The sequence below is a fragment of the Streptomyces sp. NPDC003327 genome (assembly GCF_053589515.1).
On record NZ_JBSFSA010000048.1, the window covers coordinates 1 to 44,581 of the forward strand.

Sequence of the window (44,581 nt, forward strand, 5' to 3'; positions counted from 1 at the left end):
CACGGGAACAGCGCGTTCTCGCCGTGGCCGGGTGCCGACCGGGTCGCCTTCCACCGGGGGCCGGGCGAGCCGCCGGGCGGGGGCGACGGGCCGCCGACCCCGTCAAGGTGCTGATGCACCGGCACCGGGAGCTGTGCGAACGGGCCGTCGACCCGCTGGAGATCGCGGCCGGCCTCGAAGCGCAGGGCTACACCGACCGCACCGCCGCCCGCTACCGCCACCGGGACGTCTTCGCGCTCGCCGAGGAGCTCTACGCCCGCGTGCCCCGCGGCGGCCGGAGCGAGACGCCCGCGCCCCCGCGCGAGCCGGTCCGGCTCTCCTGGGTGCTCGCCACCCTCGCGCCCGGCGCCGTCGCCGGACTCACCTGGCTCGGCCTCCGGCTCACCGACGGCACCGCCGGGACCGCCGTCGCCGCGGCCGGCGCGCTCGGCCTCGGCGGCGCGCTGCTGCTCGCCGTCCGCTCCGGCCCCCTGCGCGCCCCGGAGGGCCGTACCGTCCCCGCCGCCGCCCTGTGGACCTGCTGGCTCCTCGCGTACGCGGTCGGCGGCGACGGCCTCCTCGCCGAGGTGCTCACCGGCGGGCCCGACGGCCCCTGGCCCCTCGCCCCCGCCCCGCTGCTCCTCGCCCTGGCACCCGCCGTCGCGCCCGCCGCCTGGTGCGCCCGCCTCTTCGCGAGTCGGGCCCGCCGCCGGATCGCCGACAGCCGGGGCCTCGCCGACTTCGCCGCCGCCACCCGGCCGCTGCTGCTCGGCACCGTCGCCCTCCACCTCACCGTCCTGACCGCCCTGCTCGCGCTCACCGGGTTCAGCGCCGGTGCGCTCGCGCTCGGGGCCCTCCTGCTGCTCGCCCGGCTCCTCACCGTCCACGGCTTCCCGGAGACCGCCGCCTCCGCGCTCGCCGCCGCCTGTGCCGCCGAGGCCCTCGCCCTCGCGAGCGTCCTCAGCGCCCGAGTCCCCGTCCCCGGCTTCGACGCGCTCGACGCCCCCGTGCGGTCCGTCACCGACGCCTGGGGCCCCGGAGCCGTACCCGCCCTCGTCTGCGGCGCCGCCGCGCTCGGCCTGCTGGCCCACGCGACCGGCGTCCTCTCCCGGGCCTCGGCCCACGTCACCCCCTGACCCCCGGACGCACCCGCGGAGCCGACGCCGCGGGCGCGGCCCGGCCCCCTCTCATCACCTCGCAAGGAGACCGAAGACCATGACCCGTCAACCCCCAGCACCGGCCGGTCGGCACGAAGGGGCCGCACGATGAGGGTGCTACTGCTCGGAGCCAACGGCTTCATCGGCCGCTTCGTCGCCGACCGCCTGCTCGCCGACCCCGCCGTCCACCTCACCGCCCTCGGCCGGGGCGACGACGCCGACGTCCGCTTCGACCTCGCCAGCGGCAGCCCCGGCGCCCTCACCCGGTTCCTGGACGCCGTCCACCCCGGCGTCGTCGTCAACTGCGCGGGCGCCACCCGCGGCGGCGCCCGCGACCTGACCCGGCACAACACCGTCGCCGTCGCCACCGTCTGCGAGGCCCTGCGTCGCAGCGGCTGCGGCGCCCGCCTGGTCCAGGTCGGCTGCGCCTCGGAGTACGGGCCGAGCCAGCCCGGCTCGTCCACGGCCGAGGACGCGGTGCCCCGCCCCGGTGGCCCGTACGGCGTGTCGAAGCTGGCGGCGACCGAACTCGTCCTCGGCTCCGGCCTCGACGCCGTCGTCCTGCGGGTCTTCTCCCCGGTCGGACCGGGCACGCCCGCCGGCTCCCCGCTCGGCCGGCTCGCCGAGGCGATGCGCCGCGCCATGCAGGCGGGCGACGGCGAGCTGAAACTCAGCGGCCTCGGCGTACAGCGCGACTTCGTGGACGTCCGGGACGTCGCGAGGGCCGTCCACGCCGCCTCGCTCTCCGCCGCCCAGGGCGTCGTCAACATCGGCACGGGCCGGGCCGTACGGCTCAGGGACGCGGCCGCCGTCCTCGCCCGGGTGGCCGGCTACACCGGCAACCTGCACGAGCTGGACGCCCCGCACGGCATGCCGCAGCGCCCGCTCATCGGCGCCCCGCGCACCGAGGCGACCATCGCCGAACAACTGGCGGCCGCCCCCTATCCGTACCCCGACGGCTGCGGGCCCTGGCAGCAGGCGGACGTCCGCACCGCCCGCGACCGGCTCGGCTGGCGCCCCCGCATCAACCTGGAGGAGTCGCTCGCCGACATCTGGATGGAGGCGGCGTGTCGCATCTGACGGCGGCCACCGCCACCGGAGCGGTCCAGGCGGTCGGCGTGGGCGTCCCCGGCTACGCGCACCCGCTGCTCGCGCCCGTCGAGTGGGCGGAGCTGACCCGGCCGGGCACGCCGCTGCACTGGGCGGTGCTCAACGTCGCGGACGGCCCCGGCACCCGCCCCGATCCGCACTGCCTGGAGGCGGCGGGCAAGCTCCGCAACGCGGGGGTGCGGGTGCTCGGCCACCTGGACCTGGCCTTCGGCTCCCGGCCCTTCGGGGAGCTGGTCTCCGACGCCCACCGCTTCCTCGACTGGTACAAGGTCGACGGCTTCTACCTCGACCGCGCGCCCTCGGACCGGGCCGACCTCGGGGGCACGCGGCGGCTCACCGCGACGCTGGAGGCGGTCCTCGGCGGCGAGGCCCACCTCGTCCTCGGCCACGGCACCCACCCCCACCCCGGGTACGCGGAGACCGCCCACCAGCTGGTGACCTTCTCCGGCGCCTGGACGGACTACCGCTGGTCGCAGGTGGCGGAGTGGACCGCCGACTACCCGGAGGCGAAGTTCGTCCACCTCGTACACGGGGTGCCGCGCACGCACCTCGACGAGGCGCTGCGGATCGCCCGCTGGCAGGGGGCGGGAACGATCTTCTTCACTGACCGCACGGCGGGCCGGGGACAAAGTGCCCCATTTCACTCCCTGCCCGGCTACTGGGACGAAATCGTCTCGCGTATCGGACTGGGTGTCTCGGAATGAGAAGGGGCGTGGCAGTGTTACGGGGAGAACAACCGTACTGACATACCGACAACCGGAGTCCCCGTGTCGCTGCCACCCCTGGTCGAGCCGGCCGCCGAGCTCACCGTAGACGAGGTCCGCAGGTACTCCCGCCACCTGATCATCCCGGACGTCGGGATGGACGGGCAGAAGCGGCTGAAGAACGCCAAGGTGCTGTGCGTCGGCGCCGGCGGCCTCGGCTCGCCCGCGCTCATGTACCTCGCCGCCGCCGGCGTGGGCACGCTCGGCATCGTGGAGTTCGACGAGGTCGACGAGTCCAACCTCCAGCGCCAGATCATCCACAGCCAGGCCGACATCGGCCGCTCCAAGGCCGAGTCGGCGCGCGACAGCGTGCTCGGCATCAACCCGTACGTGAACGTGGTCCTTCACGAGGAGCGGCTCGAGGCCGACAACGTGATGGAGATCTTCGGCCAGTACGACCTGATCGTCGACGGCACGGACAACTTCGCCACCCGCTACCTGGTGAACGACGCCTGCGTGCTGCTGAACAAGCCGTACGTCTGGGGCTCGATCTACCGCTTCGACGGCCAGGCCTCGGTCTTCTGGTCCGAGTACGGCCCCTGCTACCGCTGCCTCTACCCCGAGCCCCCGCCGCCGGGCATGGTCCCGTCCTGCGCCGAGGGCGGCGTCCTGGGCGTGCTCTGCGCGTCCATCGGCTCCATCCAGGTCACCGAGGCCATCAAGGTCCTCGCGGGCGTCGGCGAGCCGCTCGTCGGCCGCCTGATGATCTACGACGCCCTGGAGATGCAGTACCGCCAGGTCAAGGTCCGCAAGGACCCGAACTGCGCGGTCTGCGGCGAGAACCCGACCGTCACCGAGCTCATCGACTACGAGGCCTTCTGCGGCGTCGTGTCCGAGGAGGCCCAGGAGGCGGCGCTCGGCTCCACGATCACTCCGAAGCAGCTCAAGGAGTGGATCGACGACGGCGAGAACATCGACATCATCGACGTCCGCGAGGTCAACGAGTACGAGATCGTCTCGATCCCGGGCGCCCGGCTGATCCCGAAGAACGAGTTCCTGATGGGCAACGCCCTCCAGGACCTGCCGCAGGACAAGAAGATCGTCCTGCATTGCAAGACGGGTGTCCGCAGTGCGGAAGTCCTCGCGGTCCTGAAGTCCGCGGGCTTCGCGGACGCGGTGCACGTCGGCGGCGGCGTCATCGGCTGGGTCCACCAGATCGAGCCGGACAAGCCGGTCTACTGATCCGCGCGACGGAGGCCCCGGACCGCACACCGGTCCGGGGCCTCCGTGCGTCCGCCCGCCGCCTCAGGAGCTGGCCGGCAGTCTCAGGAACATGCCGGCAGCCTCAGGAACAGGTCGGCAGTCTCAGGAACAGGCCGGCAGTCTCAGGAACAGGTCGTGCCGTACGCCGGGACCTTCCCGTCCAGCAGGTAGGCGTCGACCGTCCGCGTCACGCACGCCGACGTGCCGTACGCCCCGTGCCCCTCGCCCTCGTTGGTGACCAGGATCCCGACGCCCTCACCCAGCTCCTTCGCCATCCGCTCCGCGCCCTCGTACGGGGTCGCCGGGTCGCCCGTCGTCCCCACCACCAGGACCGGCGCGGCGCCCGGGGCGCTCGCCTCCGGCGTCCGGCGCTCGCCCTTCACTGGCCACTCGGCGCACCAGCCGGCCGTGTCCCAGGCCAGGAAGGCGCCGAAGACGGGGGAGAGCCGCCGGAACTCCGGCAGCAGCGCCTTCGCCCGCTCGACCGTCGGCCGCTCACTGGAGTCCGCGCAGGAGATGGCCCGCTGGGAGTGGGTCTGCGTCGCGTAATGCCCGTTCTCGTCCCGGTCGTTGTACCAGTCGGCGAGACTGAGCAGCGTCGCGCCCTGCCCGTCCTCGGCCTCCTCCAGCGCCCGCGTCAGCAGGGGCCAGTTGGCCTCCCCGTACAACGTCACCGCGATCCCGGTGAGCGCCAGACCGTCCGTCAGCCGGCGCTCGCCCACCCGCAGCGGCTCGCGGTCGAGCTCCGCCAGGAGCCGGGTGATCCGCTCGGTGCCCGCCTTCGGTTCCTCGCCGGTGCTCCGCAGGTAGTTGTCCAGGGCCCGCTGGAAGCCGATCGTCTGGTGGCGGGCGTGGCCCACGGTGTCGGCGGTCGGGTCGACGACCGCGTCGAGGACGAGCCGGCCGACGTTCCCCGGGAAGAGGTGGGCGTACGTGCCGCCGAGCTGCGTCCCGTACGAGACGCCCATGTAGTGCAGCTTGTCGTCGCCGAGCACCCGCCGGATCAGGTCCAGGTCGCGGGCGGTCGCGGTGGTCGTCGTGTGCGCGATGACGGCGCCGGAGCGGCGGGCGCAGCCGGCGGCGAAGTCGGCGTTGTCCTTCAGGTACGCGGCCTCCTCGGCGGCCGTGTCCGGGGTGAGGTCGACCGCGGCCTCTGCGGCGGCCTGTTCGGCGTCGTCGCGGCAGACGACGGCGCCGCTGCCGCCGACGCCCCGGGGGTCGAAGCCGACCAGGTCGTAGCGCCCGCCCAGCTTCTCGTACTCCTCGGCGGCCTGCGGCAGGATCTCCACCCCGGAGGCGCCGGGCCCGCCGAAGTTGAAGAGCAGCGAGCCGATCCGCCTCCCGGAGTCGCGCGCCTCCTTGCGTATCAGGGCGACGGGGAGGGTGGCGCCCGTCGGGGCCGCGTGGTCGAGCGGCACCCGCACGGTGGCGCACCGCCAGTCCCGGCCCGGCGCCTCGCCGCCCGCGGGGGCCGCGCACGGCTGCCACCGCGGGCGCTGGCCGGTGAGGGAGGCGGGGAGCGGCGGCACGCCCGGCGCGGACGGCTTCGCGTCCCCGGCGGTGGGCGCGGACGACGCGCCCTTCGGCGCAGCGGTCGGCGCGGCCCCGCCACCCGTCCCCGTACAGGACGTCAGGAGCGCCCCGCCGACGGCCAGGACGCCGAGCCGAAGGCGGAGCGAAGGACGGGACGGGCGTACGGACATGTGTTCCCCCAGGAGCCGGACAGGTCCGACATCCTAGGGGGCAGCCCCTGGGGGCTACGTGCAGGTGGTGCCCGCGGGCGGGGTCCTGCCGTCGAGGAGGTAGGCGTCGACCGCCTTCTTCACGCAGGCGTTGCCGCTGTTGTACGCGCCGTGGCCCTCGCCCTCGTACGTCAGCTCCACCCCCACCCCGGCGCCGAGCGCCTGCACCATCGCCCGCGCGCCCTCGTACGGCGTGGCGGGGTCGCCGGTCGTACCGACCACCAGGATCGGCGCCGCGCCCGGCGCGGAGACGTCCGGGTGCTCCCAGAGGCCCTCCACCGGCCACTGCGAGCAGCTCGCCAGCGACCAGCCCATGAAGTCGCCGAAGACGGGGGAGGCCTCGCGGAACTTGCCGAGCCGCTCCTTGGCCTGGCCCAGGGTGTAGCGCTCCTTGAAGTCCACGCAGTTGATGGCGGCGTTGGCGGCCTGGATGTTGCTGTAACCGCCGTCCTGGCCACGCCCGTTCATCGAGTCCGACAGGGCGAGCAGCAGGGCCCCGTCACCGCCGTCGGCCGCTTCGAGGCCCTGCTCCAGATAGGGCCAGAACTCCTTGGAGTACAGGGCCTGCGCGATGCCGTTGGTGGCCTGCGTCTGGGTCAGCCTGCGGGTGCCGATGCCCGGGATCGGCTTCTTGTCGAGGGCGGCGAGGAGGTCCGTGACCCCGGCCTCGATCTCGGCGACGGTGCTGCCGGGCAGGGCGCACTCGTCGCCCCGGTCCACGCAGTCCTGCGCGAAGTTGTCGAGCGCGAGCTGGAAGCCCTTCGCCTGGCCGAGCGCCCCGTCCTCGACGCCGGCGTCCGGGTCGACGACGGCGTCGAAGACGGCCCGGCCGACGTTCTTCGGGAAGAGGTGGGCGTAGACGCCGCCGAGTTCCGTGCCGTACGAGATGCCGAAGTAGTGCAGCTTCTCGTCGCCGAGGACCTGGCGCATCAGGTCCAGGTCGCGGGCGGCGTTCTCGGTGCCTACGTGCGGCAGGGCGGCGCCCGCGTCCTTCTCGCAGCCCGCCGCGTACTTCTTCTGCGCGTCCGAGAGGGTCCGCTCCTCCGCGGCGTCGTCCGGCGTGAAGTCCAGCGCGTAGTAGGCGTCCAGCTCCTTGTCCGTCGCGCACTCGACGGGGTCGCTGCGGCCCACTCCGCGCGGGTCGAAGGAGACGAGGTCGTAGCGGGTGCGCAGGGACTCGTAGTCGCCCGCGAAGCCGGGCAGTCCGGTGACGCCGGAGCCGCCGGGGCCGCCGAAGTTGAAGACGAGGGAGCCGATCCGCCGGGAGGCGTCGCGGGCCCTGGCCCGGATCAGGGCCAGCTCGATCGTCTCGCCGCCGGGCTCGGCCCAGTCGAGCGGCGCCTGGAGGAAGGAGCACTCCCAGGCGGTGCCGCCGGGCAGCGGCGTGGGCGCGTCGCCGCCGCCCTCGGCGGGCGAGGGCGGCGGGCAGGCGGCCCAGGCCAGCTTCTGTTCCGTCAGCACCGCGAGGCCCTCGGTCGCGGCGCCGTTCGACGTGGTCGGCCCCGCCGCGTCGCCGCCCCCGTCCGAACACCCGGCGGCGAGCAGCACGGCGATGGCGGTCAGCAGGGCGGCACGGTGGGCGGCGGAGTTCGGCATGCCCCCATGGTGGTCCCGGCCCCGGCCCCTCGCGCGGGACGAGGGGCCAAGTGGGTGCCGCCGGGGGCGGGGGCCGGGCCTGGACCACCCTGGGCTCCCGGCCCGGGCGGGCAGGTGCGCGGGGCCGATGGCGGCGGGGCGCGGCGGATCCGGCGGTGGGACCGCGCGGGCGCTACAGCGCCTCGCGCTTCGTCAGCCAGTTGAAGCAGATCCAGCCCGGCAGGACCGGCAGCCAGAGGGTCAGCAGACGGTAGAGCAGGACCGCGGGGGTGGCGACCTCGATGGGCAGGCCGACCAGCACCAGGCCCGCGGTGAGCGCGCCCTCGACCGCGCCGACGCCGCCGGGCGTCGGCGCCGCCGAGCCCAGGGCGTTGCCCGCGAGGAAGACGACGGCCACGCTCGCGTAGCTGACGGTCGCGGTGCCGTGCCCGAAGGCCCGGATGGAGGCGTCCAGGCAGAGCACGAACGCGCCGGTCAGCAGCAGCATCCCGCCGATGCCGGTGATCAGCTTCTTCGGGCGCTGGAGCACGTCCAGCATGCGCGGGACGACCCCGGCGAACAGCGAGCGCAGCCGGGTCGAGACGAACTTCCGTATGAACGGGATGGCCGTCACGACGAGGAAGAGCACCGCGACCGTCAGGAGCCCCGCGATGACCGTCCTCGACGGCGTGAAGGACTGCGACTTCTCCGTCCCCGTCAGATAGCCGAAGGCGAGCAGGAGCAGGATGTGCGCCCCGAGCCCGAAGAGCTGCGAGGCGCCGACGGACGCCACGGCGAGCCCGGGCCGTACGCCCGCGCGCTGCAGGAAGCGGGTGTTCAGGGCGACGCCGCCGACCGCCGCCGGGGCGACGATCTTCACGAAGGAGCCGGCGACCTGGGCGACGACCGTCCGCCAGAACCCGACCCGCTCCGGTACGAAGCCGAGCAGGCTCATCGCCGCCGCCACGTAGCTCAGCGCGGAGAAGAGGACGGCCGCCGCCACCCACCGCCAGTCCGCCTCGCTGACCGTCGACAGCGGGGTGCGGGCGATCTGGGAGAGCAGGAAGTACGCGGCCACGGCGCCCGCGATCAGGCTCACCAGCGTCCGCGGCTTGATCCGTTCGAGGCGGACCGGTTCCACCGGCGCCTGCGGACGGATCAGCAGCACCTGGCGGCGGATCTGGGCGAGCAGGTCCTCCTCGCGGGCCTCGTCCAGCGCCTCGTCGAGGGCCCGCTTCTCGGCCTTCTTGTCCGCCCGCTTCTCGGCCTTGACCTCTGCCTTGGTCTCGGTGCGCACGACCTTCCGGTCGGACACGTCGGCCGGGTGGGCACGGCCCGGCTCGGCCGCCTCCGCCTGGGCATGGGCCTCGTGCTCGGCGTGCGCGGCGGCCTTCGCCAGCTCCCGTTCCCGCTTGGCCGCCTCCGAGGCGGCGAGCACGGCCTCCCGCTCCCGCTTGGACCGCTCCCGGGCGAGCCGCCTGAGCGTCGCGCGCGTGGAGCGGCTCAGCGCGATCGGCTGGAGCAGCGGCAGGCAGTCGGCGACGCTGTCGGGGCCGAGGACCTCGACGGCGGCCGCGACGGCCCGCTCGGCGCCGACGCGCAGGCCGAGGGTGGTGAGGAGCTGCGCGATGTCCATGCGCAGGATCAGGTCGCCGGCCGCGATCTCGCCGCCGCGCAGATCGGTCAGGAACACCCTGCCGGAACGATCCACCAGGATCGCGTCGCCCGCGAGCCTGCGGTGCGCGATCCGGCGCGACTGGAGCGCCCGCACCTGGAGCCAGGCGCTGCGGACCAGCTCGTCGGTGATCTCCCGGTCGTCCAGCGAGTCCAGGCTGCGGCCGCCGATGTGCTCGTACACGAGCATCACCGCGTCCGGGCCGAGCTCCGAGGTGGCGATGAGCTTCGGCGCGTTGGCCCCGGCGGCGATGGCCGCGTAGGCGAGGAGCGCCTCCTGTTCGAGGGCCTGGCGCAGCGAGACGATCGACCGGCGCGTGGTCATGGTCCGCAGGGTCAGCCGTCGCCACGCCCGGTAGAAGAAGCCGTGCGCCTGCTGCTCGCGGTCGACGACGGTGACGTCGAGGGGTGGCCCCTCCTCCAGGGTGACGATGTACCGGCGGCCCCGGTCGCCGCTGTCGGCGGCATCCGGCACGCCCTCGGCGCGCAGCGCGGTCACCGGGCGGAAGCCGACCCGGCGCAGGCCGGCGAGGAGGGTCTGGCCGGTCGGCCGGACGTTCGGCGAGCCGACCGCGTACAGCGTGCCGTACGCCACCGTCCAGCCGATCAGGATGGTGAGGACGATCGAGAGGGCGGTGGTGTAGCCGGCCACCAGCATCGTGAACGCGTCGAGGAGCAGCACCACCCACAGCGACACCCGCCAGCGCGGACGGCGGGCCATGCCGACGGCCGTCATGTACGCGATGACCGGCGCGAGGTAGTTGTGCACGGGGTCGGTGAGTCCGCCGCCCGACTGCGGCTGCGTCAGGGCGTCCCGGATCGCGTCGGGGGCGGCCCTGGCGACCCAGAGGTCGACGGCGAGGGTGACGCCGTGGGCGAGGACGGCGGCGAGGACGCCGTCGGCGATGCGCAGGCCGTCCCGTTTGATGAGCCGCTCGATGGCGAAGGCCACCGGGACCAGCAGGACCGCGATCGAGGAGACGAGACCGGCGATCTTGACGAAGACGTCCGGGGCGCCGCCGGCGCCCTTGTTGATGTCCTGTTCGAGACCGGAGGTCGTGGCGTGCGCGAAGTAGGCGACGCCGATGACGAGACCGATGGCGAGGAGCCCGGCGAGCAGCCGCATGAGGTCGGAGGGACGGTGGACACGGGCGGCGAGCAGCGGCTCGTCACCGGAGACCCGCTCGGGCAGGTCGGGCTCCGCCTCCCCGGGAGGCTGCGTGTCCGGGCCCATCAGCATGTCCGTCTCTGCATGTGCGTCGCGTCGGTCTCGTTCTCGTGCGTCTGCTTCGTGTCGCTCGTGCGCGTCTCGTCCGTCGTCCAGATCGTGTCTCTCGTGTCTCTCGTGTCTCTCGTGTCGCTCTCGCGGCTCTTGCCGCTCTTGATCTCGTATCACCAGTCACCGCCCGGACGATGGTGGCACGAAGAGCCGCCGGGCGGAGGCATCAGGGCCATGTCGGTGGAGTGAGGCAGGATGGGCCGGATGAGCATGGAGGAACCCGTGGGGGAGCCCGCGGAACTGCCCGCGTACGCGGAACGGGTGCTCGACGTCGCCGACGCCGTCCCGCCCGGCCGGGTGATGACCTACGGCGACGTGGCCGAGTGGCTGGGCGAGGGAGGGCCGCGCCAGGTCGGCCGCGTCATGGCCCTGTACGGCGGGACGGCGCCGTGGTGGCGCGTGGTCCGCGCCGACGGCCGACTGCTGCCCGGCCACGAGCTGCGCGCCCTCGACCACTACCGCGCGGAGGGCACGCCGCTGCGCGAGTCCGGCCCGGCCACCGAGGGGCACCTGCCGCGCATCGACATGCGCCGGGCGCGCTGGGACGGCGGCGAGGCGGGGAGCGCGGCCGGGGACGGGGCGGGGCTCGGGGGCGCGTGAACCCGGGGTGCGCGAGTCGGGGGCGCCTGAAGCGGGGGTGTGTGAACCCGGGGTGCGCGAGTCGGGGGCGCCTGAACCGGGGGCGCGCGAGCCCGGGGTGCCGGAACTCACACCGGAGGGCGTCGCCCGAGGGCGGACGGCCCGGGCGGCCCGCGCGGGCGGCACGCGGGAGGCGCGGTCGCGCCGAGCACGGCTCGGCGGCGCCCCGTTTCGCGTAACGTCGAGGTCCGCGCCTCTCGCGGCGAGGGTCGCCGCACACGACTGCCTCACCCGCACCACCACTCCCACCAGGACCGGCGATCCACGTGAGTTCCTCCTCCACCACCCGGCGTACGCCGCCGGACCAGGGACAGCCGTACCCGGCTCCGGGCAGGCAGCGGACCCCGGGCGCGTACCGACTGGTGCGTACCACGCCGGCCCCGGTGGATCCCCCTCAGCTGGACGCAGCCCAGCGGGAAGTGGTTGACCACACCGGCGGACCGCTTCTCGTCCTCGCCGGGCCCGGCACCGGAAAGACGACGACGCTGGTCGAGGCCGTCGCCGCCCGCATGGAGAAGGGTGCGGACCCCGAGCGGATCCTCGTCCTCACCTTCAGCCGCAAGGCCGCCGTCGAACTCCGCGACCGCATGGCCACCCGGCTCGGCGGCCGCCGCCCCCCGCAGGCCACCACCTTCCACTCGTACTGTTACGCCCTCATCCGCACCCACCAGGACGCCGACCTCTTCGCCGAACCGCTCCGGCTCCTCTCCGGACCCGAGCAGGACCTCGCCGTGCGCGAGCTCCTCGCCGGCCAGATCGACCTGGAGAAGAGCGGCCGCGCGAGCGTCCGCTGGCCCGACGAGCTCCGCGCCTGCCTCACCACCCGCGGCTTCGCCGACGAGGTCCGCGCCGTCCTCGCGCGCTCCCGCGAGCTGGGCCTCGGCCCCGACGCCCTCGGCCGCTTCGCCGACCGCGTCGGCCGCCCCGACTGGAAGGCCGCCGCCGGCTTCCTCGCCGAGTACCTCGACGTCCTCGACCTCCAGGGCGTCCTCGACTACACGGAACTCGTCCACCGGGCCGTGCTGCTCGCCGGGAGCGTCACCCTGCCCTCGTACGACGCGGTGTACGTCGACGAGTACCAGGACACCGACCCGGCGCAGGTCCGGCTCCTGCGCGCCCTCGCGGGCGGGGGCCGCGGCACCCTCGTCGCCTTCGGCGACCCCGACCAGTCGATCTACGCCTTCCGCGGCGCCGACGTGAACGGCATCCTCGACTTCCCGGCCCACTTCCCGGCCCCCTCCCCGACCGGGACCGGCGACGCCCCCGTGCGCGTCCTCGGCACCTCCCGCCGCTCCGGCGCCCGGCTCCTCGCCGCGACCCGGCTCCTGGCCCAGCGGATGCCCATGCCCCGCCTCCCCGCCGCCAAGGTCCGCGCCCACCGCGACCTCGCGCCCGTACGGGACGGCGGCCGCGCCGAGGCCTACACGTACCCCACCGCGTCCGTCGAGGCCGAGAACATCGCCGACCTGCTGCGCCGCGCCCACCTGGAGGACGGCGTCCCCTGGCAGGACATGGCCGTCCTCACCCGCGCCGCCGCGTCCCTCCCGTCCCTGCGCCGCGCCCTCACCTCGGCGGGCGTCCCCGTCGAGACGGACGCGGCCGACACCCCGCTCCGCCACGAACCGGCGGTCGCCCCCCTGCTCCTCGCCCTCCGCGCGGTGGCCACGCCGGACCCGGCGGCGGACGCGGGGTCGGGGTCGGTTCCGGGTCCGGGCGCCGCGCCGGAGTCGGAGGGCGCGTCGGGTTCGGGCCCGGCGGCGAAGTCGGAGGGCGCGTCGGAGTCGGATTCGGCGGAGTCGGACGTGGACCCGGGCCCGGACCCGGGCCCGGACCCGGGCCCGGAGACCGCGTCGGCCGGGGCCGCCGGGTGGCTCCCCGTCGAGACCGCCCTCGAACTGCTCGCCTCGCCCCTCGCGGGCGTCGACCCCGCCGACCTGCGTCGTCTCGGGCGGGCCCTCCGCGACGAGGAGCGCGCCGCGGGCAACAAGGTCCCGCCGCCCTCCGACGTGCTGCTCGCCCGCGCGCTCGCCGAACCGGAGCGGCTCGTCGCCCACGACACGTACGCCCGCGGCGTACGACGGCTCGGCGACCTGCTCCGCGAGACCCGCACCCTCCTCGCCGCCGGCGGCACCGCCGAGGAGGCCCTCTGGGTGCTCTGGAACGGCACCACCTGGCCCGGCCGCCTGGAGCGCGCCGCCCTGCGCGGCGGGCCCGCGGGGCGGAACGCCGACCGGGACCTCGACGCCGTCTGCGCCCTGTTCGAGACCGCCGCCCGCGCCGAGGAACGGCTCGGCGGCCGCGGCGTGCGCAACTTCCTGGAGGAGCTGGACGCCCAGGACATCGCCGCCGACACCCTCACCCGCCGCCACCTGCGCCCGGACGCGGTGCGGCTGATGACCGCGCACCGCTCCAAGGGCCTCGAATGGGGCCTCGTCGTCGTCGCCGGGGTCCAGGAGGGCCTCTGGCCCGACCTGCGCCGGCGCGGGTCCCTCCTGGAGGCCGACCGCATCGGCCGCGACGGCCTCGCCGAGCCCCTCAGCCCCGGCGCCCTGCTCGCCGAGGAACGCCGCCTCTTCTACGTCGCCGCCACCCGCGCCCGCGAACGGCTGGTCGTCACCGCCGTGAAGGCCCCGGCCGAGGACGGCGACCAGCCGTCCCGCTTCCTCACCGAACTCGGCGTCGAGCCCAAGGAGGTGCCGGGCCGTCCCCGCCGCCCGCTCGCCGTCTCCGCCCTGGTCGCCGAGCTCCGCGCCACCACCGTCGACCCTGACGCCTCGCCCGCGCTCCGCGCCGCGGCCGCCGACCGGCTGGCCCGGCTCGCCGCGCTCGCCGACGACGAGGGCCAGCCGCTGGTCCCGGCCGCGCACCCGGACCGCTGGTGGGGGCTGGCCGAGCCGACGCGCAGCGAGGTGCCGCTGCGCGACCGGGACCGGCCCGTCGCGCTGTCGCCGAGCGCCCTGGAGAGCCTCGCCACCACCTGCTCCCTCCAGTGGTTCCTGGGCCGGGAGGTGAAGGCCGCCGAGCCGGCGACCGCCGCCCAGGGCTTCGGCAACGTCGTGCACGTCCTCGCCGACGATGTGGCCTCCGGCCGCACCCCGGCCGACCTCGACGTGCTCATGGCCCGCCTGGACTCCGTCTGGGACGCCCTCGCCTTCGACGCCCCCTGGAAGTCGGCCCAGGAGAAGGCCCACGCGCGCGTGGCGCTCGAACGCTTCCTGCGCTGGCACGTGATGGACCGCGGCGGCCGCACCCCCGCCGCCTCTGAGGTCGACTTCGACGTGACCCTCGAGGCGGGCGCGTACGAGGTCCGCATCCGCGGCTCCATGGACCGGGTCGAGACCGACGCCCAGGGCCGCGCGTACGTCGTCGACTTCAAGACCGGGAAGTCGGCCCCCACCCGGGACGAGGTCGACCACCACCCGCAGCTCGCCGTCTACCAGCTGGCGGTCCGCGAGGGCGCCCTCGACGAGGTCTTCGACGGCCGCCGCCCCGAGCCGGGCGGCGCCGAACTCGTCCAGCTGCGGCAGGCCGCCCCCAGGAAGGAGGGCGGCGACGCCCTGCCGAAGGTTCAGGCGCAGGGCGCGCCGACGGGGGAGTGGGTCGGGGAGCTGCTGGCCACGGCGGCCGGCCGGGTCCTCGACGAGCGGTTCACCCCCACGACCGGAACCCACTGCACGACCTGCGCGTTCCGCGCCGCGTGCAGCGCCCGGCCGGAGGGCCGCCAGGTCGTCGACTGAGCCGGGGGACGGAACCCCCTCCCCGCTCCCTCCTCACTCCGAGGAGTAGCGGGCACGCGCGCGTGGGGTGACCCTGGTGAGAGGTCCCGGGGGAGATCCGTGGAGGAGGCTCGCATGCCGTCCCAGCGAAAGCTCCGTGCCGCGGCGGTCGTCTGCGCCGCCGTCGTCGTCGCCGGTCCCGCTCCCGCGGCGGCCTGGGCGGCGCCCGACGCGACGGCGGCCCGCCCGGGCCCCACGGCCGACGCCCCCCAGGCCCCCGCCGCCCTCCTGGCCCCGTCCCCCGATCCGTTCGAGGACCTCACCCCCGACCAGATCGCCGACCGCGCGGTCACCGCCACCCAGTCGGCCACCTCGCTCCGGATGACCGGCCGGGTCGTCACCGACGAACAGCCCGTCGACCTCGACCTCGCCCTCAACGACAAGAACGAGTGCACCGGCCGGATGAAGGTCGCGGGCGGCACGGCGGAGCTGCGCCGGGCGGACGACATCACGTACATGAAGGGCGACGAGACCTTCTGGCGGGCCTCCATGGCCTCCCAGGGCATGCCCGACGCGCAGATCGCCACCACCATCGAGCTCATCAAGGGCCGCTGGCTGAAGATCGCCCCCGGCCAGGCCGGCAGCGACGACCTCGGCGGCATCTGCGACCTGAAGTCGCTCCTCGCGGACCTCGGCGAGGACAAGGCCGACCGCCGCGGACTGACCCGGGGCGCGGACGGCGAGGTCGACGACACCCCCGTCGCCACCCTCGTGAAGAAGAAGGCGGGCGGCGAGACGACGACCGTCTCCGTCGCCCGGGAGGGCAAGCCGTACATCCTGAAGATGGTGAAGACCGGCGGCGACGAACCCGGCTCGATCGTCCTCTCCGACTACGACAAGCCGGTGAAGGTGGAGGTCCCGCCCGCCGACGAGACCGTCGACCTGTCCCGTCTCAACGGCGAAGCCCCCGTCTGAAACCGCAGGTGAGAGAGGTGCGGGGCCGGAATGTCGGTCGGCCCCGTTAGCCTCTTCGGGGTGACCGCACGCATCACCGACCCCGAGCAGCTCAAGGAGCTCCTCGGCATCCCGTTCACCCCGGAGCAGACGGCCTGCATCACCGCGCCGCCCGCCCCGCAGGTCATCGTGGCCGGAGCCGGCTCCGGCAAGACCACGGTCATGGCCGCCCGGGTGGTCTGGCTGGTCGGCACCGGCCAGGTCGCCCCCGAGCAGGTCCTCGGCCTCACCTTCACCAACAAGGCCGCGGGCGAACTCGCCGAGCGCGTCCGCACCGCCCTCGTCCGCGCGGGCGTCACCGACCCCGACCCCCTCGGCCCCGAGGACCCGCCCGGCGAGCCCCGCATCTCCACGTACCACGCCTTCGCCGGGCAGCTCCTCATCGACCACGGCCTCCGCCTCGGCCTGGAGCCGACCTCCCGGCTCCTCGCCGACGCCACCCGCTACCAGCTCGCCGCCCGCGTCCTGCGCGAGGCTCCCGGCCCGTACCCGGCGCTCACCAAGTCCTTCCCGACCCTCGTCACCGACCTCCTCGCCCTCGACGCCGAGCTGGCCGAGCACCTCGTGCGGCCCGAGGAGCTCCTCGCGTACGACTCCGGGCTCCTCGCCGGCCTCGCCGACGCCCGGCTCAGCAACGCCGACCTGCGCAAGATCCCCGAGACCTCCGCCGCCCGCCGGGAACTCCTCGACCTCGTCGTCCGCTACCGCGCCGCCAAGCGGTCCCGCGACCTGCTCGACTTCGGCGACCAGATCGCCCTCTCCGCCGAGCTGGCCACCACCCGGCCCGAGGTCGGCGCCGTCCTCCGCGACGAGTTCCGGGTCGTCCTCCTCGACGAGTACCAGGACACCTCCGTCGCCCAGCGGCTGCTCCTCTCCGGCCTCTTCGGCCGCGGCCCGTCCGGCGCGACCACCGGCCACGCCGTCACCGCCGTCGGCGACCCCTGCCAGGCCATCTACGGCTGGCGCGGCGCGTCCGTCGCCAACCTCGACGACTTCCCCGAGCACTTCCCGCACGCCGACGGGCGCCCCGCGACCCGCTACTCCCTCTCCGAGAACCGGCGCAGCGGCGGCCGGCTCCTCGACCTCGCCAACGGGCTCGCCGCCCCGCTGCGCGCCCTGCACGAGGGCGTCGAGGCCCTGCGGCCCGCCCCCGGCGCCGAGGCCGACGGCACCGTGCGGATCGCGCTGCTGCCCACCCACGCCGAGGAGATCGACTGGCTCGCCGACTCCCTCGCCCACCTCGTCCGCACGGGCCGCGAGCCGGGCGAGATCGCCGTCCTGTGCCGGACCGCCACCGACTTCCCCGCGATCCACGCCGCCCTCGTCGCCCGCGACGTACCGGTCGAGGTCGTCGGCCTCTCCGGCCTCCTCCACCTTCCGGAGGTCGCCGACCTCGTCGCCGTCTGCGAGGTCCTCCAGGACCCCGGCGCGAACGCCTCCCTCGTCCGCCTCCTCACCGGCCCCCGCTGGCGCATCGGCCCCCGGGACCTCGCCCTCCTCGGCCGCCGCGCCCGCCTCCTGGTCCACCGCGGGGGCGACGAGCCGGACCCCGAGCAGCGGCTCGCCGCCGCCGTCGAGGGCGTCGACCCGGCCGAGGTGATCTCCCTCGCCGACGCGCTCGACACCTTCCTCGACTCCGGCGGCGCACCGGACGACGGACTGCCCTTCTCCGCCGAGGCCCGGGTCCGCTTCGCCCGCCTCGCCGCCGAACTGCGCGCCCTGCGCGGCTCGCTGGCCGATCCCCTCATGGACGTCCTCCACCGCGTCCTGGCCGCGACGGGCCTCGAGGTCGAGCTCTCCGCCTCCCCGCACGCCCTGGCCGCCCGCCGCCGCGAGACCCTCGGCAACTTCCTCGACGTCGCCGCGGGCTTCGCCTCCCTCGACGGCGAGGCGAGCCTGCTCGCCTTCCTCGGCTTCCTGCGCACGGCCGCCCAGTACGAGAAGGGCCTCGACAACGCCCTGCCCGGCGGCGAGAACACCGTGAAGGTCCTCACCGCCCACAAGTCCAAGGGCCTGGAGTGGGACGTCGTCGCCGTCCCGGGGCTCGTCGCCGGACAGTTCCCGAGCGCCCGCGCCCGCGAGTCCTGGACCTCGCAGCCCCAGGTCCTCCCGCACGCCCTGCGCGGCGACGCGGCCACCCTGCCCGGCCTGGACGCCTGGGACGCCAAGGCCTTCGCCGCGTTCAAGGCCGCCCTGCGCGAGCACCAGCGCACCGAGGAGCTCCGCCTCGGGTACGTCACCTTCACCCGCCCCCGCTCCCTGCTGCTCGGCTCCGCCCACTGGTGGGGCCCGTCCCAGAAGAAGCCCCGGGGCCCCTCCGACTTCCTCCTCGCCCTGTACGACCACTGCGCCGCCGGCCACGGTGACATCGAGGCCTGGGCGGACGAACCGCTCCCCGACGCCGAGAACCCCCTCCTGGCCGAGCAGGACCGGGAGCAGGCCTGGCCGCTCCCCCTGGACGAGGAGTCGTTCCGGCGGCGGAAGGCGGCGGCGGACCTGGTGCGGTCCCGGCTGTGGGCCCACACGGGGGACGCCACGACGGACACCGCCACGGACACCACGACGGACGCGCGGGGGACCGCTGACACGGCCTCCGCCTCCCCGGCCGGCCCGGAAGGCCCGTGGCCGGACGAGGCCCCCGCGTGGGACGAGTGGGAGCCCGCCGACGGCGAGGACCCCTGGCTCGACGAGGAGCCCCTCCGGGACGAGGAGGCCCTCCCCGAGGACACCCACAGGGACGCGGTCCCGGGCCCCCGCGAGGAGGCCGCACCGCTCGCCGCCGAGGACGCCCGCACCATCGCCTCCTGGGACCGCGACCTCACCGCCCTCACCGCCGAGCTCCGCCGCGGCCGCGCCACCACCCGTGACGTCCTCCTTCCCGCGTACCTCTCCGCCTCCCAGGTCCTGCGCCTCGCCGCCGACCCGGACGGCTTCGCGCAGGAGCTGGCGCGCCCGATGCCGAAGCCGCCGCAGCCGGCGGCCCGGCGGGGCACGCGCTTCCACGCGTGGGTGGAGTCCCGGTTCGAGGAGCTGCCGCTGCCGTTCCTCGGCCCGGAGGAGCTGCCCGGCGGCGAGGACTTCGCGGGCGAGCCCGAGATCCTGGACGAGCGGGACCTCGACAGCCTCAAGGAGGCCTTCGCCCGCACCCCGTACGCCCACCGCACCCCGTACCGCGTCGAGGTCCCCGTCCACCTCTCCCTCGCGGGCCGGGTGGTCCGGGGCAGGATCGACGCCGTCTACCGGGACCCGGAGACCGGCGCGTACGAGATCGTCGACTGGAAGACCAGCCACCGGCGCACCGCCGACCCCCTCCAGCTGGCGCTCTACCGGCTGGCCTGGGCCGAGCAGCACGGCCTGGAGCCGGAGGAGGTGGACGCCGCCTTCGTGTACGTCCGTACGGGTGAGGTCGCCCGGCCCGCCCGGCTCGCGGGCCGCGCCGAGCTGGAGGCGATCCTGCTGGCCGGGGCACCCTCCGGCGCCGGATAGGCTCGGCCTCATGAGCGAGACCCCGGACAACGCCGTCCACGCCGTACGCACGTACATCGAGCAGCACCGCGAGGCCTTCCTCGGCGACCTCGCCGAGTGGCTCCGCATCCCCTCCGTGTCGGCGCAGCCGGAGCGGGCCGGGGACGTGCGACGCAGCGCCGAGTGGCTCGCCGCCAAGCTCACCGGCACCGGCTTCACCACCGTCGAGATCTGGGAGACCGCCGGCGCCCCCGCCGTCTTCGCCGAGTGGCCCTCCGACGACCCGGACGCGCCGACCGTCCTCGTCTACGGCCACCACGACGTGCAGCCCGCCGCCCGCGAGGACGGCTGGCGGACCGAGCCCTTCGAGCCGACCGTGATCGACGGCCGGATGTACGCCCGGGGCGCCGCCGACGACAAGGGCCAGGTCTTCTTCCACACCCTCGGCGTCCGCGCGCACCTCGCCGCCACCGGCCGCACCACCCCCGCCGTCCACCTCAAGCTGCTGATCGAGGGCGAGGAGGAGTCCGGCTCGCCGCACTTCCGCGCCCTGGTCGAGGAGCGCGCCGAGCGGCTCGCCGCCGACGCCGTGATCGTCTCCGACACCGGCATGTGGTCCGAGACCACGCCCACCGTCTGCACGGGCATGCGCGGGGTCGCCGACTGCGAGATCGCGCTGTACGGCCCCGACCAGGACATCCACTCCGGTTCGTTCGGCGGCGCCGTGCCCAACCCGGCGACCGTCGCCGGCCGGATCGTCGCCGCGCTCCACGACGCGCACGAGCGCGTCGCGATCCCCGGCTTCTACGACGGCGTGACGGAACTCACCGACGCCGAGCGGGCCCTCGTCGCCGAGCTGCCCTTCGACGAGGCCGCCTGGCTGCGCACCGCCAAGTCGTACGGCACCCTCGGCGAGGCCGGCTACTCCACCCTGGAGCGCGTCTGGGCCCGCCCGACCGCCGAGGTCAACGGCATCGGCGGCGGCTACCAGGGCCCCGGCGGCAAGACGATCGTCCCGGCCTCCGCGCAGCTCAAGCTCTCCTTCCGGCTGGTCGCCGGCCAGGACCCCGCCACGATCGAACGGGCCGTACGGGACTGGCTCGCCGGCCTCGTCCCCGCCGGCATCCGGTACGAAATCGTCTTCGGCGCCCCGACCCGCCCCTGCCTCACGCCGCTCGGCCACCCGGCCCTCACGGCGGTCGCCGGCGCCATGAGCCGGGCCTTCGACGGCGCGAAGGTCCGCTACACCCGCGAGGGCGGCTCGGGACCGGCCGCCGACCTCCAGGACGTCCTGGCCGCGCCCGTGCTCTTCCTGGGCATCTCGGTCCCGTCCGACGGCTGGCACGCCCCGGACGAGAAGGTCGAGCTCGACCTCCTCATGAAGGGCGTGGAGACCACCGCCTACCTGTGGGGCGACCTGCCCGCCGCCCTCCACGCCGCGCGCTGAACCACACACCGATCCGGGGGATGGAAGCACCTGTGAGCACCTTGAACAACGCGTCCGCAGACCGCCCGATCTCGCTCACCGCACCGAGCGGCATCGACCGGGCCGCGCACCACCGCCTCGACGAGGCCTGGCTGGCGGCCGCCTGGAGCCACCCCACGACCCGCGTCTTCGTGGTCTCGGGCGGTCAGGTGCTGATCGACGACCGCCCGGACGGCACCACCGAACTCGTCATGACCCCGGCCTTCGAGGCCCCGGTCACCGAGACCCACCGCTACTTCCTGGGCACGGACGCCGACGGCGTCTCCTACTTCGCGCTCCAGAAGGACTCGCTGCCCGGCCGCATGGACCAGTCCGCGCGCCCGGCGGGGCTGCGGGAGGCCGGCCTGCTGCTCTCGCCCCGGGACGCGGGCCTCATGGTGCACGCCGTCGCCCTGGAGAACTGGCAGCGGCTCCACCGCTTCTGCTCGCGCTGCGGCGAGCGCACGGTGATCGCGGCCGCCGGGCACATCCGCCGCTGCCAGGCCTGCGGCGCCGAGCACTACCCGCGCACCGACCCGGCCGTGATCATGATCGTCACGGACGACCAGGACCGCGCGCTGCTCGGCCGCCAGGTCCACTGGCCGGAGGGGCGCTTCTCGACGCTCGCCGGATTCGTCGAGCCCGGCGAGTCCATCGAGCAGGCCGTCGTCCGCGAGGTCTTCGAGGAGGCCGGCGTCACGGTCGGCGAGGTGGAGTACGTCGCCAGCCAGCCCTGGCCGTTCCCGTCCAGCCTGATGCTCGGCTTCTTCGCCCGCGCCACCTCCGCCGAGATCACCGTCGACGGCGAGGAGATCCACGAGGCCCGCTGGTTCTCCCGCGAGGAGCTCGCCGCCGGGTTCGAGTCGGGCGAGATCCTTCCCCCGTACGGCATCTCGATCGCCTCCCGGCTCATCGAGCTCTGGTACGGCAAGCCCCTCCCGAAGCCCGGCGACGTCGTCTGACGCCGGCCCTCGGCCACCCCCACGACGAAACCCCCGGCCGTTGTGGCCGGGGGTTTCGTTCACAGGCGTCGTGCGCCCGCCGCTCGGGCCCGCTCAGACGCCGATCTTCTGCTTGACCTGGGCGAGCGAGGGGTTCGTGAGCGTGGAGCCGTCCGGGAAGAGGACGGTCGGCACGGTCTGGTTGCCGCCGTTGGCCTTCTCCACGAACGCGGCCGACTCGGGGTCCTGCTCGATGTTGATCTCCGTGTACGCGATGCCCTCGCGGTCCATCTGGCTCTTCAGCCGACGGCAGTAGCCGCACCACTCGGTGCTGTACATCGTCACAGTGCCCTGCATGGCCTGGCGCTCCTCTGGTTCGGGGTCGGTGCCGAGAGGAAGAACGTACGCCCCCGCCGGGCCATTCCCGGAATTCGTATGACCGCGGGCACGGGCCTGTGGACAAGCCGCCGCACCGACCCCCGCGAACCTGGCAGCATGGCGGGGTGACAGCAGCAACGCACTCCACTCTCTTCCCGCAGGTCCCGGAGACGGCCGACGCGGTGCTCGACGGGCTCGACCCCGAGCAGCGCGAGGTCGCCCTGGCCCTGAACGGCCCGGTGTGCGTGCTGGCGGGAGCCGGCACGGGCAAGACGCGGGCCATCACGCACCGCATCGCGTACGGCGTGCGGGCCGGCATACTCCCGCCCGCCAGCGTGCTGGCCGTCACGTTCACCAACCGCGCCGCCGGCGAGATGCGGGGGCGGCTCCGCCAGCTCGGGGCCGGGGGCGTGCAGGCCAGGACCTTCCACTCCGCGGCCCTCCGCCAGCTCCAGTTCTTCTGGCCGAAAGCGGTCGGTGGCGAGCTGCCCCGGCTCCTGGAGCGGAAGATCCAGCTCGTCGCCGAGGCCGCGGCCCGCTGCCGCGTCCGGCTCGACCGGAACGAGCTGCGCGATGTGACCAGCGAGATCGAGTGGGCCAAGGTCACCCAGACCGTGCCCGCCGACTACCCCGCGGCCGTCGCCAAGTCGGTCAGGGACGCCCCGCGCGACCCGGCCGAGATTGGCCAGATCTATGCCCTGTACGAGCAGCTGAAGCGCGACCGCTCGGTGATCGACTTCGAGGACGTGCTGCTCCTGACCGTCGGCATCCTCCAGGACCGCCACGACATCGCCGACCAGATCCGCCGCCAGTACCAGCACTTCGTGGTCGACGAGTACCAGGACGTCTCCCCGCTCCAGCAGAGGCTGCTCGACCTCTGGCTCGGCGACCGCGACAGCCTGTGCGTCGTCGGCGACGCCAGCCAGACGATCTACTCCTTCACCGGCGCCACCCCCGATCACCTGCTGAACTTCCGCACCCGCCACCCGAACGCCACCGTGGTCAAGCTGGTCCGCGACTACCGCTCCACCCCGCAGGTCGTCCACCTCGCCAACGGGCTGCTCAGCCAGGCCCGCGGCAAGGCCGCCGAGCACCGCCTGGAGCTGATCTCCCAGCGCGACCCGGGACCCGAGCCCGCCTACACCGAGTACGCGGACGAGCCCGCCGAGGCCGAGGGCACCGCGCGCCGCATCCGCGACCTCATCGCCGCCGGGGTCCCGGCCGGCGAGATCGCCGTCCTCTACCGGATCAACGCCCAGTCGGAGGTCTACGAGCAGGCCCTCGCCGACGCCGGAGTGCCCTACCAGCTGCGCGGCGCCGAGCGCTTCTTCGACCGCGAGGAGGTGCGCAAGGCGGGCGTCGCCCTGCGCGGCGCCGCCCGCGCCGGGGGCAACGACGCGCTGCTCGACGACGCCGAGGACCTGCCGGCCCAGGTCCGAGCCGTGCTCTCCAGCAACGGCTGGACCACCGAGCCGCCCGCCGGCTCCGGCGCCGTGCGCGACCGCTGGGAGTCCCTCGCCGCGCTCGTCCGGCTCGCCGAGGACTTCGCCCGCGCCAAGCCCGGCGCCACCCTCTCCGACCTCGTCGCCGAACTCGACGAGCGGGCCGCCGCCCAGCACGCCCCGACCGTCCAGGGCGTCACCCTCGCCTCGCTGCACGCGGCCAAGGGCCTCGAATGGGACGCCGTCTTCCTGGTCGGCCTCACCGAGGGCATGATGCCGATCACCTACGCCAAGACCGACGAGCAGGTCGAGGAGGAGCGCCGCCTGCTGTACGTGGGCGTCACCCGCGCCCGGCTGCACCTCTCGCTCTCGTGGGCGCTCTCCCGCTCCCCGGGCGGCCGGGCCTCCCGGCGCCCGACCCGCTTCCTCAAGGGGCTCAGGCCCGGATCCGGCGCGCTCGGCGCGGCGGGCGGCGGCGGGGGCGGCGGCATCGAGCGCGGTAGCGGCGGCAGGCAGCGCAAGCGGCGCGGCCCCGTCCTGTGCCGGGTCTGCGGCGCCACCCTCACCGAAGCGGGCGCGATGAAGCTGATGCGCTGCGAGGACTGCCCCTCGGACATGGACGAGGCGCTGTACGAGCGGCTGCGCGAGTGGCGCTCCGAGCAGGCGAAGGAACTCGGCCAGCCCGCGTACTGCGTCTTCACCGACAAGACCCTCATGGCGATCGCGGAGCGCGTGCCCTCCAGCGACGGGGAGCTGTCCTCGATCTCCGGCGTCGGCGCCCGCAAGCTGGAGCGCTTCGGAGCCGATGTGCTGAGCATCTGCGCAGGTGGGGACGGTGACGAGGGGGACCACGAGGACTGAGTGAAACTCATCGCAAAAATAGTTTGCGCCCGCCCCGTCAAGCCCCATAGGTTCTTAACCACGGAAACAGCGGCTTCTTGGAAGCCCTGTCTTCGTGCTGTACTTGTCCAAATGAACATGAGGGTCCGGCTCACACCGAACCCTCCGAGACGCCGAGAGGAGGCGATTCCAGTGATCAGCACCACCGCCATCAAGACCAGCACCGCCAGCGTTGCCGGCTTCATCAGCACCGCCAAAATGACCGATCGCTCGGCCGCCTCCACCTGCTCGCTCGGCCTCTCCGCCTTTGCGTTCCTTGGCAGCGGTCTGCCCGTCACCGGTCTGTCCCGGCTCGGCATGCCCGCCATCGAGCGCAATGAGCGACCGACCAAGGCACTGGACGCGGGAGTAGCAGGCAAGGCCAAGGCTTATGGCTTTGCGGCGACCGGTGCCGGAACCCAGCAGCAGACGACGACGCACCACCACACCATGTGGGCCTTCCGTGGGCTCGAACCCTGGAGTGATCCAGCCTGATCGACGATCAGGCCGGCGCCTTCAGGGCCGCGGAACCCCACCCGGGATCCGCGGCCCTTCTGTTTGTCCCCGAACGGGGACGACGGAACGAAGGGGCCTCGGGACAGCGACACCCGGTACCAGCCGAAACCCCGGCCAACAGGCCGGAACGACCAGACGAGGAATAACCACCGTGCAACTCGAAGCGCACGCCCCGTCCGTACCGCCTTCCGAATCGATCCCCCTGCCCGGCCTCACGGAGGACCCCGCTTTGACCCCCCTCACCGCGCTCACCGCGCTCGACGACGCCATCGAGAACCTCGGCGTACCCGTTCCGTGTCGTGCCTACGACCCCGAGGTCTTCTTCGCCGAGTCCCCGGCCGACGTCGAGTACGCCAAGTCCCTCTGCCGGACCTGCCCGCTCATGGCGGCCTGCCTGGCCGGCGCCAAGGAGCGCCGCGAGCCCTGGGGCGTCTGGGGCGGCGAGCTCTTCGTCCAGGGCGTGGTCGTCGCCCGCAAGCGGCCCCGCGGCCGCCCGCGCAAGAACCCGGTCGCGGCATGAACGCCACCGGAACCGTCGACCGCCCCCTCACGCACGATCCCCAGAAGCAGGCCCCGATGACCACGCCCGCCACCGAGCCCACCGGCTCCGCGACCCCAGTCTTCTCCACCATCGGCGCGCACACCGCACGTCAGAACAGGACCCGTGAAATGCAACTCATCCCAGAAGCCCTGGCCCGTGCGCATATGCACGAGCGGCACCGTGAGGCCGAGGCGGAACGTCAGGCCGTGCGCCTGATCGCCGCCCGGCGGATGCAGCGGCGCGCCGAGCGCGTCTCGCTGCGCGCCCGCCGCGCGCTCGCCATGGCCGTCATGAACTGAGCATCACCGTGATGCCCTCGCGGGGGCCGGTCCGAACGGACCGGCCCCCGCGGTGCGTTGTCCGCGCCGCGGCCGGCCGCGGGGCTATCGTCACCAGGGTGAACGAAGCCCCCGCCCCCGAGGAGCCCGTCTCCTGCGCCCGCTGCGGCAGGACCGCCGACCCCCTCCCGGTGACCTGGACCTGCTCCGTCGAGAACGGCCGACGCCAGTACTTCTGCGAGGAGTGCGCGCGCGCCCACATCCGGGCCATCGAAGGACGGCTCGACTCCTCCTGGTGGTGACCGGCGCCACCCGCTCCGGACGTCAGACCGGGTCGGGTTCCGCGAACCCCGGCAGCCAGTCCACGAGCTCCTCCCGCAGGCGGACCGTCGCGTTCAGCTGGCACAGGACGCCGATGGTGCTCAACGTCACACGGTGTATCAGCAGGTAGGACGGCGGCAGGTTCAACTGCTTGCCCAGCTGGTGGGCGGGGGAGCGCGGGTCGGCGACGCGGGCCGCCTGGGTGCGCATCCAGCCGCGGGTGAAGAGGAACTCCTCCGCCTCCGCCGGCTCGATGATCGGGAGCAGGTACTCCAGGACCGCGTCCGGGTCGAGGACCACGGACTCCTTGACGAAGCCCTCCGACCGCAGCAGCCCGTAGACCGTGTCCGCCTCACCGGCGAGCGTCATGCGCAGACAGGTGCCGATCGTCTCCGGCAGCCCGCCCGGGAGCCGGTCCACGGTGCCGAAGTCGAGGACGCCGAGCCGCCACCCCTCCGGCCCCTCCTCGCCGGACCCCGGCAGCAGCCGGAAGTTCCCCGGATGCGGATCGGCGTGCAGGAGACCCGTCCGGGCCGGCCCGGAGAAGAGGAAACGGGCCAGCAACTGCCCCGCCCGGTCCCGCTGCTCCCGCGTACCGTCCGCGATCACCTCCGCGAGCGGTATGCCGTCCATCCACTCCGTCACCAGGATCTGCTCCGACTGGTGCACCACGCCGGGCACCACCACACCGGGGTCGTCCGCGAACTCCTCCGCGTGCCTGCGCTGGGCCTCCGCCTCCAGGGCGTAGTCCAGCTCCTCCGAGACCCGGTCCCGCATCTCGGCGATCAGCGGCTTGACGTCCATCCCGGGCATCAGCGGACCGAGCAGCCGGGCGAACCGGCTCAGCTGCGCCAGGTCCGAGAGCAGCGCCTCGCCCGCGCCCGGATACTGCACCTTCACCGCGACCTCGCGGCCGTCGTGCCAGACCGCCCGGTGCACCTGGCCGATCGACGCGGCGGCGGCCGGCTTGTCCTCGAACTCCAGGAACAGCTCCCGCCACCCCTCGCCCAGCCGCTCCTCGAGGACCGCGTGCACGGTGCGCGTCGGCATCGGCGGGGCCGCGTCCTGAAGCTTCGTCAGCGCCGCCCGGTAGGGCCCGGCGACCTCCTCCGGCAGTGCCGACTCGAAGACGGACAGGGCCTGCCCGAACTTCATCGCCCCGCCCTTCAACTCGCCGAGCACCTTGAACAGTTGCTCGGCCGTACGCTCCTGGAGCTCGCGGGCGACGAACTCCGCCGACTTGCCGCCGATCCGCTTGCCCAGGCCCCAGGTGGCCCGGCCCGCGAAGCCGAGTGGCAACGCGGCCAACTTGGCGGTCCGGGTGACCGCCTTCCGGGGAAGATCAGACATGCGCCCCTCCAAAACCCAGAATGCCGTGCCGCGCAGGGCCGTTACCCCGCCATTGTGTCCTGCACGCCTCCGGCGGCCGAGGCGCGCTCCCCCTCCGCCGCGCGTGCGGCCCCGCAGGGGCAGTCCGGATGCGGTCTCAGCCGCTCCGACCGCCACTCCGACCACGGCAGCGACACCTCCCACCGCGCCCCCGTGCTCGCCGGCAGATCCCCGTCCAGGAACGCCAGCGCGTGCGCGGCGGCCAGCCCCGCCACCGCCGCCGCGAGCGTCACGTCGCAGGCGGGCAGCGCGTGCGGAGCGCCCGAACGCCACTGGGCGAGCAGCCGGGGCCAGACCGGCTCCCGGTCCGTCCGCTCCTCCTGGACGCACCGCGCGCAGGCCGTCCCGCCCGGCAGCACCAACGGCCCCACCACGCCCGTCGCCTCCAGCACGCCCGCGTACAGATGGGGCGTGCCCGAGGCCATCCACGGCTCGGCGGGCAAGGGATCGGGGACGTACGCACCGAGTCCGTCCCGGGGTGCCACCACGACGAGGGAAAGCCCAGGCGGCCCGCTCCCGCCGCTCCCGCGACCCCTGCCGGGACCGCCGCCCGCGCCGCCCGGGCCGAGCGCGCGCACCGCCCCGCGCGCCCAGCGGCCCACGAGCCGCCGGGCCGCCGTCGCCCGCCGCTCGCCGACCGCGTCGGCGGGCAGCCCGCCCGGTCCCGTCTCCCACGGCTCCACCCGGCCCGAGTCCAGCACCTGGACCTCGCCCACCCCGGCGGCGGAGAGCAGCGCCGCCACCGTCGTCCCCACCCGCCCGGCGCCGCGGACCTGGACGCGCGCGGCCCGCCGCGCACCCAGCGTCCGCGCGGCACGGTCGCGCCCCGGGTGGACCACGGACAGCGAGGCCAGGTCGGCCCGCACCGGATCGAGGCCGTCGGCCACCGCGCCCGCCGCCTTCCCCGGCCGCCCGCTCCCGGCGTCCGCGAGCAGTCCCGCGGCCTCAAGACGCCCGAGGAACGCCTCCACGCGCCCCTCGGGCAGCCCGAGGGCGCGGGCCTCCTCCCGCAGCAGCTCCGTCCCCCGCGTCCCGTCCAGAAGCGCCAGCAGCCCGCCCGTCGCCGTGTCCACCGGGCCCATCGCCACCGCGTGCGCCGGGGTGATCCCGAACTGCACGCAACTCAGGCTCCGCCACGCCCGCCGCAGTGCCGGCTTCACCATCGGATGCATTGCCCCGCCCCCCGAGTCCTCGCTGATCATGAAATGGCGCTTTCGCCGTTCCGTGATCAGACTGACCGTCCGCCGCGCACGCCGCCGAAAGTTGTCCACAGGGCAGCGCATTAGTCATTCGAATGCCGCGCGCCGGACGGCGGAGGCGGGACTTCACCGCGCCCGATTCGGTAACCTCGGCGAGGTGCCAGCCGACCGACAGCCCACCGTGACCAGCGACCCGACCGCCCGCGACGCGGCGTCGACCGCCGTCGAGGTCCGCAGGAGCACACGGCGGCGCAGAACCGTCTCGGCCTACCGCGAGGGCGACCGGACCGTCGTGCTCATCCCCGCCCGGATGTCCGAGGCCGAGGAGCGGCGCTGGGTCACCGTCATGCTCGACAAGCTCGCCGCGCAGGAGAGCAGGAACGTCCTCGGCGACCGCGAACTCACCGAGCGGGCCCTGCGCCTGTCCGAGCAGTACTTCGAGGGCCGCGCCCGCCCCCGATCCGTGCGCTGGGTCACCAACCAGAACACCCGCTGGGGCTCCTGCACCCCCTCCGAGGCCAGCATCCGCCTCTCCCACCGGCTCCAGGGCATGCCCGAGTACGTCGTCGACTACGTGCTCCTCCACGAGCTGGCCCACCTCCTCGTCCCCGGCCACGGCCCCGCGTTCTGGCGGCTCCTGGAGGCGTACCCGCGCACCGAGCGGGCCCGCGGCTACCTGGAGGGGGTCGTCGCCGCGGCGCGCCTGCCGCACCACCGGGAGCTCCGCGAGGACCCGGGCGCCGACGCCGAGGAGTGACCGGAAGCCGGACACCGCGGACCGCCCCGCGGAACGGCCCCTCGGCGCGGCCCGCCGCCGATTCCGTTTCCCGATTTCGTACCGAAAAGGTCCCGGCCTGTCTCAATGTCATCGCCAGCCGTTAGCCTGGCGCGAGCATTCGCCATTCGGGATGGGGGACGGTCGTTACGCATGGCCAGGGAATTCCAACGCGGCCACAAGGCCAAGATCAGTGATCTGACCGCGGGCACCGATCTGTACGTGGGCGTGCAGATCGCGGCTCCCGGACTGACCTTCGACATCAGCTGCTTCGGTCTCGACGCCGACGAGCGGCTGTCGGACGACCGGTACTTCGTCTTCTTCAACCAGCCGAAGTCGCCCGAGGAGTCCATCCAGCTGCTCGGGGCGCAGGCCGGCGACACCGAGTCCTTCCGCGTCACCCTCGACCGGATCCCGGCGCACATCCACAAGCTGTCCTTCACCGCGACCATCGACGGCGCGGGCCAGATGTCCCAGGTCGGCCCCGGCCACCTGCGGATCGTGGCGGGCGGCGAGGAGGTCGCCCGGTACTCCTTCACCGGCGCCGAGTTCTCCACCGAGCGCGCCGTGATGCTGGGCGACTTCTACCTGAAGGACGTCTGGCGGTTCGCCGCCGTCGGCCAGGGCTTCGACGGCGGCCTGGAAGCGCTCCTGAAGAACTTCGGCGGCGAGGTCGCCGAGGAGGCGCCGGCCGCCCCGCAGCCCGGGGCCCCCGGCCCCGGCTTCGCCCCGCCCGCCCAGGCCACCGCGCCCCCGGCCTTCGGCACGCCCGCCGCACCGGCCCCGGCGCCCGCGCCCGCCCCGGCGTTCGGCGCCCCGGCCGCGCCCCCGGCGCCCGCCCCCGCCGCGCCCGTGCAGCCGGTCCACGCGGCGCCCACGATGGCCGCGCCCCTGGCCCCCGCTCCCGCACCGGCGGCCCCCGCGTACGGGCAGCCCGCGCCGTACGGCCAGCCGCCGCAGCCGCCCCAGTACGGGCAGGTCCCGGGCCAGACCCCGCCGCCGGGCGCCCCCTACGGGCAGCCCGCCCCCGCCCCGTACGGCCAGCAGCCCGGCATGCCGCCGCAGGGCGTTCCGCAGGGCGTTCCGCAGGGCGTGCCCGCGACCGGCGCGGGACTCGCCGCGGCGCTCGCGCCGTACAAGGAGACCCCCACCGGCACCCGCTGGACGCCGCAGAACCAGCAGCTCATGCGGGTCGACCTCGCCATGGGCGGCGTGCCCGTCCTCGCCCGTCAGGGCTCCATGGTCATGTACCAGGGCAAGGTCGACTTCTCCCACAAGGGCGCCGGGTTCACGGGCCGGATCGTCGGCAACGCCACCGGCCAGGAGATGCAGCTCATGCGCTGCACCGGCCGCGGCCAGGTCTTCCTCGCCGAGGACGCCGCGCACCTGCACCCGATCGAGCTCCAGGGCGACGCCATCTGCGTCTCCGCCGAGAACGTCCTCGCGTTCGACGAGTCCCTCCAGTACGAGGTCCGTCGCATCGAGGGCCACGGCATCCCCGGCGGCGCGCTCTTCACCATGCAGTTCCAGGGCACAGGCACCGTCGTCGTGAAGACCCACGGCATCCCCGTGGTCCTGCCCGTCACGCCGACCACCTTCGCCGACTGCAACGCCGTCGTCGCCTGGTCCGCCGCCTCGCAGGTCATCCTGTCCAGCCAGGTCCGGCTCCGCCGCAACGCCTACCCGGGCCACAGCGGCGAGACCGTGAACCTCCAGTTCCGGGGCGCACCCGGCAACTTCATCGTCGTCCAGCCCTACGAGGTCTGAGGGAGCCCGAAGTCATGAACCAGCAGCTCGCGGGCTACGCCCCGACCCCCGTCGCGGCCCGGATGGAGAACCACGGCCGCACCATGCTCAAGGTCGCCATGGCCAGTGGCCAGGACCTCTTCGCCCGGGCCGGCTCGATGGTGTCCTACGAGGGCTTCATCACCTACGAGGCCAACCCGCCGGCCGTCCGCCAGGTCGCCAAGGAGTGGGCCACCGGCGAAGGCGCGCCGCTCATGAAGTGCACCGGCGACGGCCTGCTCTACCTCGCCGACTACGGCGCCGACGTCGTCGTGATCAACCTCCAGAACGACTCGCTCTCCGTCAACGGCACCAACCTCCTCGCCTTCGACGCCCACCTCCAGTGGGGCGTCGAGCGCGTCAAGGGGCTTGCCAAGTTCGCCGGCCAGGGCCTGTTCAACGTGGAGATCGCGGGCACCGGCTGGGTGGCGCTCACCTCGCGCGGCACGCCGATCGTCGTCGACTGCGGCCGCGGCGAGGACGAGACCTACGTCGACCCCGACGCGCTCGTCGCCTGGTCGCCCGCCCTCAAGGTCAAGGGCAAGCGCAGCTTCAAGGCCTCCTCGCTCATCGGGCGGGGCAGCGGCGAGGCCTACCAGATGGCCTTCTCCGGCCAGGGCATCGTCGTCGTACAGCCGAGTGAGGACAGCACCGACCGCCTGCGGGTCCGGGGCTGAGGGGGAGCGAGAACACATCATGCAGAGCCCGCTTTTCAACCACGCCGAGCAGCAGAGCCAGGAGCGGTACGTCATCCAGAACCCGCAGCTGCTGCGGGTGGCCCTCAACGGGTCGGACGACATCCTCGCCCGCAAGGGCGCCATGGTGGCGTACCAGGGCCTCGTCGACTTCGACGGCGAGTACCGGACCCCGAGCCAGCGGCGCGCCCAGGCCCGCACCGGCGAGGGCCTCGACCTGATGCGCTGCTCCGGCCAGGGCACGGTCTACTTCGCCAACCTCGCCCAGTACATCCACGTCGTGGAGGTCGAGCAGGAGGGCCTCACGGTCGACAGCGCCTACGTCCTCGCGCTCGACTCGACCCTCCACACCGAGGTCATCGCCGTCGACAGCCAGTACGGCATCTCCGGCTCGGGCAAGTACCAGCTCAACATCTCCGGCCGCGGCAAGGTCGCCCTGATGACCTCCGGCCAGCCGCTGATGATGCACGTCACGCCCGAGAAGTACGTCAACGTGGACGCGGACGCCATCGTCGCCTGGTCCACCTCGCTGCGCGTCCAGATGCAGTCGCAGACGACCAACACCAGCGTCCGCACCCGCCGGGGCAGCACCGGCGAGGGCTGGGAGCTCAGCTTCCTCGGCCAGGGCTTCGCCCTCGTGCAGCCCAGCGAGGTGATGCCCCCGCAGAACGCGGCCATCGGCCAGGGCATCGCCGCCCAGTTCGGCGCGGGCCAGCACGGTTCGCACGCCCAGAACCAGAACAACGCCTGGAACTAGTCAGGGGTACGGGAAGGGGGCGGCCGCCACGGCGACCGCCCCCTTCACCACGTTCACGAGCCCCCCGCGCGTCACGGCGTCTACGAGAGCCGCGTCAGCGTGCCCTCCAGCAGCCGGACCACCGACGTGTCCGCGACGGCCGCCACCTCCGCGTACGGGAACCAGCGCAGGTCCAGCGACTCCTCGCTGATCGCCGCCGTCGACCCGGCCGGCGCGACCGCCGCGTACTGCACGTCCAGGTGCCAGTGGCAGGGCGCCGGGATCGGGTGGCGGTCGAGCCGCACCGGACCGCCCGGCAGCAGCGTCAGACCCGGGATCCCCGACTCCTCCGTCGCCTCGCGCAGCGCGGCGGCCTCGACCGTCGGGTCGCCCTCCTCGCAGTGGCCGCCCATCTGCAGCCACATGCCCAGCTTCTTGTGGAGCGTCAGCAGGACCCGCTCCCGCGCGGGGTCGACCACCAGCGCGCTGGACGTCAGATGACCCGCCGTACAGGGCTTGTACATGCCGTCGGGGTGCGCCGCGAGGTGCTCCAGATAGACGTCACGCAGCTCCGGCTGGTCCTCGTACCCCTTCAGGACGAGGACCGCGTCGTCGTACAGGCTCACTCCTTGCCGTCCCCGTCCTCGGCGCCGTCCCCGTCCTCGCGGGCGTCGCCCTTCGCCGCCTCGCCGAGCATCTTGTCCAGCTCCGAGAAGTCGAGGTGCTCGCGGTGGACGAAGCCGTCCGGGTCGTCCAGGTCCGTCGCCGTCGGCAGCATGTCCGGGTGCTCCCACAGACCGTCCCGGCCGTCCACGCCGCGCGCGTCCGTGAGCGACGCCCACAGCCGGGCCGCGTCCCGCAGCCGGCGCGGACGCAGTTCGAGGCCGATCAGGGTCGCGAAGGTCTGCTCGGCCGGACCGCCCGACGCCCGGCGCCGACGCAGCGTCTCGCGCAGCGCGTCCGCCGAGGTCAGCCGGGACTTCGCGGCCTCGTGGACCACCGCGTCCACCCAGCCCTCGACCAGCGCGAGCGCGGTCTCCAGACGGGCCAGGGCCGCCTTCTGCTCCGGGGTGTCCTCCGGCTGGAACATGCCCTGCTGGAGCGCCTCCTGGAGCTGCTCCGGGTGCGTCGGGTCGAGCTGCCCGACCGCCTCCTCCAGCTTCGAGGTGTCGACCTTGATCCCGCGCGCGTACCCCTCGACGGCGCCGAAGAGGTGCGCCCGCAGCCACGGCACATGGGCGAAGAGCCGCTGGTGGGCGGCCTCGCGCAGCGCGAGGTAGAGCCGCACCTCGTCGAACGGGACGCCCAGGTCCTTGCCGAAGGCCGCGACGTTCAGCGGGAGCAGCGCGGCCTTCCCGGCCGGGCCGAGCGGCAGGCCGACGTCCGTCGAGCCCACGACCTCACCGGCGAGCGCGCCGACGGCCTGTCCGATCTGCTGGCCGAACATGGCGCCGCCCATCGAGCGCATCATGCCGATCAGCGGGCCGGCCATGGCCTGCATCTCCTCCGGCAGGACGTCGCCCATCGCCGAGCCGACCCGCTCCGCGACCGGGTCCACCAGCTTCTGCCACGCGGGCAGGGTCGCCTCCACCCACTCGGCCCGGCTCCACGCCACGGCCGTGCTCGCGCCGGACGGCAGCGAGGTCACCTGGTCGAGCCAGAGGTCGGCGAGGCGCACGGCCTCCTCGACCGCGGTCCTCTCCGCCGGACCCACGCTGGCGTCCTTGGTGCCGTCGGCGGTGCCCTGGGCCACGACCTGGCGGGCGATCTGCTTCGCCATGTCCCAGTTCACGGGACCGCCCTCGTAGCTGAGCATCTGCCCGAGCTGCTGGAAGGCGGCGCCGAGGTCCGTGGGGTTCAGCGAGCCGAACATCGCGGCGAACGGGTTCTCCGCACCGCCCGGCCCGCCCATGCCGGGCAGACCGCCGAAGCCGAAGGGGTTCGCCCCGAAGGGGTTGCCGCCCTGGCCACCGGACCCCTGGCCACCTCCGGCGGGGTCCTTCTTCTTGCCCTCGTCGCCGTTCTCCGGCTCCTCCGGCGGAAGGCCGAATCCGAATGGGGTGTCACTCACAGGTTTCCTCGGCTCCTAGGGCCGCCGGCCTCTGCCGACGGCGACTGCCCGTTGCACACCACCAGCGTAGGTGGTGTCCCGCCGCCCGGACCGGGCTCGACATCCGGGGCCGGATATGGGCTCGGTGCTCCGCCGGGCCGTGCCCTGCGGCAGGATGGACGCCACCTGGTCCGTACGCGTCATGCGTGTACGTACTGAAGACAACCGCTGGAGACGCCCGGTGAGTTCCCCAGATCCTCAGGTTCGCGGAGCGCGAAACCACTCAACCCGGTCCGCCGCGCGCGGCCCCGTCGTCGCGGTCACCGGCGCCGCCACCGGCGTCGGCGACCTCCTGACCAGGCGCCTCGCCGCGTCCGACGAGATCAAGCAGGTCATCGCCATCGACGAGCGCCGGGGCGAGGTCACCGAGGCGCAGTGGCACATCCTCGACGTGCGCGATCCGGCCATCGCCGAGAAGCTGCGCGGCGCGGACGTCGTCGTGCACCTCGCCGTCGACCTCGACCTGGAGACCGACCCCGCCGCCCGTACGGCCTACAACGTGCGCGGGACGCAGACCGTGCTCACGGCCGCCGCCGCGGCCGGGGTGCACCGGGTCGTGCTCTGCACCTCGACGATGGTCTACGGCGCCCTGCCCGACAACGACATCCCGCTCTCCGAGGACGCCGAGCTGCGGGCCACCGCCGAGGCCACCGGCGTCGGCGACATGCTGGAGATCGAGCGCCTGGGCCGCCGCGCGCCCCGCGCGCACCCCGGTCTCAACGTCACCGTCGTCCGGCCCGCCGTCCTCGTCGGCGGCACGGACACGGCGCTCACCCGCTACTTCGAGTCGCCCCGGCTGCTCGTGGTCGCCGGTTCGCGGCCCACGTGGCAGTTCTGCCACGTCGACGACCTGGTGAGCGCCCTGGAGTACGCGGCCCTGGAGAAGGTCGAGGGCGAGTTCGCCGTCGGCTGCGAGGGCTGGCTCGAGCAGGAGGAGGTGGAGGAGCTGTCCGGCATCCGCCGCATGGAGCTGCCCTCCGCGGTCGCCCTCGGCGCGGCCGCCCGCCTCCACCGGATCGGGCTCACCCCGTCGCCCGCCGGTGACCTGGCGTACACCATGCACCCCTGGGTGGTCTCCGTCGGCCGTCTCCACGACGCGGGCTGGCGGCCCGCGTGGACGAACGAGGCGGTCCTCGCCGCGCTCCTGGAGGAGGTCGAGGGACGCCACACCGTCGCCGGCCGCCGCCTGGGCCGGAAGGACGCGACGGCCGCCGGCGCGGCCGGTGCGACGGTGGCGCTGCTCGGCACGGCCGCGCTGGTCCGCCAGATGCGCAAGCGGCGCGGGCTGTAGGGCCCGTCGGCCGGGTCGTACGGACCGGGGGCCGGCCGGTCCTGTAGGACCCTCCTACGGAGGGTCCGGTCCACCGGTCGAAAAGGCCATTCCGGGATGTCGGTGCCGTGCGGCACCATGAACCCATGGCTGACACGCACGACCACCCCGGCGAGCAGGCCGCCGCCGATCCGATCAAGCTGCTCGCGATCCGCGACACGCCCCTCTCCGTCGACGAGGTCTTCCGGGCCGTCGGCGACGACGCCGCCGGTGGCACGACCCTCTTCGTCGGCACCGTGCGCAACCACGACGGCGGGGCGGACGTCGACGCGCTCGGCTACTCCTGCCACCCCACCGCGGAGGCGGAGCTCCGGCGCGTCGCCGAGAAGGTCGTCGCCGACCACCCGGTCCGCGCCCTGGCCGCCGTCCACCGGGTGGGTGACCTCCGCGTGGGTGACATCGCGGTCGTCGTCGCGGTCTCCTGCCCCCACCGCGGCGACGCGTTCGACGCCTGCCGCCGCCTGATCGACGACCTCAAGCACGAGGTCCCGATCTGGAAGCACCAGACCTTCTCGGACGGCACCGAGGAGTGGGTGGGCGCCTGCTGAGCCTTCGCCCCGAGGCTGGGCGTCCCTGCTGAGCCTTCGCCCCGAGAGCCCGAGGAGCGCCCAGGCGTGCAAGAAGGCGCGCCGACAGCGCGTAGCCGAACGCCCGATTTGCGTAACCGGCCCCCAGGCGTGAGCGTTGAGGACACAGATGAATAATCTGCTGATCAACTCACTGGGGATGGGAGGTCGGGATGGCAGCGCTCGCCTGGTTGCTGATTCCGCTTTTCGCAGTCGTCGGCGCGGCGATATGGGGAAGCTGGGCATCGAGGAACAAGACGATAGGTGACGTGGCCGAGCTCGCCGGCTACGCCCGCTTCCGGGACGCGATGGAACGCGCCCACGGCACCACCGCTCCCGTCCCCGCCGCCGATTCCGCCACGGCCCGCCCCGAGCGCGAGACCACCCCCGCCGCGGCCGCCGCGACCACCTGGCCGTCCGGCTGACGCCCTCGCCCGGCTCCGCCGCTCCCGGTGCCCGTACGGCCCGCCCCAGGGGTGCACCCACAGGCGAGTCCCGTAATGTCGTTCCATGCCACGCCGCACCGCGACGATGCTCGCCTCCACACTGGTCCTGATCTGTCTGCTCATCGCAGGCGTCCTGATCCCGGTGCCCTACTCGGAGATGAGCCCCGGCCCCACGGTCAACACCCTCGGCGAGGCCAGGGGGGAACCGGTCCTGCAGATCTCCGGACGCAAGACGTACCCCACCGACGGTCACCTCAACATGACGACGGTCCGCGTCACGAGCGCGGACTACAAGATGAACGCCGTCGAGGCCGTCTACGGCTGGCTGGCCCACGACAACGTGGTGGTCCCGCACGACACCCTCTACCCGGACGGGAAGACCGAGGAGGAGTCGAGCCAGGAGAACGCCGAGGAGTTCAGCCAGTCCCAGGAGAGCGCCAAGGTCGCCGCCCTCCGGGAGCTGAACATCCCCGTGACCAGCCGGGTCGTCGTCGCCACCGTCGTGAAGGGCTCCCCGGCCGAGGGCAAGCTGCACGCCGGTGACGTCGTCAGGGCCGTCGACGGAACCCCCGTCTCCGAGCCGGGGGACGTCGCCAAGCAGGTCACCCGGCGCAAGCCGGGGCAGGACGTCGAGTTCACCGTCGTCCCCGCCAAGGAGGCGGCCGCCGCGGAGAAGGCGGGCAAGGAGCCCACCGGGACCCGCAAGGTGGTCATCACGACCACGACCTCCGAGGAGGGCGACCGGGCGATCGTCGGCATCCAGGCCGGAACCGACCACGTCTTCCCGTTCACCATCGACATCAACCTCGCCGACGTCGGCGGCCCCAGCGCCGGTCTGATGTTCGCCCTCGGCATCGTCGACAAGCTCACCCCCGGCAGCCTCACCGGCGGCAAGTTCATCGCCGGCACCGGCACCATCGACGACGAGGGCGCGGTGGGCCCGATCGGCGGCATCCAGATGAAGCTCGTCGGGGCGCGCGACGCCGGCGCCGAGTACTTCCTCACCCCGGCCGACAACTGCGCGGCCGCCGCCGCCGACACGCCCGCGGGGCTCACGCTCGTCAAGGTCGACACCATCGACGACGCGACCAGGTCGCTGGAGAAGCTCCGCAAGGGCGACACGACGTCCCTCCCGAGCTGTTCGAAGAAGTAGCGGCCGGTACGACGGAGGGGCGCCCGGTCACATCGACCGGGCGCCCCTCCGTCGTACGCCCGCCCCCATCCCGTACGAGAAGGGCGCGGTCGGGCGGTCAGCCCTCGAAGGTCGCCGCGAGCGCCTCGGCCAGGCCCGGGACCAGGTCCGGTCCGGTCAGCACCTCGTTCGGCGAGTCCTTCTCGCGCAGCCGGATCGCCGCCTCGCGCGCCCCGTCCCGCAGCACGGCGACGGTCATCCGGACCTCCTGCCGGTCCGGGTGGGCGGCCACCCACTTGGCCAGCTGCTTCTCGCCGAGACCGGTCGGCACCTGCGCCTCGGCCGACGGGGGCAGCATCAGCCGCTCCACGGTCAGCGCGCAGCCGACGACGGCGTCCGGCCAGGCGATCGTGCCGAGGAACTCGTCGAGCGCCTTGCCGGCGGGGAGCTCGTCCTGCTCGATCGGGGTGTACGCGGTGGCCTCGTCACCGAGGCCGAGCTGGGAGGCGAGGGAGGGTTCCTGGGCGCGCAGCCGCGCGGTGTCGACGAGGGCGAAGAGGCGGGCGGGTCGGTCCCAGCCGAGACCCGAGGCGTACTCGTCGATCTCGAGCACCGCACGGGTGAGGGGACTCGCGGCCATCGGGGGGCCGGAGGGGGAAACGTTGGACATGCACAACATCCTGCCTCGTTTCGCCCCGGAGACGGGAACTAGGTAAAGCCTCAGTAAGTTGCACCAGTGGGCCCTACGATCGCGGGGGCCTGATATCGACGCATCAACACCGAGGGGCGCACGTTGGCTTTCCAGATGCCGGACCGCGGAGGCGGCGGGGGCCCGACCGGGCCGAGGATGAGAGTCGGCCGGCCGTCCCGGCGGGCCCGCACCCTGCTCATGACACTCGGGGTGCTGGCCGTCCTGGCCATGGCGTTCGTGATGTTCGCCGGGTTCTGGACGGACTGGCTCTGGTACCGCTCCGTCGACTACTCGTCCGTGTTCACCACCACCCTGTGGACCAAGATCGGCCTGTTCGCCGTCTTCGGCCTGCTGATGGCGCTCGCCGTCGGCCTCAACATCTGGCTGGCGCACCGGCTGCGGCCGCCGCTCAGCGCGATGTCGCTGGAGCAGCAGAGCCTGGACCGCTACCGGATGGGTGTCGCGCCCTTCAAGAAGTGGGTGCTGCTCGCCGTGACGGCCCTGGTGGGCCTGATCGCGGGCGCCTCCGCCTCCGGGCAGTGGCGCACCTGGCTGATGTGGGTCAACGGCGTGAAGTTCGACCAGAAGGACCCGCAGTTCGGTCTGGACGTGTCGTTCTACGCCTTCGACCTGCCGTGGTACCGCTTCCTGCTGGCGTTCGGCTTCGCCGCCACGGTCCTGTCGCTGATCGCCGCCGCGCTCACCCACTACCTGTACGGCGGGCTGCGGATCACCAGCCCCGGCGCCCGCGCGACGGCCGCCGCCACCGGACACCTCTCGGTGCTCCTCGGCGTCTTCGTCTCGCTGAAGGCCGTGGCGTACTGGCTCGACCGCTACGGCCTGGCCGTGAAGTCCAGCGACTTCAAGGCCACCGGCAACTGGACGGGCCTGCGGTACGTCGACGCCAACGCCTACCTGCCGGCGAAGACCATCCTCTTCTGCATCGCCGCGATCTGCGCGGTCCTGTTCTTCGCGACGCTCTGGCGCCGCACCTGGCAGCTCCCCGTCATCGGCTTCGGCCTGATGGTGCTCTCGGCGGTCCTGATCGGCGGCCTGTACCCGGCCATCGTGCAGAAGTTCCAGGTCCAGCCGAACGAGCAGGCCAAGGAGGCGCCGTACATCCAGAAGAACATCGACGCCACCCGCAAGGCGTACGCGATCGACCAGACGAAGCCCGAGAACTACTCGGGCAAGTCGACGGTCAAGGCCAAGGACCAGCTGCGCGCCGACTCCGACACGGCGGCCAGCTACCGCGTCCTCGACCCGAACATCGTCTCGCCCACGTTCCAGCAGCTGGAGCAGAAGCGGAAGTACTACCAGTTCCCGACCACCCTCGACGTGGACCGCTACAACGGCAAGGACACCGTCGTCGGTCTGCGCGAGCTGAACATCCGGGGCATCCCCAAGCGGAACTGGATCAACGACCACTTCACGTACACCCACGGCTACGGCGCCATCATGGCCGCGGGCACCCAGGCGGACGCCAACGGCTCTCCGGTCTTCACCGAGGCCGGCCTGCCGACGACCGGTCAGCTCGGCCCGTACCAGCAGCGGATCTACTACGGCGAGAAGACCGACCAGTACTCGATCGTGGGTGGCCCGCAGCGGGAGCTGGACTACGAGGAGAACGGCGAGAAGACCACCAGCTACGAGGGCAACAGCGGCGTCAGCCTCTCCAGCGCCTTCAACCGCGCGGCGTACGCGGTGGCCTTCAGCGAGCCGCAGATCCTCTACTCGGGGGCCATCGGCGACGGCTCGCGGATCCTCTACAACCGCACGCCCAAGGAGCGCGTCGAGGCCGTCGCGCCCTGGCTGACGATCGACGGCGACGCCTACCCGGCCGTCGTCGACAAGAAGATCGTCTGGATCGTCGACGCCTACACGACGACCAACGGCTACCCGTACGCCTCGCGCACCACGCTCGGCGACACGACGGCGGACTCGCTGACCGTCAACAACCAGCAGCGCGCGGTCGTGGCCCAGCAGAACCAGGTCAACTACATCCGCAACTCGGTGAAGGCCACCGTCGACGCGTACGACGGCTCGGTGACCCTCTACCAGTGGGACACCCAGGACCCGGTCCTGAAGACCTGGATGAAGGCGTTCCCGGGCACGGTCAAGGCCAAGTCCGACATCAAGCCCGACCTGCTCTCGCACCTGCGCTACCCGCAGGACATGTTCAAGGTCCAGCGCGAGCTGCTGACCCGCTACCACGTCACCGACCCGGCGCAGTTCTACAGCAGCTCGGACGCCTGGCAGGTGCCGGACGACCCGACCAACAAGGACGGCAACGCGGTCCCGCCGTACTACCTGAGCATGAAGATGCCCGGGGACACGGCCCAGCGCTTCTCGCTGACGACGACGTTCACCCCGATCGGCCGGCCCAACCTGGGCGGCTTCATGGCGGTCGACGCCGACGCCACCAGCAAGGAGTACGGCCGGCTGAGACTGCTGCGGGTCACGCAGGACGTGCCGGGCCCGGCACAGGTGCAGAGCAAGCTGAACGGTCTGCCGTCCGTCGCCCAGTTCGTCCGGGACATGAAGGGCGCCGACTCCGACATCCAGTACGGCAACCTGCTGACGGTGCCGCTCGACGGCGGGTTCCTGTACGTGGAGCCGGTGTACGCCCAGGGCCGCAACGCGCTCTACCCGCTCCTGAAGAAGGTCGCGGTGTCGTACGTGGACGCGGACCAGCCGGAGGGTGACACGACCAAGGACACCACGGTGTTCGAGGACAACCTCACCCTGGCGCTCAACGCGGTCTTCGGGGTGGAGGCGCCCACCACGCCCCCGACCCCGCCGGGCACCACGCAGCCCCCCGGCACGCAGCAGCCGCCGACGGCCGCCGACGCCGCTCTGAAGCAGGCCATCGCGGACGCCCAGAAGGCGTACGACGAGGGCGAGACGGCGCTCCAGAAGGGCGACTGGACCGCGTACGGCAAGGCCCAGGAAGACCTCCAGGCCGCGCTCCAGCGGGCCGCCGAGGCCGGTGCCAAGCTGAAGCCGAGCGGCTCGGGCGCACCCCCGGCCGCCGGGTCGGGCCAGGGTCCGGAGCAGGGCGCCGGCCAGGGCTCCGGGGGCTGACCTGCGAAGCTCCGTCCCGCGTCGTGATACTGTTGGTTCACCGACGCGGGGTGGAGCAGCTCGGTAGCTCGCTGGGCTCATAACCCAGAGGTCGCAGGTTCAAATCCTGTCCCCGCTACTCATGACGAGGGCTCGGATCCATAAGGATCCGGGCCCTCGTCGCGTGTCGGCTGGCGGAGGGGTTCCGAAGAGCGGTACGGAGGGGGCGAGTTGGCGTGAGTCGTGTTTGACTTGTCTCTCTGTGGGCATGTCGACAAAACGCTGAGGTGACCTCACTGGCTGCGGTATACCAGGTGTGCGCGGGTTGCGGGTGGTGCGACGATGGTATTTATGGGGGACAGGGCAACTCTGTTGGAGACAGGGCGGTTTGTGCAGCGGCACGCCAGGAACGCCGCAGACGAGATCATCGAGGCCGTGAAGGCCGTCGATCCGGTCGTCGACATCACCGCCGGGCCCGACACGGACACCGACGCCGAGACGGAAGCCGAGACCGAGGCGCGTCACCGACGGGCCGCCGAGCGCGGTGACACCGCCTCGATGAGCGCCCTCGGCGCCCTCCTCCTGCGCCGCGGCGACCTCGACGCCGCCGAGCCCTACCTGCGCGCCGCCACCGCCGAGGGCGACCGCGCCGCCGCGAACAACCTCGGCGTCCTGCTGCACCAGCGCGGCTACGCCGAGGAGGCCGCCGGCTGGTGGCGGGTCGCCGCCGTCGCCGGGTCCGCGCCCGCCGCCCACGCGCTCGGCCGCCACCACCGCGAGCGCGGGGACGAGCCCGCCGCCGAGTACTGGCTGCGCCAGGCCGCCGAACAGGGCCACGCCCTCGGCGCCTACGCCCTCGCCGACCTCCTGGAGCACCGCAGCGACGTCGGCGCCGAGCGCTGGCTGCGCGCCGCCGCCGAGCAGGGCCACCGGGAGGCCGCCTACCGCCTCGCGGTCGCCCTGGAGCGGCGTGCGACGGAGGCCGCGCGGGGCCCGCACGCGTACGGACCGGCCGCCGGGCCGGGCCGCACCGGCCACACCTACGACACGGCCGCCCGGCTGCGGGCGGCCGACGCGCTCGCCGCGGGCACGCGTCCGGCCGCCCCCGGCGACGTACCGTCAGGCGACGTGTTCCCCGGCGACGTCCCCACCGGCGGGCGTACGACGGGCACGGCGCCCGGGCGGCCCGGTGCGGGTGACCGCGCCGCGGGAGCCGGAGCCACGGAGGCCGGGGCCCCGGTCGCCGTTCCCGGCAGCGAACTGGCCGAGGCCGAGCAGTGGTTCCGGCAGGCCGCCGCGCGCGGCCACCGGAGGGCCGCCCTGCACCTGGGGGCCCTCCTGGAGAAGCGCGGCGAGCTGAAGGAGGCCGGCCGCTGGTACCTGAACTCCGCCAAGGAGGGCGAGGCCAGGGCCGCCTGCGCGCTCGCCTTCCTCCTCCGCGACGCGGGCGACGAGGAGTCCGCCGCCGTGTGGTGGCTGCGCGCCGCCCAGGACGGCGACGGCAACGCCGCCAACGCGCTCGGCGCGCTGCACGCCGCCCGCGGGGAGCAGCAGACCGCCGAGCGCTGGTACCGGGCCGCCATGGACGCGGGCGACGTCAACGGCGCCTACAACCTCGGGCTGCTCTGCGCCGCCCAGGACCGCATCCCGCAGGCCGAGCAGTGGTACCGCCGCGCCGCCTACGCGGGTCACCGAGAGGCCGCCAACGCGCTCGCCGTCCTACTGCTCCAGGCCGGTGACGCGGGCGGCGCGGAGCCCTGGTTCTCCAAGGCCGCCGAGGCCGGCAGCGTGGACGCCGCCTTCAACCTGGGCATCCTGCACGCGGGCCGGGGCGACGACGACACCGCCCTCCTCTGGTACGAGCGGGCCGCGGCCGCCGGGCACACCGAGGCCGCCCTCCAGGTCGGCATCGCCGCCCTCCGGGACGGCGACGAGCAGACCGCGGAGCGGCACCTGCGGTGCGCGGCCGGCGGCGGCAGCGCCGAGGCCGCCTTCCGGCTCGCCACGGTTCTGGACGCGCGCCGCCCCGAGCCCGGCCCCGCCGTGCTCGGCGCGCCCCGGGACGAGAAGACCGAGTGCGAGGAGTGGTACGAGCGGGCCGCCCAGCAGGGCCACCGGCGCGCCCAGGTCCGGGTCGGCATGCTCGCCGCCGGGCGCGGTGACCTGGCGGAGGCCGCCCGCTGGTACCGCGAGGCGGCGGACGCGGGCAGCCGCAACGGCGCCTTCAACCTCGGCCTGCTCCTCGCCCGCGAGGGCAGCGAGCGGGAGGCCGCGCTCTGGTGGACCAGGGCCGCCAGGGCCGGGCACGGCCGCGCCGCGCTCCGGCTCGCGCTGCTCGCGGCCCGGCGCGGCGAGCTGACCGAGGGGCGGCGCTGGTGCGCCCGGGCGGTGGAGCTCGGTCCGGCCGAGGTCGCCGAGCGCGCCGCGCGGCTGAGCGAGGCCCTCCACCAGGAGCTCACCGCTTAACGGATTTGCTCCTGCGTCGGGGGTCCCGTAAGGTTGGGTTCACCGACGCGGGGTGGAGCAGCTCGGTAGCTCGCTGGGCTCATAACCCAGAGGTCGCAGGTTCAAATCCTGTCCCCGCTA

At 73.8% G+C, this 44,581-nt stretch carries 34 protein-coding genes and 2 tRNA genes; 27 read left to right on the top strand and 9 right to left on the bottom strand.

What is annotated here, in order from left to right; genetic code table 11:
* The 4 genes from ACWDVG_RS27035 to moeZ all read left to right on the top strand — a co-directional run.
* A partial coding sequence (locus tag ACWDVG_RS27035) for a hypothetical protein (RefSeq protein ID WP_451702780.1) occupies positions 1 to 1,115 on the top strand: 1,115 nt, incomplete at its 5' end.
* A 129-nt stretch (positions 1,116 to 1,244) separates the two neighbouring features.
* Complete coding sequence (locus ACWDVG_RS27040) at positions 1,245 to 2,216, top strand: NAD-dependent epimerase/dehydratase family protein (protein ID WP_451702783.1); 972 nt, start codon at positions 1,245 to 1,247, stop codon at positions 2,214 to 2,216.
* Positions 2,204 to 2,950 (top strand): spherulation-specific family 4 protein, encoded by a 747-nt coding sequence (locus ACWDVG_RS27045; RefSeq protein ID WP_451702785.1) that lies wholly within the window; start codon positions 2,204 to 2,206, stop codon positions 2,948 to 2,950. The genes ACWDVG_RS27040 and ACWDVG_RS27045 overlap by 13 nt, the downstream gene beginning before the upstream one ends.
* A gap of 63 nt (positions 2,951 to 3,013) precedes the next feature.
* Entirely contained in the window at positions 3,014 to 4,192 is a 1,179-nt protein-coding gene (gene moeZ, locus ACWDVG_RS27050) for an adenylyltransferase/sulfurtransferase MoeZ (protein ID WP_451702787.1), read from the top strand.
* A 143-nt stretch (positions 4,193 to 4,335) separates the two neighbouring features.
* On the opposite strand, the gene ACWDVG_RS27055 is transcribed toward moeZ, so the two are convergent.
* The 3 genes from ACWDVG_RS27055 to ACWDVG_RS27065 all read right to left on the bottom strand — a co-directional run bounded on the left by ACWDVG_RS27055 (position 4,336) and on the right by ACWDVG_RS27065 (position 10,444).
* Positions 4,336 to 5,916 (bottom strand): alpha/beta hydrolase, encoded by a 1,581-nt coding sequence (locus ACWDVG_RS27055; protein ID WP_451702789.1) that lies wholly within the window; start codon positions 5,914 to 5,916, stop codon positions 4,336 to 4,338.
* A 54-nt stretch (positions 5,917 to 5,970) separates the two neighbouring features.
* The gene (locus ACWDVG_RS27060) at positions 5,971 to 7,551 is read right to left on the bottom strand and encodes an alpha/beta hydrolase (protein ID WP_451702791.1); all 1,581 of its coding nucleotides are present in this window, start codon (positions 7,549 to 7,551) and stop codon (positions 5,971 to 5,973) included.
* Between the two features lie 172 nt (positions 7,552 to 7,723).
* A complete protein-coding gene (locus tag ACWDVG_RS27065) occupies positions 7,724 to 10,444 on the bottom strand; it encodes a lysylphosphatidylglycerol synthase domain-containing protein (protein ID WP_451702793.1) in 2,721 nt (906 codons plus the stop codon).
* Between the two features lie 243 nt (positions 10,445 to 10,687).
* Here ACWDVG_RS27065 and ACWDVG_RS27070 point away from each other — a divergent pair, with 243 nt between their 5' ends.
* From ACWDVG_RS27070 to nudC, 6 genes are all read left to right on the top strand, one after another.
* Positions 10,688 to 11,083 carry an MGMT family protein gene (locus ACWDVG_RS27070; RefSeq protein ID WP_451702795.1) on the top strand — a complete coding sequence of 132 codons (396 nt, stop codon included), beginning with the start codon at positions 10,688 to 10,690 and terminating at the stop codon, positions 11,081 to 11,083.
* A 305-nt stretch (positions 11,084 to 11,388) separates the two neighbouring features.
* On the top strand, positions 11,389 to 14,859 hold the full coding sequence (locus tag ACWDVG_RS27075; protein WP_451702796.1) for an ATP-dependent helicase: 3,471 nt from the start codon (positions 11,389 to 11,391) through the stop codon (positions 14,857 to 14,859).
* Between the two features lie 114 nt (positions 14,860 to 14,973).
* Positions 14,974 to 15,813, top strand: coding sequence for a hypothetical protein (locus tag ACWDVG_RS27080; protein ID WP_451702798.1), 840 nt, complete (start codon positions 14,974 to 14,976; stop codon positions 15,811 to 15,813).
* 60 nt (positions 15,814 to 15,873) lie between these two features.
* A complete protein-coding gene (locus ACWDVG_RS27085) occupies positions 15,874 to 19,338 on the top strand; it encodes a UvrD-helicase domain-containing protein (RefSeq protein ID WP_451702799.1) in 3,465 nt (1,154 codons plus the stop codon).
* Positions 19,339 to 19,348: 10 nt separating this feature from the next.
* Positions 19,349 to 20,764 carry a dipeptidase gene (locus ACWDVG_RS27090; RefSeq protein ID WP_451702800.1) on the top strand — a complete coding sequence of 472 codons (1,416 nt, stop codon included), beginning with the start codon at positions 19,349 to 19,351 and terminating at the stop codon, positions 20,762 to 20,764.
* A gap of 32 nt (positions 20,765 to 20,796) precedes the next feature.
* Entirely contained in the window at positions 20,797 to 21,744 is a 948-nt protein-coding gene (nudC, locus tag ACWDVG_RS27095) for an NAD(+) diphosphatase (RefSeq protein WP_451702802.1), read from the top strand.
* Positions 21,745 to 21,837: 93 nt separating this feature from the next.
* On the opposite strand, the gene ACWDVG_RS27100 is transcribed toward nudC, so the two are convergent.
* Positions 21,838 to 22,080, bottom strand: coding sequence for a mycoredoxin (locus ACWDVG_RS27100; RefSeq protein WP_451702804.1), 243 nt, complete (start codon positions 22,078 to 22,080; stop codon positions 21,838 to 21,840).
* A 146-nt stretch (positions 22,081 to 22,226) separates the two neighbouring features.
* Between ACWDVG_RS27100 and ACWDVG_RS27105 the strand changes: the two genes are divergently transcribed.
* The 5 genes from ACWDVG_RS27105 (at position 22,227) to ACWDVG_RS27125 (ending at position 26,059) form a co-directional block, all read left to right on the top strand.
* Positions 22,227 to 24,404 carry an ATP-dependent DNA helicase UvrD2 gene (locus ACWDVG_RS27105; protein ID WP_451702805.1) on the top strand — a complete coding sequence of 726 codons (2,178 nt, stop codon included), beginning with the start codon at positions 22,227 to 22,229 and terminating at the stop codon, positions 24,402 to 24,404.
* 171 nt (positions 24,405 to 24,575) lie between these two features.
* Positions 24,576 to 24,917, top strand: coding sequence for a hypothetical protein (locus ACWDVG_RS27110; protein ID WP_451702806.1), 342 nt, complete (start codon positions 24,576 to 24,578; stop codon positions 24,915 to 24,917).
* Between the two features lie 172 nt (positions 24,918 to 25,089).
* Positions 25,090 to 25,458 carry a WhiB family transcriptional regulator gene (locus tag ACWDVG_RS27115; protein ID WP_384896794.1) on the top strand — a complete coding sequence of 123 codons (369 nt, stop codon included), beginning with the start codon at positions 25,090 to 25,092 and terminating at the stop codon, positions 25,456 to 25,458.
* Positions 25,455 to 25,778, top strand: coding sequence for a hypothetical protein (locus tag ACWDVG_RS27120; protein ID WP_451702809.1), 324 nt, complete (start codon positions 25,455 to 25,457; stop codon positions 25,776 to 25,778). The genes ACWDVG_RS27115 and ACWDVG_RS27120 overlap by 4 nt, the downstream gene beginning before the upstream one ends.
* A 98-nt stretch (positions 25,779 to 25,876) precedes the next feature.
* On the top strand, positions 25,877 to 26,059 hold the full coding sequence (locus tag ACWDVG_RS27125; protein WP_451702811.1) for a hypothetical protein: 183 nt from the start codon (positions 25,877 to 25,879) through the stop codon (positions 26,057 to 26,059).
* Positions 26,060 to 26,081: 22 nt separating this feature from the next.
* Here the strand turns inward: ACWDVG_RS27125 and ACWDVG_RS27130 are convergent, their stop codons facing one another.
* Positions 26,082 to 27,428 (bottom strand): ABC1 kinase family protein, encoded by a 1,347-nt coding sequence (locus ACWDVG_RS27130; RefSeq protein ID WP_451702814.1) that lies wholly within the window; start codon positions 27,426 to 27,428, stop codon positions 26,082 to 26,084.
* Positions 27,429 to 27,469: 41 nt separating this feature from the next.
* A complete protein-coding gene (locus tag ACWDVG_RS27135; protein ID WP_451702815.1) occupies positions 27,470 to 28,639 on the bottom strand; it encodes a TOMM precursor leader peptide-binding protein in 1,170 nt (389 codons plus the stop codon).
* Between the two features lie 184 nt (positions 28,640 to 28,823).
* Here ACWDVG_RS27135 and ACWDVG_RS27140 point away from each other — a divergent pair, with 184 nt between their 5' ends.
* From ACWDVG_RS27140 to ACWDVG_RS27155, 4 genes are all read left to right on the top strand, one after another.
* Positions 28,824 to 29,423 carry a M48 metallopeptidase family protein gene (locus ACWDVG_RS27140; RefSeq protein ID WP_451702817.1) on the top strand — a complete coding sequence of 200 codons (600 nt, stop codon included), beginning with the start codon at positions 28,824 to 28,826 and terminating at the stop codon, positions 29,421 to 29,423.
* A gap of 171 nt (positions 29,424 to 29,594) precedes the next feature.
* Positions 29,595 to 31,208: a TerD family protein gene (locus ACWDVG_RS27145; RefSeq protein ID WP_451702819.1), complete on the top strand. Its 1,614-nt coding sequence runs from the start codon at positions 29,595 to 29,597 to the stop codon at positions 31,206 to 31,208.
* A gap of 14 nt (positions 31,209 to 31,222) precedes the next feature.
* Positions 31,223 to 31,903, top strand: coding sequence for an AIM24 family protein (locus tag ACWDVG_RS27150; protein WP_451702821.1), 681 nt, complete (start codon positions 31,223 to 31,225; stop codon positions 31,901 to 31,903).
* A 19-nt stretch (positions 31,904 to 31,922) separates the two neighbouring features.
* Entirely contained in the window at positions 31,923 to 32,678 is a 756-nt protein-coding gene (locus ACWDVG_RS27155) for an AIM24 family protein (RefSeq protein ID WP_451702823.1), read from the top strand.
* A gap of 80 nt (positions 32,679 to 32,758) precedes the next feature.
* Here the strand turns inward: ACWDVG_RS27155 and ACWDVG_RS27160 are convergent, their stop codons facing one another.
* Together ACWDVG_RS27160 and ACWDVG_RS27165 are read right to left on the bottom strand one after the other, a co-directional pair.
* The gene (locus tag ACWDVG_RS27160) at positions 32,759 to 33,283 is read right to left on the bottom strand and encodes an NUDIX hydrolase (protein WP_451702826.1); all 525 of its coding nucleotides are present in this window, start codon (positions 33,281 to 33,283) and stop codon (positions 32,759 to 32,761) included.
* Entirely contained in the window at positions 33,280 to 34,728 is a 1,449-nt protein-coding gene (locus tag ACWDVG_RS27165) for a zinc-dependent metalloprotease (RefSeq protein WP_451702828.1), read from the bottom strand. Before ACWDVG_RS27165 ends, ACWDVG_RS27160 begins: the two co-directional genes overlap by 4 nt.
* A 220-nt stretch (positions 34,729 to 34,948) precedes the next feature.
* Here ACWDVG_RS27165 and ACWDVG_RS27170 point away from each other — a divergent pair, with 220 nt between their 5' ends.
* The 4 genes from ACWDVG_RS27170 (at position 34,949) to ACWDVG_RS27185 (ending at position 38,262) form a co-directional block, all read left to right on the top strand.
* The gene (locus ACWDVG_RS27170; RefSeq protein WP_451702831.1) at positions 34,949 to 36,058 is read left to right on the top strand and encodes an SDR family oxidoreductase; all 1,110 of its coding nucleotides are present in this window, start codon (positions 34,949 to 34,951) and stop codon (positions 36,056 to 36,058) included.
* Positions 36,059 to 36,183: 125 nt separating this feature from the next.
* On the top strand, positions 36,184 to 36,645 hold the full coding sequence (locus ACWDVG_RS27175; RefSeq protein WP_451702833.1) for a molybdenum cofactor biosynthesis protein MoaE: 462 nt from the start codon (positions 36,184 to 36,186) through the stop codon (positions 36,643 to 36,645).
* A gap of 287 nt (positions 36,646 to 36,932) precedes the next feature.
* Positions 36,933 to 37,088: a hypothetical protein gene (locus ACWDVG_RS27180; protein ID WP_451702846.1), complete on the top strand. Its 156-nt coding sequence runs from the start codon at positions 36,933 to 36,935 to the stop codon at positions 37,086 to 37,088.
* Positions 37,089 to 37,173: 85 nt separating this feature from the next.
* Entirely contained in the window at positions 37,174 to 38,262 is a 1,089-nt protein-coding gene (locus ACWDVG_RS27185; RefSeq protein ID WP_451702836.1) for a YlbL family protein, read from the top strand.
* A gap of 97 nt (positions 38,263 to 38,359) precedes the next feature.
* Here the strand turns inward: ACWDVG_RS27185 and ACWDVG_RS27190 are convergent, their stop codons facing one another.
* Positions 38,360 to 38,911, bottom strand: a complete 552-nt coding sequence (locus ACWDVG_RS27190) for a PPA1309 family protein (RefSeq protein ID WP_451702839.1) — start codon at positions 38,909 to 38,911, stop codon at positions 38,360 to 38,362.
* Between the two features lie 135 nt (positions 38,912 to 39,046).
* On the opposite strand from ACWDVG_RS27190, the gene ACWDVG_RS27195 reads away from it, so the two are divergent.
* The 4 genes from ACWDVG_RS27195 to ACWDVG_RS27210 all read left to right on the top strand — a co-directional run bounded on the left by ACWDVG_RS27195 (position 39,047) and on the right by ACWDVG_RS27210 (position 44,581).
* Positions 39,047 to 42,016 carry a UPF0182 family membrane protein gene (locus ACWDVG_RS27195; RefSeq protein ID WP_451702841.1) on the top strand — a complete coding sequence of 990 codons (2,970 nt, stop codon included), beginning with the start codon at positions 39,047 to 39,049 and terminating at the stop codon, positions 42,014 to 42,016.
* A gap of 44 nt (positions 42,017 to 42,060) precedes the next feature.
* Positions 42,061 to 42,134: transfer RNA gene (locus ACWDVG_RS27200), tRNA-Met, on the top strand.
* 203 nt (positions 42,135 to 42,337) lie between these two features.
* Positions 42,338 to 44,461 (top strand): sel1 repeat family protein, encoded by a 2,124-nt coding sequence (locus ACWDVG_RS27205; protein ID WP_451702844.1) that lies wholly within the window; start codon positions 42,338 to 42,340, stop codon positions 44,459 to 44,461.
* Between the two features lie 46 nt (positions 44,462 to 44,507).
* Positions 44,508 to 44,581: transfer RNA gene (locus tag ACWDVG_RS27210), tRNA-Met, on the top strand.

Coding starts and splice junctions, on each gene's coding strand:
- ACWDVG_RS27040 (WP_451702783.1), top strand. CDS start 1,245: ATGAGGGTGCTACTGCTCGGAGCCAACGGCTTCATCGGCCGCTTCGTC.
- ACWDVG_RS27055 (WP_451702789.1), bottom strand. CDS start 5,916: ATGTCCGTACGCCCGTCCCGTCCTTCGCTCCGCCTTCGGCTCGGCGTC.
- ACWDVG_RS27060 (WP_451702791.1), bottom strand. CDS start 7,551: ATGCCGAACTCCGCCGCCCACCGTGCCGCCCTGCTGACCGCCATCGCC.
- ACWDVG_RS27065 (WP_451702793.1), bottom strand. CDS start 10,444: ATGCTGATGGGCCCGGACACGCAGCCTCCCGGGGAGGCGGAGCCCGAC.
- ACWDVG_RS27070 (WP_451702795.1), top strand. CDS start 10,688: ATGAGCATGGAGGAACCCGTGGGGGAGCCCGCGGAACTGCCCGCGTAC.
- ACWDVG_RS27080 (WP_451702798.1), top strand. CDS start 14,974: ATGCCGTCCCAGCGAAAGCTCCGTGCCGCGGCGGTCGTCTGCGCCGCC.
- ACWDVG_RS27090 (WP_451702800.1), top strand. CDS start 19,349: ATGAGCGAGACCCCGGACAACGCCGTCCACGCCGTACGCACGTACATC.
- ACWDVG_RS27100 (WP_451702804.1), bottom strand. CDS start 22,080: ATGCAGGGCACTGTGACGATGTACAGCACCGAGTGGTGCGGCTACTGC.
- ACWDVG_RS27120 (WP_451702809.1), top strand. CDS start 25,455: ATGAACGCCACCGGAACCGTCGACCGCCCCCTCACGCACGATCCCCAG.
- ACWDVG_RS27130 (WP_451702814.1), bottom strand. CDS start 27,428: ATGTCTGATCTTCCCCGGAAGGCGGTCACCCGGACCGCCAAGTTGGCC.
- ACWDVG_RS27135 (WP_451702815.1), bottom strand. CDS start 28,639: ATGCATCCGATGGTGAAGCCGGCACTGCGGCGGGCGTGGCGGAGCCTG.
- ACWDVG_RS27145 (WP_451702819.1), top strand. CDS start 29,595: ATGGCCAGGGAATTCCAACGCGGCCACAAGGCCAAGATCAGTGATCTG.
- ACWDVG_RS27150 (WP_451702821.1), top strand. CDS start 31,223: ATGAACCAGCAGCTCGCGGGCTACGCCCCGACCCCCGTCGCGGCCCGG.
- ACWDVG_RS27155 (WP_451702823.1), top strand. CDS start 31,923: ATGCAGAGCCCGCTTTTCAACCACGCCGAGCAGCAGAGCCAGGAGCGG.
- ACWDVG_RS27175 (WP_451702833.1), top strand. CDS start 36,184: ATGGCTGACACGCACGACCACCCCGGCGAGCAGGCCGCCGCCGATCCG.
- ACWDVG_RS27185 (WP_451702836.1), top strand. CDS start 37,174: ATGCCACGCCGCACCGCGACGATGCTCGCCTCCACACTGGTCCTGATC.
- ACWDVG_RS27190 (WP_451702839.1), bottom strand. CDS start 38,911: ATGTCCAACGTTTCCCCCTCCGGCCCCCCGATGGCCGCGAGTCCCCTC.
- ACWDVG_RS27195 (WP_451702841.1), top strand. CDS start 39,047: ATGCCGGACCGCGGAGGCGGCGGGGGCCCGACCGGGCCGAGGATGAGA.
- ACWDVG_RS27205 (WP_451702844.1), top strand. CDS start 42,338: ATGGTATTTATGGGGGACAGGGCAACTCTGTTGGAGACAGGGCGGTTT.